Here is a 55264-nt window from a genome sequence, read left to right on the forward strand (position 1 = left end):
CCGGTCTCTCCCAGGCGTCTCAACCGTCTTTCCAGTCCGTCAGGCCGTCACTCCGACCAACCAACACCGCCTCAGCAGCGCCGGTGAAGGGGTATTTACGGATTAGGTCCGGGACCTGCAACCCCCATTTTGAAAAAACTTCGCAATTCTCGGCGGAATCTTTCCGGTGTTAATAAAAACAATAGGTTAGATTAACAATTCCCACGGTATTCCCCATTTTTGCGGTATGCGCCGTCCATTTTTCAGGGTCCCTCTACGCGGTGCGGATGGAATCGTCGCCGCGCGTCTTCGCCAGACCAGGACTCGGACACGAAAAACGCCGCCACGGTTTCCCGTGGCGGCGCTGATCGTGGGAGCTGTTCCGCCCTCAAGTCAGGTCGAAGCGGTCCGCGTTCATCACCTTGGTCCACGCCGACACGAAGTCACCAACGAATTTGGCGTCGGCATCTTTCTGGCCGTAAACCTCGGCCAGAGCCCGGAGTTGTGAGTTGGAACCGAATACCAGGTCCACCCGGGTTCCGGTCCACTTCACCTCACCCGAAGCCCGATCCCGGCCTTCATACACTCCATTGGCGTCTGCCGCCGGCTTCCATTCGGTGCCCATGTCCAGCAGATTGACAAAGAAGTCATTGCTCAGAACCCCGACTCGGTCTGTCAGGACGCCATGCGCCGTACCACCGAAATTCGCACCCAGAACGCGCATACCGCCGACCAGGACGGTCATCTCGGGTGCCGACAGGGTCAACAATTGCGCCTTGTCCACCAGCAACTCTTCAGGAGACACGCTGTACTCCTTGCGCTGGTAATTCCGGAACCCATCCGCGATCGGTTCAAGCGGGGCGAAGGATTCGGCATCGGTCTGGTCCTGCGTGGCATCCGTACGGCCGGGCACAAACGGAACATTGATGTCATGCCCGGCAGCCTCGGCGGCCTTTTCGATCGCCGCAACGCCGCCCAGCACGATTACATCCGCAAGCGATACCTTCTTGTTGCCGGACTGCGCGGCATTGAACTCGGCTTGCACCGCCGCCAGAGCATCCAGCGCCTTGGACAGTTTCTCGGGCTCGTTGACGTCCCAGTCCTTCTGGGGCGCTAGCCGGATGCGGGCACCGTTGGCGCCACCGCGCTTGTCCGAGCCGCGGAAGGTCGAAGCCGATGCCCATGCCGTCGCGACCAGTTCCGACACCGACAGGCCACAAGCCAGCAGCCGGGCTTTTAGGTCGGCCACGTCCGCGGCATCGATCAGATCATGGTCCACCGCCGGCACGTTGTCCTGCCAGATGAGCTCTTCGGCCGGCGCCTCGGGGCCGATGTAGCTCGCCTTTGGCCCCATATCGCGATGTGTCAGCTTGAACCACGCGCGCGCGAAGGCGTCGGCGAACTCGTCGGGGTTTTCGTGGAACCGCTTCGAGATCGGCCCATAGATCGGATCCATGCGCATCGCCATGTCGGCGGTGGTCATCATCGTCTTGACCTTTTTCGACGGGTCATGCGCAGCTGGTGCCATGTCCTCTTCCTTGACGCCGACCGGCTCCCAGATCCACGCTCCGGCAGGGCTTTTGGTCAGGTTCCAGTCATATCCAAACAGAAGGTCGAAATAGCCATTGTCCCACTTGATCGGGTTCGCTGTCCAGGCGCCCTCGATTCCGCTGGTCGTGGTGTCGTCACCCTTGCCTGTGCCGAACTTGTTGATCCAGCCAAAGCCCATCTCTTCGATCGGCGCGGCCTCGGGTTCGGGGCCGACCAGCGCCGGGTCCCCTGCACCATGCGCCTTGCCGAATGTGTGGCCACCGGCAACCAGTGCAACCGTCTCTTCATCGTTCATTGCCATCCGGGCAAAGGTGTCGCGAATGTCACGGCCCGAGGCCAGCACGTCCGGCTCTCCGTCCGGGCCTTCGGGGTTCACGTAGATCAGGCCCATCTGAACGGCGGCCAGCGGATCTTCCAGATCGCGCTCGCCCGAGTAGCGGCTGTGCGGGTTTTCGGTCGGGGCCAACCATTCGGTCTCGGCACCCCAATAGATGTCCTCCTCGGGCGCCCAGATATCTTCCCGGCCGCCGGCAAAGCCGAAGGTCTTGCCGCCCATCGATTCAATGGCGCAGTTGCCGGCCAGAATCATCAGGTCGGCCCACGAAATCTGGTTGCCGTATTTCTGCTTGATCGGCCACAGCAGACGACGGGCCTTGTCGAGGTTGCCGTTGTCCGGCCAGCTGTTGAGCGGCGCGAACCGCTGGTTCCCGGTCGAGGCGCCGCCCCGCCCGTCAGCCGTCCGGTAGGTGCCGGCGCTGTGCCAGGCCATGCGGATGAACAGACCGCCATAATGGCCGTAATCCGCCGGCCACCAATCCTGCGAATCCGTCATCAGGTCATACAAGTCCTGTTTCAACGCGTCATAGTCGATCTTCTTGAACGCGTCGGCATAGTTGAAATCGGCCCCCAGCGGATTCCCGGCCGGCTGATGCTGGTGCAGGATCGCCAGGTTCAGCTGGTTGGGCCACCAGTCCCGGTTCGATCGGGTTCCGGCGCCGTGCATGATGGGGCATTTGCCCGTGTTGGGGTTGTCGCTTCCGTCCATCTCAATCTCCGATCCTGGCTGGTGTCTGTCTGTTTGCGAGGCAACCGTGCGTTTTGCACGTGAAAAAGGGGCGGACCGCAGTCCGCTTGAATACACCGAGTCATAGCAAATCACAGTCATGAGAAAAAATTTTGTTTTCGGATTGATTTGATAGCTATTGATTATGGCTCTGCCATGATCTTTCAAACCGATCCCCATTCACATGACGCGGCGTTCCCCGCCGCCCCGATTGCGTTTTGCCGCCGGTGCTTCAAACTGCGGGCCGTGACGCGCGACACCGCGCGGGCCACAGGGGAGGATCGCCATGCAATTCGACTACGTCATCGTCGGCGGAGGGTCCGCGGGATGCGTGCTGGCCAACCGTCTGAGCGCCAATCCGGGCACGCGGGTCTGCCTGCTCGAGGCGGGCGGGGGCGGCAACAGCATTCTGGTGCGGATGCCTGCCGCTGTGGTTGCCATGCTGCCGGGGCGACCCAAGATCAACAACTGGGCCTTTGAAACGGTGCCGCAACCGGGGTTGAACGGGCGAACGGGCTATCAGCCGCGTGGCCGGGCCCTGGGCGGGTCCAGCGCGATCAACGCAATGCTCTATGTGCGCGGGCAGCGGCAGGATTATGACGGCTGGGCCGATCTGGGCTGCGAGGGCTGGGACTGGGACAGCGTTCTGCCCTATTTCAAACGGTCCGAGAACAACGAACGCGGCGCGGATGACCTGCATGGCGCCGACGGCCCGCTTCAGGTGTCCGACCAGAAAGAAGAACGCCCGATCACGCGCGCCTTCGTCGAGGCCGCCGCCCAGTTGCAACACAAGGTGACCGACGATTTCAATCGTGGCGACAACGAAGGCGCGGGGCTGTACCAGGTCACCCAGTTCCATGACCCCGCCAAAAACGGCGAGCGGTGCTCGGCCGCCGCAGCCTATCTGTTTCCAGTCATGGACCGGCCCAACCTGACGGTCATCACCGGGGCGCAGGCGCGCGAGATCACCTTTGACGGCCACCGCGCCACGGGCGTGATTTATCGCCAGGGCGGCAAAGGCGCCGATCTCACCGTCACCGCCACGCGCGAGGTTCTGGTCTGCTCGGGCGCGCTGAAATCGCCGCAACTGCTGCAGCTGTCGGGCATCGGCGACCCCGAGGACCTGAGCCCGCATGGAATCGCCGTCCGCCACGCGCTGCCGGGCGTGGGCAAGAACCTGCAAGATCACCTGGATTTCATCCTGGCCTACAAGACAAAGGACACAGACAATTTCGGCATCGGCGCCGCCGGTACGGTGGGGCTGGTCAAACACCTTTTGCGGTGGCGCAAGACCGGTGTGTCGATGGCGGCCACCCCCTTTGCGGAAGGCGCGGCCTTTCTGAAGACCTCTCCCGATCTGGACCGCCCCGACATCCAACTGCATTTCACCATCGCGCTGGTAGATGACCACGCGCGCAAACTGCACCTGGGCTACGGGTTCAGCTGCCATATCTGCAAACTGCGCCCCGAAAGCCGCGGCACCGTTTCGCTGCACAGCGCCGACCCCTTTGCCGCCCCGGCGATCGACCCGGCCTTTCTGTCCGACCCGCGCGATCTGGACACGATGATCAAGGGCGCGCGGATGACGCGCGAAATCCTCGAGGCACCGGCCCTCGCCAAATACCGCCACAAGGAAATGTTCGGCACCGACACCGCCCGGACCGACCCGGATTGGGAAGGCCATATCCGCGCGCGGGCCGATACGATCTATCACCCCGTGGGCACCTGCAAGATGGGGGTGGACGATTTGGCAGTGGTCGATCCGCAGCTGCGCGTGCGTGGGCTGCAGAAGCTGCGGGTGGTCGATGCCTCGGTCATGCCGACGCTGGTCTCGGGCAACACCAACGCCCCCACGATCTTGATCGCGGAAAAGGCCGCCGACATGATCCTGGCGGATGTGGTCTGATCAGTCGCCGTTCAACGTCTGATCCGCGTGCAGCGCCTCAAGGCCCACGCGGTAGTTGGGATATTTCAACGTCACGCCCAGATCGGTCTTGATCCGGTCGTTCCGAACGCGCTTATTCTCGTTGTAGAAACTGCGGGCCATCGGCGTCAGGTCGGCCGTGTCGAAATCCACCGCAGGCGGCAGCGGCAGGCCCTGAAGTTGCGCGGCATAGCCGATCACGTCTTGCGGCGGTACCGGTTCATCATCGCAGACATTGTAGATCGCGCCCGGATCGGGACGGCGCATCGACGCCTCGAGCACCTGCGCGATGTCCTCGACATGAATGCGTGAAAATACCTGCCCCGGCTTGATGATCCGCCGCAGCCCGCCTTTCTTCAGCTTGGAAAACGGCCCCCGCCCCGGCCCGTAGATGCCCGCAAGGCGAAAGATGTGCAGCGGCAGGCCGGGGATCGCGGCCCAGTCCTGCTCGGCCTGCAAGCGCCAGCGCCCGCGCTCGGCCGTCGGGGTCGCCGGCGTGGTTTCATCGACCCAGCCACCTTGGTGGTCGCCATAGACGGCGGTGGTCGACAGGTACCCGACCCAGTCGAACTGCCCGGCGCGGGCGGTAATCTCATCCCGCAGGGCGGCCAGAACCGGATCACCCTTGGCCGTGGGCGCGGTCGAAATCAGCAGATGCGTGACCCCGTCCAGATCGGGGGCCTCGCCCGGCCAGACCAGCGGTTCGGCTCCGGCGGCGCGGATGGCGTCCTTCTCGGCGGCATCGCGGGTGGTTCCGACGATGCGCCAACCCTTGGGGGCCAGCCGGCGCGACAGGGCGCGGGCGGTATAGCCGTGCCCGAATGAAAAAAGCGTTCCAGTCATGGCCCCTTGATGATCGCGCCGCGGGCGGGATGCAAGCGCCGGATGGCCGCACTTGATTCGAATCCCCGCCTGCGCCTTCATGGTGTCATGAGTGATGACAAACCCAGCCTGCACGCGGCCTATGCGCTGAAAACTCCGGCAGACAACAAACGGCTCTATGCCGAATGGGCCGGAGATTACGATCGCGGATTCGCCGCGCGCGAGGATTACCAGCTGCATATTCACACCGCCCGCGCTTTTGTCGGCGCCGGGGGACAGGGTCCGGTGCTGGATGTGGGCGCGGGAACCGGCCTGTGCGGCGCGGTTCTGGCCGATCTGGGTGTGGGGCCGATCGATGCCACCGACATCAGTGCCGAGATGCTGGACAAGGCGATGCGCAAGGACATCTACCGCGACGCGATCGAGGCCGACCTGAACGAGGGCATCCCCGTTCCGCGCGACAGTTATTCGGGCATCGTGTCGTCGGGTACCTTCACCCACGGCCATCTGGGCCCCGAGGTTCTGCCGGCCCTGCTGCGGGTGGCCCGGCCCGGGGCGCAATTCGCCCTGTCGATCAACGCCAATCACTTCGAGGCGCTGGGATTTGCAACCGCCTTGGACAATCTGCAGGCCGAGGGCCGGATCGAACATCTGACCCTGACCCCGGTTCGCATCTACGGCGATCTGGCCGCCGGCCCCAACAAGGACGACACCGCGCTGATCGCCCTGTTCGAGAAATCCTGATCCGACTCAGCGGCCCTTCCAGACCGGGTCACGCTTCTCGGCAAAGGCACGAGCCCCTTCCAGATTGTCCTCGGAGCCATAGAGCACATCGACCGTGCACAGCTGGCGTTTGGTGATGCGGTTCATGATGTCCTGGAACTTGGAATCTTCGGCCTCGCGCACGATCTCCTTGATCGCGGCATAGACCAGCGGCGGGCCGCTTGCCAGCAGGCGCGCCAGCTCCCATGCCCGGTCCATCAACTGGTCAGCCGGGACGATCTCATTCACCAAGCCCCAGCGGAGCGCCTCTTCGGCGTCGAACCAGCGGCCGGTCAGCAGCAGTTCCATCGCAATGTGATAGGGAATGCGCTTGGGCAGCTTGACGCTGGCCGCGTCCGCCACCGTGCCCGAGCGTATTTCCGGCAGGGCAAAGGTGGCGTGATCGGCGGCAACGATCATGTCGGCGCTCAGGGCCAGTTCCAGCCCGCCGCCGCAGGCGATGCCGTTCACGGCGGCAATCACCGGCTTGTTCATGTCGCGCAGCTCCTGCAGGCCACCGAAACCGCCGACCCCGTAATCGCCGTCCACCGCATCGCCCTCGGCCGCGGCCTTCAGGTCCCAGCCTGGGCAGAAGAACTTCTCGCCGCCCCCTGTCAGGATCGCCACGCGCAGGTCGGGATCATCGCGAAAGTCGCGGAACACTTCGCCCATTACACGGCTGGTCGCCAAATCGATGGCATTCGCCTGGGGCCGGTCGAGGGTGACTTGCAGAATGGCGCCGTCGCGCTTGGTCTTCACTGGGTTCATGAGCTTGCCTTTCGGATCAGGGCATCGACCGCCACCGCGCCCGTCGCGGTGCAGATGAGAGGGTTGATTTCAACTTCGTCCACGACCGCCGCGTTGGCAATGACGTAGTTCTGCACCGCCATGACCACCCGCACGACCGCCTCGATATCCACGCCGGGCTTGCCCCGATATCCGCTCAACACGGGCGCACAGGCCAGCTTGCCCAGCGCGTCGCGGACCGCAGACGGCGTGGACGGGATCAGGATCGAGGTCGAGTCGCGCAGGATCTCGGTCAGAACCCCACCCGCCCCAAGGGTCAGCACATAGCCATGCGCCGGGTCGCGGGTGACGCCGATCAACAGCTCGACAATCCCGGCCGGGGCCATTTCCTCGATCAGAACCTCATCGGTGCCGATTGATCTCGCGACCTCGGGCAGATCTTGTGCAGAAATGCCCAGCCGCACCGCGCCATGTTCGGATTTGTGCGCAAGGCCAACACCCTTGACCGCAAAGGACCCGCTCAGACCGTCCACCGCCTTTTCCGCCCGATCCGCCCGCGCGACGACCGAGCGGGGAATCGGCACGCCGCAAGCGGCCAGTTCGGCCTTGGCCTGGGCCTCGGTCAGAGCGGTTGTGGCCGCATTGGCGGCGGGCAGCAGAACCGGCTCCTGCGGTTGGGGATGCGGGCGGGCCGCAGCGCGTGTCGCCGCCAGCGCCTCACGCAGCCCGGCAAAGGGCACGACACCGCCCGCCATCAACCGCTCGGCTACGTCCTCGGGCATCAGTTCCGGCAAGGTCGCGGCCACGGCAAAGGGACGACCGGTATCGCTTGCGCAGGTCAACGCCGCACGGGTGGCGCAGTCCCAATCGGCGGCATCGGTGTGAGGGTAGTCAACGATCGAGATCGTCATCGCCACATGCGGCCCCGTCATCGCCGACCACGCCCGTGCCATCGCGTCAGCGTCGCGCCAGACATAGGTGTGGTAGTCCAGCGGATTGGCCAGCGCTACCATCGGCCCCAGCGCCGCGCGCAGGCCCGAAACCTGATCCGCGGTCAGCGGCGGAAAGTGCAGGCCGGATCCTTCGGCCATGTCGGCGGCCAAGCTGGCCTCGCCACCGGAACAGCTGATCGTCGCCACTCCGGTCCCGTCCAGCGGCCCGGTGACATGCAACAGCTTCAGTGTTTCCAGAAACTCGGGCACGTCCCCCAGCCGCGCGATTCCCAGCCGGTCCAGAAACGCCTGCGCCCCGGCATCGTCCCCCGCCAGCGATGCCGTGTGCGAAATGGTCGCTGCCTGCGCGTGTTCCGACCGCCCCACCTTGAGCGCCACGATCGGCACGCCACGGTCATGCGCCTTGGCGGCCAGCGCCTCCCACTTGCGCAGGTCGCCAAAGCCTTCGACATGCACGCCGATGGCGGTGATCCGGTCATCCTCCAGCAGCGCCATGGCGATCTCGGCCTGATGGGTCTGCGCCTGATTCCCGCAGGTCAGCATGAAGGCCAGTGGCAGCGCCCGGCGCTGCATGGTCATGTTGATGGCGATGTTCGAGCTTTGCGTCAGGATCGCGACGCCCCGGTCCACCGGGCGCATCCCGTGCTGGTCGGGCCAGATCGCCACCCGGTCCAACCCGTTGACGAAGCCGTAACAGTTGGGACCGAGGATCGGCATGGCCCCCGCCGCAGCGACCAGTTGCGCCTGCAAGTCGGCCCCATCGGCGTCCTCGGCCTGCGCCTCGGTAAAGCCCGAGGCGAAACACACCGCCCCGCCCGCGCCGATGCGGGACAGAACCTCGACCGCCTCGATGGTGGCGCGGCGATTGATGCCGACAAAGGCCGCGTCGGGCGCTTGGGGCAGGTCTTCGATCGTGGCAAAGACGCGCTCGCCCGCCACCTCGTCGGCCTTGGGATGCACCGGCCAGACCGGGCCGGTGAAGCCCAGTTTCCGCACCTGCCGGATGACCTCGGCGCACCATGCGCCCCCACCGATCACCGCCAGCGAATGGAACCCCAGCATCCGCCTCAGCGCGGCGAGCTTTCCCGGCGCGAGCGCACCCGCCGCGCCGCTCAGGCCCGGCGTCATGTTCACGCCCCCAACGCGCGCAGCAGGTCGCGGCTGATGATGTGGCGCTGGATCTCGCTGGTGCCGTCCCAGATCCGCTCGACCCGGGCATCGCGCCAGAAACGTTCCAGCGGATAGTCATCCATCAGCCCCATCCCGCCATGCACCTGGATGGCCGCATCGGTCACCCGCGCCAGCATTTCCGAGGCATAGAGCTTGGCCGAGGCGATCTCGCGGTTGGCGGGCAGGCCCTTGTCCAGCCGGTCGGCGGCGGCCAGGGTCAGCAGGTCGGCGGCGTCGATCTCGGTGATCATGTCGGCGATCTGAAAGCTGACGCCCTGAAACTTGCCGATCTTCTGGCCAAACTGTTCGCGGGTGGCGGCATAGTCCAGCGCATAGTCGAAGGCCCGGCGGGCGCGGCCCACGCACATGGCCGCCACGGTGATGCGGGTGGCATACAGCCAGGTGTTCATCACCTCGAACCCGCCATCGACCTCGCCCAGCACCTGCGCGTCGGGCAGGCGGCAGTCGTCGAAATCCAGCACCATGTTCTTGTAACCGCGATGACTGACCGATTTGTAGCCGTCGCGGATGGTGAAGCCCGGCGTGCCGCGATCGACCAGAAAGGCGGTGATGCGCTTCTTGGGACCTTTCGGCGTCTGATCCTCGCCCGTGGCGATGAAGACGATGATGAAATCGGCATGTTCCGCGCCCGAGATGAAATGCTTGGTGCCGTTCACGACCCAATCGCCGCCATCGCGCACGGCCGAGCATTTCATGCCCCGCACGTCCGAACCCGCGCCCGGTTCGGTCATCGCCAGCGCGTCCATCTTTTCGCCGCACACGGCGGGCATCAGATAGCGTTCGATCTGATCCCCCTGACAGGCCATCAGGATGTTCTGCGGCCGCCCGAAGAAATGGTTCAGTGCCATCGAGCCGCGCCCCAACTCGCGTTCGACCAGCGCGAATTCCAGATGGTTCAGCCCCGCGCAGCCGACGCTTTCGGGAAAGTTGCAGGCGTAGAAGCCGAGTTCGATCGTCTTGCGCTTGATCTCGTCGGCGATCTCTTTCGGTACATCGCCGGAGCGCTCGACCAGCTCTTCGTGGGGATAGATCTCATTCTCCACAAAGCTGCGGACAGTCGAGACGATCATCTCCTGCTCGTCGGTCAGGCCATATTGCATCGCGGGTCTCCGGTTTCTGGGCGTGCGATAATCCTGACGCGGCTTGAGGTCGCAATAATGCAGAACTAGACTTCAATCATGCAGAGATGGACCAAATCACCCGCCGCACCGCAGCGATTCGGGGTACTTCTGTTCGACGGGTTCTCGAACCATTGCCTGGCCAATGCGGTCGAGCCGCTGCGCGCGGCCAACACGCTGTCGGGGCAGCGACTGTATGACTGGCAATTCCTGTCACTGGATCCGAGGCCGGTCACGTCGTCCTCAGGGTTGCAGGTGGCACCCCATGCGGCGCTTACAGATGCGGATGGGGATATGCTGCTGGTGATGCCCTCCTACGGGTTTCAAGCACATGGTGGTTGGCGCACCCAGGCGGGGTTGCGTGCGGCGACGCGGCGCTTTCGCACCCTCGCCGGGCTGGACACCGGCAGTTGGTTGCTGGCCCAGGCCGGATTGCTGAACGGCCACCGCGCCACGATCCATTGGGAGGAACTGACCGCGTTCACCGAGCGATTCCCCGAAGTCGAGACCTGCCGCGAGCGCTATGTCATCGACGGTGACCGCATCACCTGCTCGGGCGCCATGGCCGCCTTTGATCTGGTGATGCACCTGATCGGGCAGGATCACGGTCAGGCGCTGGCACTGGAAGTCGCGCAGCTGTTCATGACGCGCGACTCCGCCCGGTCACATTCCGGCGGCGCAGGCTCGGCCAGTTCGCATGTCAACAAGGCGCTGGCACTGATGCAGGAAAATCTCGAGACCCCTCTGCCGATCCCCGAGATCGCCCGGCGCGTGGGACGGTCGCAAAAAGCACTGGAATCCCGGATGCGGGCGGACTTGGGGGCCGGGCCGGCTAAGGTCTATCGTCGGATGCGTCTGAACCTTGCGCGCAAGCTGGCCGCGGAAACCGACCTGAGTATCGCCGAAATCGCTCTGCGCGCGGGCTATGAAGACCCCAGCGCGCTGACCCGCGCCTTTCGGGCCGAGTTCGGTCTCAGTCCGCGTGCCCTGCGCAGCCGGGCCCGCTAGGTATACATCTGTTTCTTGTAGGCCCGCGTCCGCGTCGTCGCCTCGGCCGACCCGTCGTGGTAGGTGCCGAACCACTTGTCGAACGGGATCTCGGACGTGCCGTAGTTGCACTCGAAATACCGGTGGTGCAGCTGGTGAAAGAAATCGCCTGCCCGTGCGGCATCCGTGTCCCCTGCTTTCAGCTTTTCGAACCCCGAATGGGACAGGACCGGGCTGATCTGCTGGAAATAGACATGAAACAGCAGATGCAACGGGTTTGAGGGCACGATCAGGTGGATGAAATAGGTCGTGAAATACAGCAGATTCTCGTACCAGTGGTTCGAGATGCCCGACCACGGCCCAACATTGACGTTGCGGTGGTGAACGGCGTGCACATGCTTGTACAGTTTCGGGTGATGCTCCAGCCGGTGCACCCAATAGAAATGCAGACCCGACCACATCGGAATGAACAGCATCCAGACCACGCACCAGACCGGCGCGCTGGCCCAAGTGACCGTTGGCGCATACCCGTTGGCCATCGCCCAGTAGATACCCCATTGATAGACGGTTGTCACCGTCATGGCGCTGCCCAGGGTCCACCAGATGTTGTCCCAGACCTGATTGCGGAAGGTGAAGGTTCCGTTGTCGCGGGTCAGGTCGCGGCGATCGAACTTTTTGTACATACCCTGCCCCTTGCGCATGTAGAGCCACCAATGCAGCCCACCCGCAACAAGGATCTGAGGCACCATGTTCAGCAGCCAGACGCGGAACATCCAGCCGGGCGCAAAGCTTTGCATCGCCTCGAGCGGCGGCAGGAACAGCACATAAGCAATCACGGCAAGCCCCATGCAAAGGGTCAGCGCTGTGATCGGCAGCCACGCCCCGGAATACCATTTCAAAACGGCGATCGGGCGCGGTGGCCAACTGAACAAAGGGTTCAACGCAACAGGGTCAGACGGCCGATAGTGCCAGCGGGCGGCTTCGGGATCATGCGGGGCATCGGTCATGACAAAACCCTCTAGGTGGCGTAGTCCGAGCCTTCCGCATCCAGAACGGCCTTTATTTCGCGCAGATGCGCCTCGGCCTGCCCCGGGTAGTCATCCAGCTCCTGCGCGGTCTTTTCGGCGATCTCGTCCGAAAGCACCCGCAACGGCCGGCCCGTCTGAAGGGCGCGTACATAGGTCTCGGCGGCGCGCTCGAAATAATAGAGTCTGTTAAAGGCATCCGCTGCATTGTTGCCAATCACCAGCACACCGTGGTTGCCCATGATCATGACCTTCTTTTTCGGGTCTTGCAGCATTGTCGCGCAACGCTCACCCTCGCTTTCAAAGGCCAAACCGCCGAATTCGTCATCAATGACATAGCGGTTGAAAAAGGTTGCGGTGTTCTGGTCGATCGGCGGCAGGTTGCTGTCGGCCAAGGAGGCCAGGACGGTGGCAAAAATCGAATGCACATGCATCACGCAACGCGCATGCGGGCATCTCCGGTGAATCGATCCATGCAGACCCCATGCGGTCGGGTCCGGTGCTCCGGGCTTGTTCATCGTGTCGGGATCGTTGGCATCCAGCAGCAGAAGGTCCGAGGCGCGGATGCGCGCGAAATGCATCTGGTTCGGGTTCATCAGGAACTGCGTGCCATCCTCGTTCACGGCAAGGCTGAAATGGTTGGCCACCCCTTCATGCATGTTCAACCGCTCGATCCAGCGGAAAGCGGCGGCCATGTCCACGCGCTCCTGCCAGTGGTCGATATTCGGTTTCAGACTGGTAACGCTCATCCGGGGGGCTCCATTCGGCTTGGACAGGTGGCTGGTGAAAACCGTGCCGGGCCGGGGCGCAATTGACCAACGAAAAAATTGGCGTTTTGGCATTAGCTGAACTTATGATTGGATTATGAAACCCCGGACTCCCCTTCCCCCGCTTGGCTGGCTGCGCACCTTCGAGGCCGCCGCCCGCCACCTGTCGTTCACCGGCGCGGCGCGCGATCTGAACATGACGCAAAGCGCCGTCAGCCAGCAGATCAAATCGCTCGAGGGCTATCTGGGCCAGCCCCTGTTTCACCGGCGCCCCCGCGCATTGGAACTGACCGAGGCCGGAATCACCTATCTGCCCGTGGTACGCGAAGCGTTCCGGACGCTGGTGCGCGGCACCCAGGCCGTAACCGGGCAGCAGGAAAATACCGTACAGGTGCAGTGCAACATCACCTTTTCGGTGAACTGGCTGGCCCCCCGCCTGCCCGCGTTCCGTGCGCTGCACCCCGATGTCCACCTGAACATCTTCACCGAGTTGTGGGAGCCGCGCGAGATGGCCGAAGGCGCGGCGGTCGAGATCCGCTATTCCCTGCGCCCGGCCGACACGGTCCGCACCGAGCTTTTGCGCAGCGATCACTACTACCCCGTCTGCGCCCCAGACTATCCGGTGACGCTGGAAACCCTTCAACAACAGCCGTTGTACGATTGTTCGAATCTGCTGTCGAACTGGGCCAGCTGGGCCGAAGATCAGGGTCTAAACTGGGATAGTCCGCCGATTGCCTATGCCACGACCTATATGGTCGGCCTGTCCGTTGCGATGGCCGGCGGCGGGCTGGGTCTGGCCCATGACACGATCGCAAAACGCCTGCTGGACGAAGGCCGTCTGATCGCGCCGTTCGAGCATCGCGCGCCGATGCCAGAAGCCTATTACCTGCTGCTGTCGCCCCAAGCCGAGGAGACCCCGGGTGCCGTGGCCTTTGCCGAATGGATCAGGGCGGAAATCGCGGCCGAGCAACACCGCGCCTGACTTCAGCCGTCTTTGGGGCGGCTGGCGACCCAGGCATAGCCGTTCTCGCACAGGATATAGGTCTCGCGCAGGCCATGGGGCTTGTCGGTCGGCTCCTGCAGCACGACCGCGCCTGCGGACCTGGCGCGCTCCGCCGCCTCGTCCGGGTCGGTGTCGTACAGGTGAATCTCGATCCCGCCACCGCGTGGGGGCGTTTCGGGAACCAGCCCCAGCAGCGGGTTGGAATGATAGGTGCCGTCCGAATGCAACTGAAACACCTGATCGCCATAAGTGACGATGGCAAAATCCGCCGTCACCTGATGGGACTTCAAGCCAAAAACAGTCTCTAAGAAAGCGCATTCCGCTGGAATGTCGCGCACCAGCAGGTTCAGCCCGATCCCCCGCAGGCTGCGGCCGAAACTGTCGGCATCGATGGTTTCGTAATCCATGTCCCTACCAGACCCCGCATCGCGGCGCGGATCAAGCATTTGCTGCCCCGCGCCCGGTCGGATGACGGTTTCATGAAGGTGGCAAAGCAGGGGTTGCACCTTCCGATGCATTCGGGAAAGTTGTGCCATGGAATACGCACCCTTCCCCTCTTGGCCCGACGTCGCCCCCCGCCTGATCGCCGTTGCCGCTGGCCGCGAAGCCGCCGACATGGTCATTCGCGGCGGGATCTGGATCAACGTGCACAGCCGCGAGGCGCTGCCCGATCACTCCATCGCCATCGCCGCCGGACGCGTGGCCTATGTCGGCCCCGACGCCAGCCACTGCATCGGGCCCGACACACAGATCATCGAGGCCAAGGGCCGCTACATGATCCCCGGCCTGTGCGACGCGCATATGCACATCGAATCCGGCATGCTGACCCCGGCCGAGTTCGCCCGCGCGGTGATCCCGCATGGCACCACGTCGATGTTCACCGACCCGCATGAAATCGCCAATGTCCTGGGGTTGGACGGCGTGCGGATGATGCATGACGAGGCGCTGATGCAGCCGGTCAACATCTTCACTCAGATGCCGTCCTGCGCGCCCTCGGCGCCCGGGCTGGAAACCACGGGCTACGAGATCACCGCCGAAGACGTGGCCGAGGCGATGACCTGGCCCGGCATCATCGGGCTGGGCGAGATGATGAACTTTCCCGGTGTGATCAACTCCGATCCCAAGATGCTGGCCGAAATCGCCGCCACCCAGCGCGCGGGAAAGACGGTGGGCGGACACTATGCATCCCCTGATTTAGGGCCTGATTTTGCAGCCTATGTCGCCGGCGGCCCGGCGGATGACCACGAAGGCACCTGCGAGGCCGACGCCATTGCCCGCGTGCGGCAGGGGATGCGGTCGATGATGCGGCTGGGCTCGGCCTGGTATGACGTGGAAAGCCAGATCACCGCCGTCACCGAAAAGGGGCTGGACCCGCGCAACTTCATCCTGTGCACCGATGACTGCCACTCAGGCACGCTGGTGAACGAGGGTCACATGAACCGCGTCGTGCGCCATGCCATCGCCTGTGGCTGCGACCCGTTGATCGCGTTGCAGATGGCCACGATCAACACCGCCACCCATTTCGGGCTTGAGCGCGAGATCGGCTCGATCACGCCGGGCCGCCGGGCGGACGTGATCCTGACCTCGGACCTGACCGACTTGCCGATCGAGATGGTCATCGCGCGCGGGCAGGTGGTGGCCGAAAACGGCGCGATCACGGTGGATTGCCCGCATTACGACTGGCCAGACCGGGCGCGCAACACGGTGCATCTGGGCCATGCCCTGACCGCCGCAGATTTCGAGATCCCCGCCCCCAACGGCGCCAACCGCGTCCGCGCCAACGTGATTGGCGTGGTCGAGAACCAGGCCCCCACCCAGGCGCTGAAGGCCGAGCTGCCCATCATCGGCGGGCTGGTCGAAGGCGAAGGTGACGTCTGCCAGATCGCGCTGGTCGAACGGCACCGGGCCACGGGCGGCGTCACCAACGCATTCGTGTCGGGCTTTGGCTATCAGGGCCGGATGGCCATGGCCTCGACCGTGGCGCATGACAGCCACCACATGATCGTGGTCGGCACCGACCGCGAGCAGATGGCGCTGGCCGCCAATCGTCTGGCCGAAGTGGGCGGCGGCATCACCATCTTCCGAGATGGCGAAGAACTGGCGCTGGTCGAACTGCCCATTGCGGGCCTGATGTCCGACAGCCCGGCCTCCGACGTCGCGGCCAAGGCGCAGAAGATGGTCGAGGCGATGCAGGCCTGCGGCTGTCAGTTGAACAACGCCTACATGCAGCACTCGCTGCTGGCCCTTGTCGTCATCCCCGAACTGCGGATATCCGACCTGGGACTGGTGGATGTCCGCACATTCGAAAAAATTGACCTTCTGGAACCCCTCGCATGACAAAAATAACAACGCCCGACCCACGGGACCCCGAGATTTTCACCGATGCCGTTGCGGCCGTTGCCCGGCTGGAAGAGCTGTACAACGAGGCCACCACCTTTCTGTGCGACAGCTTTGCCGAGGCCATGGAAGGCGGCACGCCCAAGGTCCGTTACAGAGCCTATTACCCGGAAATTCGTATCCGTACGGCGTCCTACGCGCATGTGGACAGCCGTCTGAGCTTTGGTCACGTGTCCGAGCCGGGGGTTCATGCCACCACGGTGACGCGGCCGGATCTGTTCCGGTCCTACCTCACGCAGCAGATCGCGCTGCTGATCAAGAACCACAACCAGCCGGTGACCATCGGCCCCTCGACCACGCCGATGCCGGTGCATTTCGCCGTGGCCGGCAACCCCGATCTGGTGGTGCCGCATCAGGGTGCGGCGGGGTTCACGCTGCGCGACGTGTTCGACGTGCCCGATCTGACCACCACCAATGACGACATCGTCAATGGTGTGCACGAACCGCAGGATGGCGTTGGCCCACTGGCCTTGTTCACCGCCCAGCGCATCGACTATTCGCTGGCCCGGCTGGCCCACTACACCGCCACCGACCCGGACCATTTCCAGAACCACGTTCTGTTCACCAACTACCAGTTCTATGTGTCGGAATTCGAGAACTACGCCCGCGCGCAACTGGCCGACCCGAACAGCGGCTATACCAGTTTCGTCTGGACCGGGAATGTCGAGATCACCGACCCCGACGCGCCGCTGGAACAGCCGCTGAAACTGCCGCAGATGCCGACCTATCACCTGAAACGCGCCGACGGGTCGGGGATCACGCTGGTCAATATCGGCGTCGGGCCGTCGAACGCTAAGACCGCCACCGACCACATCGCGGTGCTGCGCCCACATGCCTGGCTGATGGTCGGCCACTGTGCGGGGCTGCGCAACACGCAGGCCTTGGGGGATTTCGTGCTGGCCCATGCCTATCTGCGCGAAGACAAGGTGCTGGATGACGATCTGCCCGTCTGGGTGCCGATCCCGCCGCTGGCCGAAGTTCAGGTCGCGCTGGAACGCGCCGTAGCCGAAGTGACCGAGCTGGAAGGCTATGAGCTGAAGCGGATCATGCGCACCGGCACGGTGGCTTCGGTCGACAACCGCAACTGGGAACTGCGCGACCAATCCGGCCCGGTGCAACGGCTGAGCCAGTCGCGCGCCATCGCGCTGGACATGGAAAGCGCCACGATCGCCGCAAACGGCTATCGGTTCCGTGTGCCCTACGGCACTTTGCTGTGCGTGTCCGACAAGCCCCTGCATGGAGAATTGAAGTTGCCCGGCATGGCGTCCGAGTTCTATACAACCCAGGTCAGCCGCCATCTGGCGATCGGAATCCGCGCGATGGAACACCTGCGAGGCATGCCGCTGGAACGTTTGCACAGCCGGAAATTGCGCTCGTTCGACGAAACGGCCTTCCTCTGACGCAAAAAAGCAACGAAATCCCCATATTTTTTGGGGTTTCGGTGCTACTATTCGTTGTGTTCGCCCACAATATCCCGTTACAGTTACGCGGTGAGGCCCAATAGATCGGGCACGTTAAGGAGACCAAGAAATGGCAAAGCCTATGACGAAGACTCAGCTGGTTGCTGCTCTCGCTGAGGAAATGGGAACCGACAAGAAATCCGCGAACGCGGCGCTGGAGGCGATCACTGGCCTGATCACCCGCGAAGTTTCGGCCGGAGGCGCTGTGACCCTGCCGGGCGTCGGCAAGATCTACTGCCGCGAGCGCCCCGAGCGTCAGGTTCGCAACCCGGCCACTGGTGAGACCTTCACCAAAGAAGCCGACAAGGTTGTGAAGATGACCATCGCCAAGGCCCTGAAGGACAGCGTCAACAGCTGATCCGCGCCTTAGGGAAAACGATCAAGGGCCGCGATTTCGCGGCCCTTTTTCTTTGGTATTTGTTTACCGGGTCCGGCGGGCCGAGGTCAGTGAACAGTCTCGACCTTGTGGAAATCCAGATCCCGATCTTCGGGCATCGAGTCGATGCTCATCACCTCTGTGCGCTTGACGATCAGGACATAGACCACGCAGGCGAGGTAGAGGCCAACCACCACGGCGCCGATCCACTGAATCTGCAGCCACTGGCTCTGGAACAGAAGCGTCAGCACAAACAGAAGCACCACGTTTCCGGCAACATAGGCCGTCTTGCCAAAGCGTTCGACCGTCATGTTCAGGTTGTCGGTATAGAGCCTGATCAGCGAGTCCAGTGAGTTAATCACGAAGGTCACGCCGACGATCACCATCGCGATGTTGGTGATGCCTGCGGTGCTGATGCCGTTCAGGTGATAGTAGTAAAGCACGCTGAACCAGATCGCCAAGGGGATCGACGGAAAGATCAGCAGCGCCGCCAGCAATTGCCAGGTGGTCAGCCCTCCGACAAAGCGCGAGGTGAACTGACCGATCATGATCGACCAGGCAAACCACCAGAACAGGTAGAAGGCGTGATAGTCGGTCAGAGGCAGTATGAACTTGTGGATATTGGCGAAATACGCCCCGATATTGCTGCTGGTTTCCACGAAACCCGCAACGCCCATACCGGCCGCGGCCCACATGCCAAGGATCAGCGCCAGAAACAGAAACGTCGAGCCGACAGAAAGAATCCGCACGTATTTCAGGTCAGTCGAGGAATAGGCCGCGGCCAGAATGACGACAAATACGATGATGTAAAACGTGGTCACCACGGACTCGCCATCACCAACTTCGGGCAGGTATCCGGGCAGGTAGATCAGGAACAGGCTTGCGGTGAAAGCGCAGGTCCCGATGATCACCACATTGTTGATCAGCTTGACCACCGGGATCTCAAAGAACTGCACTCGGGGCTCGATGACGCAGAAATAGAAGGCCGTCAGGAAATAGAAGGCCCAGATCAGGAAACCCCAGAACCCGAACTCAACCGCCAGCGGGTTTGCGAACGCATAGGCCGGATCTTCGGCATAGCCTCCGAATTCGGTGAGCGGGAACATGATCAGCCCGACATCCAGGCCGGATGTGAACAGGATCGCGATGAAAGTGAACAGATGTACAGGTGTCACGCCCACGCACCGCAGGTTCCACCATTTCACGACGAAGAACGCTACCAGCCCAAGAGCAAGCAGGACCCCGAATGACAGGATGTATTCCAATAGCACCGACAAACCTCCCTTTAGATGTCAGATCACCGAGCGGATATCTTTAATTGGCCAGTCAATCAATAAAACCGGCACCCAGGGAAAACTTGCCCGCACCATGTGTCTTTTTTGACGCTCGGGCGCTTGTGGCCCGAGAGAAAATCGGAAACAGTCGCCGCACATTCAAACAGGAGCGGTCATGGATCTGCGCGCCATCGCCATGGGGCTGGCCTTTGCCTTCATCTGGTCGTCGGCCTTTACATCGGCGCGGATCATCGTCGCGGATGCCTCGCCGCTGTTTTCACTGGCGGTTCGCTTCCTGATTTCCGGCATCCTGGGTGTCGCAATCGCCCGGGCCATGGGCCAGAGCTGGCACCTGACGCGGTCGCAATGGCATGCGACCATCCTGTTCGGAATCTGCCAGAATGCCCTTTATTTGGGTCTGAATTTCTATGCGATGCAAACAGTCGAAGCCTCGGTAGCGGCGATCATCGCCTCGACCATGCCACTCTTGGTGGCGCTGGCCGGTTGGCTGCTGTTCGAGGAACGGTTGCGTCCGCTGGGTGTTCTGGGTCTGCTGGCCGGGTTCGCTGGCGTGGCCCTGATCATGAGCAGCCGGATCAGCGCAGGGATCGACCTGTTTGGCGTTGCCCTCTGCGGGCTGGGCGCGCTGGCGCTGACCTTCGCCACGCTGGCCGTGCGCGGGGCGACCTCGGGCGGGAATTTCATGATGGTCGTCGGTTTGCAGATGTTCGTCGGCTCGGCGGTTCTGTTTGTCGCCGCCCCGTTGTTCGAGACGATCTATGTCCGTCCAACCTGGCCGCTGGCGCTGGCCTTCACCTACACGACCCTGTTCCCCGGCCTGCTGGCCACGTTGATCTGGTTCCTGCTGCTCAACCGGATCGGACCGATCCGCGCGGCGACCTTCCATTTCCTCAACCCGGTGTTCGGGGTCACGATCGCCGCGATTCTGCTGGGTGAACGGTTGGGCGCAATGGATGCCGTCGGCGTTGCGGTCACCACGCTGGGCATTCTGGCTGTGCAGTTGTCACGCCAGCCGGTTCAGCGCAGCAGGGCCTCGACCTGACGGCGCAGCTTGCGGGAGTCCGGCCGCGTCGTCGGCCCAAAGGTCGCGACGACCTCGCCTTCGGGGCTCAGCAGAATCTTGTTGAAATTCCAGCCCGGCACAAACCCGGTTTCGGCCGCGACCGCCCTGTAGAACGGGTGGGCCTGCGGACCGGTCACGGGGGTGATGTCGGTCATGGGCAGGGTCAGGTCATAGTTCAACTCGCAGAACTCCTTGACCTCGCTGGCGGTTTCCAGTTCCTGGTTGAAGGAATCCGACGGGACTGCCAGAACCACCAAACCTTCGCGTCCATAGGTGTCCTGCAGCTTTTGCAGCCCGGAATACTGTCCGGTAAACCCGCATTGCGAGGCCGTGTTGACCACCAGAACCGGCTGGCCGCGCCAGTCCGACAGCGACAGCGTGCCGCCATCGATCGAAGGGAACTCTCCGGACACGGGCGCGGCCTGCACCGTTCGACCGATCAACAACAGGGCAGACAACAGCAACATTCTGAACATGGCGTGACCTCCTCTTTGATATTGATACGCTCGAAGCACGGCGGCAGATCACCCGCACGATCGCGCGAGCCGGATGAAACAGGGCTTTGCTTTTGTCGCGGCGCACCCCAAATATCTCGGCAACGTATGCAATGCCGGAGGACCCATGCCCAAATATACCAAAGATCCATCGGTTGTGGCGGCCCTGTCGCCCGAGGAATTCCACGTTACCCAGCGCAACGGGACCGAACGCCCCGGCACCGGAAAACACCTGAACAACAAGGAACCCGGCATCTACGTGGATATCGTATCGGGCGAGCCGCTGTTCGCCTCGACCCACAAATACGAGTCGGGCTGCGGCTGGCCCAGTTTCACCAAACCCATCGTGCATGACCACGTCACCGAGCTTGAGGACCGCTCGCTGGGCATGATCCGGACCGAGGTCCGCTCGAAACACGGCGACAGCCACCTGGGCCATGTGTTTCCCGATGGTCCGCTGGATCAGGGTGGGCTACGCTATTGCATCAACTCCGCCGCGCTGAGGTTCATCCATCGTGACGACATGGAGGCCGAGGGCTATGGCGAATACCTCGATCAAGTGGAGGACCCGAAATGACCGAACAACGCGCCGTTCTGGCCGGAGGCTGCTTCTGGGGCATGCAGGACCTGATCCGCAAGCTGCCCGGCATTCTGCGCACCCGCGTCGGATATACCGGCGGTGACGTGCCCAACGCGACCTATCGCAACCACGGCACCCATGCCGAAGGGATCGAGATCTGGTTCGACCCCGCGCAAATCACCTATCGCGATCTGCTCGAGTTCTTTTTCCAGATCCACGACCCGACCACCGTGAACCGCCAGGGCAATGACATCGGGATGAGCTATCGCTCGGCCATCTATTACTGCGACGAGACGCAGAAACAGATCGCGCTGGACACGATCGCCGATGTGGATGCCAGCGGGCTGTGGCCTGGCAAGGTGGTGACCGAGGTCGAACCCGTCGGCGATTTCTGGGAGGCCGAGCCCGAGCATCAGGACTATCTTCAGCGTATCCCCAACGGCTATACCTGCCACTTCCCGCGCCCGGACTGGGTTCTTCCCAAACGCAGCAGCGCTGCCGAATAAAGGTCAGCCGACGGCCACCCGCGGGCGGCCGCTGGCTTCGACGGTCAGCATCGCCTCGACGAAGACATCCTTGCCCTCGATCCGGGCGGTGCGGATGTCGCGGTTGACGATCACGCGGATATCCTCGGCCCCGGCCTCGCGCACGGCGCTTTCGGTCTCGCGCCGCAGTTCGGCCTCCAGCAGGGCCAGCGCGGGTTCGGGTGTGGGGAAATCCTGCGGACCTTCATTCAGATGCACGCGGTACCGGCCTTCGGACGGAGCGGTCACCGTGCCCGCCCGCCGCATGGTCAACCGCCCCACGACGGCCCCGATCGCGTTGGCCACCCCGGCATGGTCGGGCAGCACCATGGTACAGCGCAGACGCTCACCGACCGCCGGGTAATAGCTCGGCGCCGAGGCACCCAGCCCGACCACATCCACGTTCAGCCTCGTATCCAACGCCAGCAGACCGCGATGCCCGCGCAAGCCCCGCCGTGTCAGCACATGGCGCGCCAGATCCTCGGGCGGCAGGCCGAACGCCTCGGCTTCTTCCGCAAAAGCAGTCTCTAACAAGGTCAAAACGGTCTGTTCGGTCAACTGATCCACGATCATCCCGGCCAGTTCATCGGCCGAGCCCGCGAGCCGGTCGCCCGACCCCACACGCCGACGCGCAATCAACTCCAGCGCCTTGCGCGCGGCATCGGCATCCCAATCGGACAGACGCCCCAGAACGTGGCTGGCATCCGACGGCGTCACCCCCGAAACCTGAACGATCCCGCGATCCACCAGCCGGGTCAGAGCACCGTTTTCCATCCGGGTGCGCAACAGGGCGCTCAGGGACATAACCTTGTCCCCCAGCCGCTCCAGCAGCCCCGCCTCGCGCGGGCCCAGACCCTCGGCGTGGATGCCGGGCACGCGGCGGGCGAAACGGGTGTCGTGCTCGCCCACCGTGGTCGCGCGCAACTGCTCGTCCAGCGCGGCATGGACCACCCCGGGCGCCTCAGCCGCGATCAGCGACACCGGCAGCACCCGGCGCGGACCCAGGAACACACCGCCGCGCAGGCCCTCCGTCACCACATGCACCTGGCTGTCACCGCCCAGACCATGGGTGCGCATCGCCACCGCCTCGACCATGGTGCGGAACCCGCCAACCCGGGCGCCCGCCGGGTCGATCGCCGGCTTTCTATCGCGGATCAGCGCCACATCGGTCGTCGTCCCTCCGATATCCGATACCAGTGCGTCCTGAACTCCGGTCAGCCAGCGCGCCCCCACGATCGAGGCCGCCGGACCGCTGAGAATCGTTTCGATCGGCCGCTCCCGCGCCTGCTCGGCGCTCATCAAGGCGCCATCCCCGCGCACCACCATCATCGGCGCGTCGACGCCCAGCTCGAGCAGAACATCCTGCGCCCGGCCGATCAGACGGTCGATCATTCCGATCAGACGTGCATTCAGCACCGCCGTCACCGCACGTTTCGGCCCATTCAGCTTGGCCGACAACTGATGCGAGCAGGTCACCGGCGCGCCGGTTTTCTCAGTGATGATCCGCGCGACCTCAAGCTCATGCGCGGGATTGCGCGTGGCAAACTGGGCCGCAACCGCGAACCCGGAAATCCCGGACTGCTGGTCCAGAAATTCGGTCAACGCCCCTGTATCCAAAGGCGCGGCCTCAGCCCCGGCATGGCTGTGCCCACCCGAGATCACCAGCGCCGGGTCACCCTTCAGCGCATCGCGCAGCCCATGCCTGTCCAGATCGCCGTCCCGAAACCCGACATAGATCAGCGCAACGCGCCCGCCCTGCCCCTCGACCAGCGCGTTCGTGGCCAGCGTCGTCGACAGCGACGCCATCGAGATCTGAACGGGCGCGACCTGCGCCTGGTCCAGCACCGCCCGGATCGCCCGCCCGACGCCGATCGCCAGATCCTCGCGTGTGGTCAGGGACTTGGCCGAGGCGATCACCTCTTCCTCGTCCCGGATCAGCACCGCATCGGTGTAGGTTCCACCGGTATCCACGCCCAAAGCCAACGCCATCGGGATCTCCATCCTGTTCGCAGTCACGGGTGTAGCGGTTTGAACCGACGCGTCCAGCCTGTTTGCGGCATTCACGACAGTTGTTCGACCGCCCAGCGCGCCGCGTCGGCCACCGTGGGGTCGGCATCCTCGATCAACGCCTGCGCGACCGGAATCAACTCCGACGACCCGGAATTGCCGATGGCATACAGAACGTTTCGCACGAACCGGTCGCGCCCGATCCGCTTGATCGGAGAACCCGAGAATCTGGCCCGGAACGCCGCATCGTCCAACCCGGCCAGTTCCGCCAACGGCGGCGCCATCAGGTCTTGGCGCGCGGCATATCGGATGTCACTGGCCGCCACCGCGAACTTGTTCCACGGACAGGCGGCCAGGCAATCATCACAGCCATAGATCCGGTTGCCCAGCTTGCCGCGCAACTCCTGATCCACCGGCCCCTTGTGCTCGATGGTCAGATAGGAAATGCAGCGCCGCGCATCCAGTTGATAGGGCGCCGGAAAGGCATCCGTCGGACAGGCATCCAGACAGGCCCGACACGACCCGCAATGATCCACTTCCGGCGGGTCCGTCGGCAGGTCCAGAGTGGTGAAAACAGACCCTAAAAAGGCCCAGTTGCCCCACTCCCGGCTGACCAGATTGGTGTGTTTGCCCTGCCAGCCCAACCCGGCCGCATGGCCCAGTGCTTTCTCGGGCACCGGCGCGGTGTCGACGAACACCTTCACCTCGCCCCCGGCTTCGGCAATCAGCCACCGGGCCAGCCGCTTCAGCCGCTTTTTGACCAGATCATGGTAGTCTTTGTTCTGCGCATAGACCGAGATCGCCCCGCGATCGGGTCGGCCCAGAACCTCGGTCGGATCATGATCCGGCGTGTAACTCTCGGCCAGCATGATGACCGAGCGCGCCTCGGGCCACAGCTGCGCCGGATCCCCCCGCCAATGGGTCCGCTCGGCCATCCAACCCATCTGCCCGTGATAGCCGGCCGCCAGAAAGGCGGCCAACCGCACAGGCACTTCCGGCACGTCCCAGGGGCGGCAGATCCTGCACGACACGAACCCCTCGGCCCGGGCCTGCGCCACCAACCTGTCCTTCAATGCCGTCGCGCTTTTCATCTGGCCCAAAATATCCTCGGGGGTGAATTGGCCCAACGAGCCAAGAAGGGGCAGACAGCCCCCTGCCCCAACCTATCAGAAATCCAGGTCGGCGTAATGGGCAGGCGGGCGGAACCCCGGCACCTGATCCGCCAGGATCGACCGGAAGGCCGGGCGTGACTTGATCTTGGCGTACCAGTCCTTGACCACCTGGCTGCGGTTCCAATCCACGTCCGAAATGTAATCCAGAGACGACAAATGCGCGGCAGCGGCGAAATCGGCCAATGTCATCTGATCTCCGGCCAGCCAGCGCCGCTGATCCAGCAGCCAGGCCATGTAATCCAGATGGAATTTGATCGCCCGCGCGCCTTCCTTGACGTTCTTGCTGTCGGGATAACCCTGACCGGTTACTTTCTTATTCACCCGCTCGTACAGCAGCTTGGATGTCACTTCATGGTGGAATTTGTCATCAAACCAACTGACCAGACGGCGCACCTCGAACCGGGCTTCCGGAGTTTTCGGCATCAACGCCGGTTCCGGCCGTGTCTCTTCGATGTATTCGCAGATCGCCGCGCTTTCTGACATCACCCGGCCGTCCAGCCGCAGAACCGGGACCTTGGCCGCAGGGTTTCTGCGCAAGAAGTCCGGGGATTTTTCCCAGTACTTTTCCTCGACCAATTCGACTTCGATCTTCTTTTCCGCCAGTGACAGGCGGACTTTTCGACAAAAGGGGGACAGGGGAACGTGAAACAAACGCGCCATGTGGATCCATTCGAACCAATTGAGTACCGCTCAGCAATAGCCGCTGACGGGCGGAAGTTTCAATCCTCGAAGCAATCTGCGCGACCATCTGCGCGGATGGTGGCCGCTCCATCGCGGATCGCGGCGGCTCGTCTGCGGGTGTAAACCGACGGATCCGTGACCGAACGGTTTCGCGGTGACGGAAGGATTGCCGCCAGCCGCGCCGCCTGCACCGGGCTGAGTTGGGCGGAACTGACTCCAAAATTCTTGCGGGCGGCCGCCTCGATCCCGAACAGGCCCTCACCGGTCTCCGCCACGTTCAGATACACCTCGAGTATGCGCTTCTTGCTCCAGAAGATTTCGACGACCGGGGTCATGGAGGTCTCAAGCGCCTTGCGCACCCAACTGCGCCCCTGCCACAGAAAGACATTCTTGACCACCTGCTGAGAAATGGTCGACGCCCCGCGGTTGCCACCATCCTCAAGCGCATCGCGGATTGCGTTCACGTCAAAGCCCCAATGCAGGCAGAAATTCGCATCCTCGGCAGCAACGACCGACCGGGCCATGACCGGAGACATATCCTCGATCGCGACCCATTCCCGGTCCACCTTGCCGAGGCGGCGCCACTCGGACCAGATCGTATGGGTGATCGGCGGATTGACCACGGTGTAAAGCAAAACAAGCGCCACGAACGCCGCGGCCAGGGCACCGATGACACGCAGTACCCATCGCCGAATCCGAACGATGAGCGTTTCCGTTTTCCGAGACCGGGTTGCCTTTTTGGACTTACCGCGGGATTTGCGCGCTGCTTTCTTCGCCATGTTCCTGCTATACGCCGCAGCACCGGTATTTGGAACGGAATTATGACGCGATCAGCCGCCCTTCGCGCGGGCGCACCACGGGGCGGGCGGTTTTCGGACCACCGTCTTCCACCACTGCCAACTGCGGGAACAGGCGCAACAGCTCGGCCTGGGTTTCCCGGTCAGACCGCGTGACGGCGTGGCCGGGATAGTAGCTTTCGCTTTTGGCGCCGTTGGCGATGACGATCTCGTGTTGGTCGAACAACAGGTGGAAATACTCGATCTCGCCGCCTTCGACCCGGGTCACCGTCGTGCCGTTGACCAGGGAATGTGCGGCAATCAAAACCTCAGGGTGGCCGTAGAAATAAGCCGCGCGCCAATCGTCGATCAGCATCCGGTGTTGCGGCGAGAACAGAGTGTCACGGTCCAGTCCCAGGACCCCCGCGGCAAAGCGGATGGGGGCGGCGTTGCCCTCGGCCGCAACGGTGGTTCTGCCAACCCAGATCAGAGCCCGCGCGCCATTGTCGACCGTCGTGACCAGGTCACCGGCCTGCAGATCTTCGACGCGGCGCAATCCATCGGGTGTTTTTATCATTGTTCCGGCAGTAAAACACGGCGGCCCAAGCTCACCCGGAACCACCAGGGGACCTTCGGTATTGACGAAAGTCGTCGAGACAAGCGTTCCCTCTTGCAGCACCTGACCGTCCGTCGGGGTGAATACCCGACTGCCATCAGCCAGATAGAAGGTGATTCCCGTGTAGGTGACGTTCCCCACACCGGACACGTTGATCGTCACCGTATCGCCCGGCCAGGATCGGGTGACGTCGATGCCGTTGACCGAGTCATTGTCGGAACTGTCGATGTCGCCATCGTCGTTCTGGTCGACCAGATTGTACTTCTCAACCGTCAGAAGGGTCCCCGTTGCCGGCGGGCTGGCCGGATCCATGGCAAAGAACTGGTCAAGATAGGTCGTGGGCATGCGACGACTCCCTGGCGAAATTGGCGGCAAGCGGAAGCATTGGCGAAATTTCCAAACTTTCCGTGTACAGGCCTAGCGACACGCAATGTTTTTTCAAGAAATCCGGAAACGGGAGGGCACAAAACGAAAACCCCGCGTGTCTTTTCAAACACGCGGGGCGGGCTTCACAGGCGGTCTTACTCGGCCGGAACCGCCGCTGCCTCGTGGCTCAGCGGGTAGCTGAGTTTGTTCAGCATTTCCTTCGGACAGACCTGCAGGAAGTTCGACAGCTCGACATCCCAGTGCTGCAGGATGTCGGCGGCCTTGCGGCTGCCGGTCTCCGCGGCGTGACGCTCGATCAGCGACTTCAGCTGGGTCTCCCAATGCTCGACCGTTACGGGGCAGGTCACCAGGGTTTCCATGTTCATCAGCAACTGCGCCTTGCCTTCGGGGTCGTACAGATAGGCCATACCACCCGTCATCCCCGCGCCAAAGTTCGCACCGATGTCACCCAGAATCACCGCAACGCCGCCGGTCATGTACTCACACCCGTTCGAGCCGCAGCCCTCGACCACCACGGTGGCACCCGAGTTGCGCACGGCAAAGCGTTCACCAGCACGGCCAGCCGCGAACAGGTACCCGTCGGTCGCGCCGTACAGGACCGTGTTGCCGATGATCGTATTCCGGTCGGCCTGCAACGGGCTGACCTGCGGCGGACGCACGACGATGGTGCCGCCCGAAAGGCCCTTGCCCACATAGTCGTTGGCGTCACCCGACACTTCCAGTTTGAGCCCCGGCGCGGCGAAGGCGCCCAGCGACTGACCGGCCGAGCCTTGCAGTTTCACATGCAGGTGGTCCGGCTGGAACGTGTTGCGCATGCCAAAGTTCTGCACGATGTGGCTGGACACGCGAGTGCCGACCGTCCGGTGCGTGTTCTGCACGGCATAAGACAGCTGCATCTTCTCGCCATCCTTCAGGAACCGCGCCGCGTCGCGCACGATTTCAGAGTCCAGCGTATCGGGGACCGCGTTGCGGGGCTTGTCACGGTCATAGACGATGTTTTGCGCGCCATCGACGGTGATCAGCAGCGGATTCAGGTCCAGATCGTCCAGATGCGCCGACCCGCGGCTGACCTGCGCCAGCAGATCGGCCCGACCGATGATTTCGTCGACCGACCGTGCGCCGAGGCTGGCCAGGATCTCGCGCACTTCCTGTGCGTAGAAGGTGATCAGGTTCACCACCTTGTCGGCATTGCCGGTGAACTTGGCGCGCAGGGATTCGTCTTGCGTACAGACGCCCACCGGACAGGTGTTCGACTGGCACTGACGCACCATGATGCAGCCCATAGCGATCAGGGCGGCGGTGCCGATGCCGTATTCCTCGGCCCCCATCATCGCGGCCATGACGATATCGCGCCCCGTGCGCAACCCGCCATCGGTGCGCAGGGTAACCCGGTCGCGCAGGTTGTTCATCGCCAGAACCTGGTGCGCCTCGGTCAGGCCCATCTCCCACGGCAGGCCGGCATATTTGATGCTGGTCGCGGGCGATGCCCCGGTGCCGCCATTGTGGCCCGAGATCAGGATGATGTCGGCCTTGGCCTTGGCCACCCCGGCGGCGATCGTGCCGACGCCCGACGACGCCACCAGTTTCACCGTCACCTTGGCGCGCGGGTTGATCTGCTTGAGGTCATAGATCAGCTGCGCCAGATCCTCGATCGAGTAGATGTCGTGATGCGGCGGCGGCGAGATCAGCGTCACGCCCTTGGTCGAGTGACGCAGGCGCGCGATCAGATCGGTGACCTTCATGCCGGGCAGCTGGCCGCCCTCGCCGGGCTTGGCACCCTGGGCCACCTTGATTTCCAGCTCTTCGCACTGGTTGAGGTATTCGGCGGTCACGCCGAACCGGCCCGAGGCCACCTGCTTGATTTTGGCCGAGGGGTTGTCGCCATTCGGCTCGGGCACGAAGTGAGCGGGATCTTCACCACCTTCACCCGAGTCGGATTTCGCACCGATCCGGTTCATCGCCACGTTCAGCGTCTTGTGCGCCTCGGGGCTGAGCGCGCCCAGCGACATGCCCGGGGTGACAAAGCGCTTGCGGATCGAGGTGATCGACTCGACCTCTTCGATCGGGATCGGCTTGCCCAACGGTTTGAAATCCATCAGGTCGCGCAGATGGATCGGCGGGTTGGCCTGCATCTTGGCCGAATACTGCTTCCACAGCTCGTACGAGGCGCGGTTGCAGGCCATCTGCATCATGTGCATCGAGGTCGCTTCCCACGCATGTGTCTCACCGGATTTGCGGGCCTTGTAGAAGCCACCGATGGGCAGAACATCCAGGCCACTCTCCCAGCCTTTGGCGTGGATTTCTTCGGCCTTGGACTGGATGCCGGTGACGCCGATGCCCGAGATCCGGCTGGTCATGCCGGGGAAATACTCGGCCACCATGGCGCGGCTCAAGCCCACGGCCTCGAAATTCAGGCCGCCGCGATAGGACGAGATCACTGAGATGCCCATCTTGGCCATGATCTTCAGCAGACCCTGGTCGATCGCCTCGCGGTAACGTGCGACGTTTTCGGTCAGGCTGCCTTCCAGCAACCCGCGTTCGATCCGGTCGGCCAGCGAATCCTCGGCCAGGTAGGCGTTCACCACGGTCGCGCCACAGCCGATCAGTACTGCGAAATAATGCGGGTCGATGCATTCCGCCGAGCGTACGTTCAACGAACAGAAGGTCCGCAGGCCCTGACGGATCAAGTGCGAGTGAACCGCGCTGGTGGCCAGGATCATCGGCATCGCCACTTTGCCGGGGCCGGAATACTGGTCGGTCAGCACCAGGTGACCCGCGCCCGAACGCACGGCCTCCTCCGCCTCGGCGCGGATGCGCGCCAACGCGGCGCTCAGCGCGCCGGTGCCGGGTTCGAAGGTACAGTCGATCTCGGCCAGCGGCGCGTCGAAATTCGCCACCAGTTCTTCCCACTGGGCATTGCCGACAAAGGGGCTTTCCAGCACCACGATCTCGGTCTGGCTGCTGTCCTCGTCCAGCACGTTCTTGAGGTTGCCGAACCGCGTCTTCAGCGACATCACGCGGTATTCGCGCAGGCTGTCGATGGGCGGGTTGGTCACCTGGCTGAAGTTCTGGCGGAAGAAATGGCTGAGCGGCCGGTACTGTTTGGACAGAACCGCCGAGGGCGTGTCGTCGCCCATTGAGGCGATCGCCTCTTTGCCGTCCTCGGCCATCGGTGCGAGGATCTGCTCCAGTTCCTCGACCGTGTAGCCCGCCGCGATCTGGCGCTTGCGCAGCTCTTCACCGGTAAACAGCGGCTTTTCGGCAACCTTCGCCAGCTTTTCGTCCAGATCGTTGATCTTGCTGACCCATTCGCCGAACGGCAGGGCCGCGGCCAGCTTGTCCTTGATCTGCTTGTCGCGATACAGCTTGCCCTTCTTCATGTCGACGGCCAGCATCTGGCCCGGACCCAGCGCGCCTTTTTCCTTAACGCTGGCCTCGTCGATCGGGACCATGCCCGCCTCGGACCCGGCGATCACCAGACCGTCGCCGGTGACGACATAGCGCATCGGGCGCAGGCCGTTGCGGTCCAGCCCGGCGCAGACCCAGCGGCCATCCGTCATGGCCAGCGCGGCGGGGCCGTCCCACGGCTCCATCACCGAGTTGCAGTAGGAATACATGTCGCGCCAGGCCTGCGGCAGTTCCACCGCCTGTTTCGACCAGCTTTCCGGCACCAGCATCGTCTTGGCCATCGGGGCCGAGCGGCCCGCGCGAACCAGAACCTCGAACACCGAATCCAGCGCCGCCGAATCCGACGACCCACCGGCGATGATCGGCTTGATGTCTTCGGCATAGTCGCCAAAGGTCGCCGAGGCCATGCGGATCTCGTGGCTTTTCATCCAGTTGATGTTGCCCTTCAGCGTGTTGATCTCGCCGTTATGCGCCAGCATCCGGAACGGCTGCGCCAGCCACCATTGCGGGAAAGTGTTGGTGGAATAGCGCTGGTGATAGATCGCGAAGGCCGACTCGAAACGCTCGTCCATCAGGTCGGGGTAGAATACGGCGACCTGCTCGGCCAGCATCATGCCCTTGTAGATGATCGACCGGCAGCTGAGCGAGGCCAGGTACAGACCCGAAATCCCCGCGGCGGCGGCCGCTTTCTCGATCCGGCGGCGGATGACGTACAGCTCGCGCTCGAACGTGTCCTCGTCAACGCCCTTGGAATTCGAGATCAGGATCTGCTCGATCTCGGGCCGGGTCGCGTTGGCCTTTTCGCCCAGGCAGGTGACATCCACCGGCACATGACGCCAGCCATAGATGTAGTAACCCATCCGCAGAACTTCGGTTTCCACGATCGTCCGGCAGCGCTCCTGCGCGCCAAAATCGGTGCGCGGCAGGAACACCTGGCCCACGGCGATCAGCTCGTCCATCTTGGGCTCGTGTCCGGTGCGGCGGATCTGGTCATAGAAGAAAGGGGCCGGGATCTGCACATGGATACCCGCGCCGTCGCCGGTCTTGCCGTCGGCATCCACCGCGCCGCGGTGCCAGATCGCCTTGAGCGCGTCGATGCCGGCCTCGACCACCTTGCGGCTTTTCTTGCCGTCAACCGAAACCACCAGGCCGACCCCGCACGAGGAATGCTCCTCCTGCTCGGAATACAGGCCATTTTCGGCCATCCACTTGCGCTTGGCTTCCTCGGCCCGGACCCAATCGGCATCATATTTCGTCATTGGTTGTCTCCTTCTTCCGACGGGGCGTACATGGCCATGACCTCGGCTTCGGTCATCTGGCGGCGTTCACCTGCGAACGCGTAACCCTCGGGCTTTTTGTCGATGTAGAGTTCAAGTTTCAGCGTGTTGCCAGCCGCGTTGTCGAACAGGCCGGCCGCGATCTGTGTCTGGCCGTGCATCTCGCCCGGCAGGGTGATCCGGTACCACAGGACCGATCCGCATTCTTCGCAGAAGGCGCGTTCGGCCCAGTCCGAAGAGGTGAAGGTCTTGACCGGCCCCAGCGCCGCATAGCCCGGCTGCGCCGGAAAGGTGACCAGCGCGCTGCTGGTCCAGCGGCGGCACATGTCGCAATGGCAGGCGCCCAGCGCGTCGCGGGCGGGGGTCGCGGTCACGGTGACCGCACCGCACATGCATTGGCCTTGCAATTCGGGCATCCTGTCCCTCCTGTCGCTGGGCTGTAGGTTATTCTGCGGCAAGCGCAGCCTTGCCGTTGAACCGGTCGATGATGGCTTGCGCGCAGTCGCGGCCGTCGCGGATCGCCCAGACCACCAGCGAGGCGCCGCGCACGATGTCACCGATGGCATAGACACCGTCCATCTCGGTCTCGCCGGTTTCGAACGCGGCCTTGATGGTGCCCCAGCGGGTCACGGGCAGGTCGGGCTGGCCGAACAGGGTGGGCAGGTCCTCGGGCTCGAAGCCCAGCGCCTTGATGACCAGATCGGCCTCTTCGACGTAATCCGCGCCCTCGATCACTTCGGGCGCCTGGCGGCCGGTGGCGTCGGGTTGGCCCAGGCGCATCTTCTGCACCATCACGCCGGTGACCCGCTCATCGCCAACAAACCCCTTGGGCGCGCTGAGCCATTCGAAGATCACGCCCTCTTCCTCGGCGTTCTGGGTTTCGCGCTGTGAACCCGGCATGTTGGCCCGGTCGCGGCGATACAGACATTTGACCGAGGTCGCACCCTGACGGATCGAGGTGCGGACGCAATCCATCGCCGTATCACCGCCGCCGATCACGACCACCTTCTTGCCCTCGGCGTTCAGGCGGCCATCGTCGAACTCGGGAACCTCGTCACCAAAGCTTTTGCGGTTCGAGGCAGTCAGGAAATCGATCGCCTTTTCGATACCGGGCAGGCCGCTGCCGGGCATAGACAGATCCCGCGACTTGTAGACGCCCGTCGCAATGATCACGGCGTCATGTTTTGCGTGGATTTCGGCGAACTTGGCAGCGTCGACGTCACAGTTCAGTTCAAAAGTGACGCCACCCTCGGCCAGCAGGTCGTTTCGGCGTTGAACCACGTCCTTTTCCAGCTTGAAGCCCGGAATGCCGTACATCAGCAGCCCGCCCGCGCGATCATAGCGGTCATAGACCGTGACCTGAATCCCGGCCCGGCGCAGCATGTCCGCTGCCGCCAGACCACCGGGTCCGCCCCCGATGATGCCCACGCTTTCGGAACGTTCGGCGGTTGGAGCGACAGGCTTGACCCAGCCTTCCTCCCACGCGGTGTCGGTGATGTATTTCTCGACCGCACCGATGGTGACGGTGCCATGGCCCGATTGCTCAATCACGCAGTTGCCCTCGCACAGACGGTCCTGTGGGCAGATGCGGCCGCAGATCTCGGGGAAGGTATTGGTGGCCTGGCTTGTCTGATAGGCTTCTTCCAGCCGTCCGGTAGCGGTCAGGCGCAGCCAGTCCGGGATGTTGTTGTGCAGCGGGCAGTGCGACTGACAGTACGGCACACCGCATTGGCTGCAACGGCTGGCCTGCTCGGCGGCTTTTTCGGCAGCGTACTCGGCATAGATTTCATGGAAGTCCGCTCTGCGATCGGTTGCGGCGCGCTTTTCAGGCATGTCACGATCGATCTGCACAAATTTCAGCATCGGTTGCTTGGCCACGGTCAGACTCCATGAATTGGCTTGGTCGGATTTCTTTATGCGAAGCCAATTCGGATGAAAAGTCAATTGTACTGACCTAAATTGGAAAAAATCAGAAAGATCGATCTCTTTCGGCGACTTTCTGTTCATTTTTAGGACCACTTCGGACCTAAATCCTGACTTTCTTTTTGCTGGTCGCGCTTATACGCCTTGAATGCAAAGAACGCAGGCGCAAACACGGGCGGGCAGATGAGTCTTTTTCAGCTGATTCTGGTGGCGATCATCCAGGGGATCACCGAGTTTCTGCCGATTTCGTCATCAGGCCACCTGATCCTGCTGCCCAGCCTCACCGGAATGGAAGACCAGGGCCTGGCCATCGACGTCGCGGTTCATGTGGGTACATTGGGCGCGGTGGTTCTGTATTTCTGGAGCGACGTGAAACTGGCCCTAGCGGGCCTGCCACGTGCTTTGCGCGGTCGCATCGACACCCCACAGTCCCGACTGGCCCTTGCCTTGATCGTGGCCACCATCCCGACCGTTATCGTCGGTGCCATCCTGCACCTGACCGGCCTCAGCAGTGCGATGCGGTCCGTGGCGGTGATCGGGTGGGCGATGCTGGTTTTTGGATTGCTGCTGTATTGGATGGACCAGAAGGGCCCCCAGACCAAAGAGGCCGCCGATTGGGGGCTGCGGGACGCGGTTGTTCTGGGTCTGTGGCAGGTCCTGGCGCTGATTCCCGGCACCTCGCGGTCGGGGATCTGCATCACTGGCGCGCGGCACTTGGGGTATACCCGCGAGGACGGCGCGCGCATCGCGATGCTGATGTCGATCCCTACAATCATCGCCTCGGGCGCGCTGCTGTCGCTGGACGTGATCGGGCAGGCCAACGCTCAGCTGGCCAAGGACAGCGCTATTGCAGCCGTGTTCGCCTTTGTTTCGGCCCTGTTGGCGCTGAGCCTGATGATGCGTCTGCTGCGTAGCGTCAGCTTCACGCCATATGTGATCTATCGCGTGATCTTGGGTACGATCCTGCTGATTGTCGCTTACAGCTGATCAGATGCGCAGGTTCCGGGCCGAGTTCTGGATGTCGTCGTACTGACCCGACGGGCGGAATTTCCATAGGTATTCCGGCAGAACCGATTCCAGCGAAGCAGGCTCGATCCCCAGATCGGCAAAACCCTTCGCTCCTTCGGACACCACATTGTCACGGCGCAGGTTCTTCAACTGGTCGCGGGTCAGGATGTTGTTCGGAAACAGCTGGAAGCTGATGAATTTCAGCATGTCCAGAACCCCGGCCATGATCCGCCCAACCCAGAACGGCAGACCGATGATGATGCGGCGGCGGTGGATCACCTCGAGCATCTGCTGCATCAGCTCGCGGAAGGTCTTGGCCTCGGGCCCACCCAATTCGTAGACGCCCGGTGCGGCCTGACCCAGCACGCCCTTGACCGCGGCCTGCGCCACGTCATCCACAAACACCGGCTGGAACCGGGTGTCGGCGCCAAAGATCGGAAGGAAGGGCGAGATACGGGTCATGCCGGCGAAACGGTTGAAGAACTGATCTTCGGTCCCGAAGATCACCGAGGGTCGCAGGATCACGGCATCGGGCATGTGGGTCAGCACAGCAGCCTCACCTGCGGCCTTGGTGCGGGCGTATTCGCTGTCGGAATTCGCGTCAGCACCGACGGCCGAAATGTGGACCATGCGGGAAATACCTTGCTCGGCCGCCAGACGGGCGATGCGGCCCGCGCCTTCGGCTTGCACGGCGCCAAATCCATTCTTTCCCAGTTCGTTCAGAACGCCCACGCAGTTGACGACCGCATCGGCGCCATGCATCGCACTGGCCACCGAGGCATCGTCGCGGATATTGCACAGAATTGGCTCGACCTGGCCCACGACGCCATAGGTCTTGACGAAGATCGCTTCGTTCGGACGGCGGACCGCCACCCGTACACGCCACCCTTCGTTCGCCATGCGTCGCGCGATATAGCGGCCGACGAATCCCGATCCACCGTAAATCGTGACCAGTTTGGACATGGTTGGGCTCCTGCTGTGTAGGTCTTGTTCCGATCTACCGCTCCAAAGCCCGGCAAACAAGGCGCAATAACGCCGCGCATAAGGCAAAAAACACTGCCGGAACCGACGGGATCGCGCCGCGAGAAGGTGACCGAAAAAAAACTTTCGATAATCCGTTCGAATCCTGTTGACGCCCTCGGCGAGTAGGCTTAAACGCCCCTCCACGACACCTGCCCAGGTGGCGGAATTGGTAGACGCGCTAGCTTCAGGTGCTAGTGTCCGTATGGACGTGGAGGTTCGAGTCCTCTCCTGGGCACCATATCCCCGAAAAGATTTGACGACCGCGCAAACCACCCTCGAACGGGTGGTCGGCTCTCATTCCGTCTTCTGCAATTCCTCCATCTCGCGGCGACGGATCTTTGCCTGTGACCGCACCCGCTTGATGAATTGCTGGGGAAGGTCCGGTCCGCGCAGCGCCGCGTAGGCCTTGCTGGTCGGGTCGCCGATCAGGTCGGCGTATTTGACCCATGTGCAGAAGGCGAAGACATCGCGCAGGCTCACATGCTCACGGGTGTTGCTGTCCCGGGCCTGTGCCGGAAGCTTGATCGACCTGAAATAGGCCTTTTCGATAGCGGGCCATTGCGGATCGGGAACGAACTCGGGCGCGTCATCGGTTTCCGGAAATTTGAATGCTGGATACTTCTGCCCGTATTCCGAACATCCGTGCGAGATCTTGCTGCTGATTCCTTCAATGCCATGCTTGGCCTGAAGATCGCGGAACGCCTGCAGGCAGGCGCGCACGTCATCAACGGTGTCGCAATAGATATAGGCCTTGTACGGAAATTTGATCCCGTCGCGCAGCTCGATCATGCATTTGCGGGCGTTGTCATTGGGTAGATCCAGCTTAAGCAACAGGGCATAGGTCTGGAACATCGCACGCAGGTCATGCGGCAAAATCTGTACCTTGTAGCAGTCATTGCAAAGAGCCGGGATAGCGCCGGTCTCTTTGAAGAAGTCCAGAAAAACGCCGCAATAGGCGTTCTGCCCGCGTACCTTGAGGACGCGCCCAGAAAAGACCTGCCCGATCGGCACCGCTTGCGAAACTCCGCGGCTTCGCAATGCAGCCAACCATGCGCGGTACTGTTTGACCATGTGCTCGGGCTCAAATAGATCCGCCTGCCAATCGGCGCCCAGCGAGGTAACGATGTCCGCTTGTGCCGCAGAAAAACGCCCGGCCGAACCCGGAGCCTTGGGCGCATGTTCCAGCCGTGTGACCAGCTGACGAATCGACTTGAGGTCAGCGGGCTTCATCACCAGCCAATTCTCAAGTTCGGCAATTTTCGAGGTGGGGGGCACCACTGTCTCCTGCTGCATCATCGCCAAACGCTATGCAGGTGCATACCCCCCTCACGCAATTCGTCAACCGGAACGGCGCCGGGCGCCTGCGTCAGGCAGCGGTTTGCGCGGCAACGACCTCGCCGAACCGGGTGAAGAACTTGCCCGAGAGCTTCTTGGCCGTTCCGGCAATCAGACGACTGCCCAACTGGGCAATCTTGCCCCCGACATCAACCTTGGCGGTATAGGTCAGAACGGTCTCATCACCATCTTCGGTCAGCGTGACGTCCGCACCACCCTTGGCAAAACCTGCGGCTCCGCCCTTGCCCTCGCCCACCAGCGAAAACCCGTCGGGGGCGTTGGTCTGGTCCAGCGTCACCTCGCCAGCGAAACGCGCCTTCACCGGACCGATTTTCAGAACCACCTTGGCCTCAAGCTCGTTGGGGGCGGTCTGGGTCAGCTCTTCGCAGCCGGGGATGCATTCCCGCAGAACCTCGGGATCGTTCAGCGCGCGATAAACCGCGTCCCGGGGGGCCGCGATGCGAATTTCGTCAGTCAGTTCCATTGGGTATTCCTCTGCTCAGCAACATCTGGGAAAGACGCGCAGCGCCTGTTCCGTGGCATCCTCGGGGGTTTGGGCGGGTCGGGGCGGCCATAGCCGCGCCACCCAGCTACGCAAGTTTTTCATCATGAGTTGTCTCCTCGGCGGTGTTCGCATTTCGCCAGCGCACGATCTCGGCCAGGATGGACAACGCGATTTCATGCGGATCAATGGCCCCGATATCCAGTCCGGCAGGCGACTTCAGGCGCGCAACCTTCTCGGTGTCCATGCCCTGCGATACCAACCTGGCCGACAGCACCTTTGCCTTGCGCTGGCTGGCCACCATCGACACCCGCCTTGCCGGCGTACCCAGCGCCGAGGCCAACGCGGCCCTGTCGTTCTGGCCTTGCGAGGCGACGACCACAAAATCGCGGGGCTCAACCCCCAACGCATCCACGTCGTTTGGGTCGAAACATGATTGCGCCGCATCGTCGCTGGCCTCAAACGAAACGAATACGCGCAACCCGGCCAATGCCGCATGAGCAGCCAACGCATGGGCAATCGGGGTATCGCCAAAGATCACCAGGCGGGGTGCGTGTTGATAGGGTTCGACCAGCAGATCGACCGTACCGCCGGATGGGCAGCCACTCTTGAAGGTCTGAACGCCATCCGGATCGGTCATTGCCACCACCTTGTCCGAGGGTTTCACGCGGATCATCTGCGACGCACCGCTGGCCAGCGCTTCCTGTGCCGAGGCGCGCACCGCCCGCTGGACACAGGCTCCGCCCAGATGGCCGAGAATCCGCCCGTCCCGGGTGATCGCCGCCTTGGCGCCCGCCTTGGCCGAGGTCGCATCTGCCGTCCGCACCACCGTTGCGACGCAGAACGCCTCACCGCTGCTGCGCAACTGGTCAATCGTGTCGAAAATGTCGAAACCAGGCATGATCGGTTCCTCTCACAACTTTTGAAACTCGGGCTCCAACGCGGCCAGCGCCTCGAGCGTGTTTGCCGGAAGGTGCGCATCAAGATGGGGCAAGGCGGCCTGCATGGCGGCGGCAACGGGCTGATAATTCTCCCAACCTTTCAGGGGGTTCAGCCAGACGATCCGGCGCGCCTTGCGCCGGATCCTCGCCAAAGCCGCGCCCAGCGCCTGCGGGTCAGAACTGCAATAGCCATCCGAAAGGATCAGCACGATGGTGCGCCCATTCAGCGCCCGCGCACCATATCCGTCCAGAAAACTTTCGAGACTGCCGGAGATGTCCGTGCCGCCGCCAAAACCATCGGCCATCAGCGACAACCGCCCAGCGGCGCGCAAGCTGTCGTGGTCCCGCAATGCATCGGTGACCCGCATCAACCGCGTGTGAAACAGATAGGCATCCGCATCCGTTCCGCTGGCCACAAGGCCCTTGAGAAAGGCCAGAAATACACGCGAATAGACGGTCATGGACCCGCTGACATCGCACAGCGCGACGATCCGCATCGGGCGTGGCGGTCGGGCACGGCGAAACAGCTCCAAAGGCTCGCCTCCGCGCGCAAGGCTCGCCCGCTGGATGCGACGCATGTCCAGCGCCGGACCCCGCCGCGCCTGTTTGCGCCTGCGCGAACGTCGATCCCGGATCGCCCGCGCCAATGCGAGGGCCGCGGCTTCGGCCCGGCGCAGGGATTGCTCATCCATCAACTCGCGCAGATCCCGGCGTGACAGGTTGTCGGTCCGGGTTGCGATCAGCTTCCCGTCCGTTCCTTCGGCCTGTCCATCCCCGGAATCCGGGGTGCTGGCATCTTGCGCATCGGGGGAATCGTCAGCGGAATCTCCGCGATCTTCGGTCTGCCAGATCATCGGCTTGGCCGACTGAACCCTGACATGGGTGTTCTGTGCCACGCCGCTCCGCTGCTTGCCCGCGTTGAACCAATAGGCATCGAACAAATCGTCAAAGCGCCGCCAATCCTCGGCATCCCCGGACATCACGGCACACAAGGCATTCCGCGCCTGCCCGACATCGGTGGCCTCGACCGAGGTCAGTGCGGCCAGCGCATCTCCGGTCTCCCGCGGTCCGACCCGCAAACCGTTCCCGCGCAGATGCGCCACGAATCCCGCCATCCGGTCGGCCAAGCCGTTCGCCCGCGCTGGAAACCGTGTCACCTGCATCACGCGACCTTTCCGATCAGGCGATCCATCACCTCGGGTGGAACGGCATCGTAATCCGCGGCGGTCTTCAGCAGACAGACCAGAGTGGCCTGTACGGCCTCGGGTGATTGGGACAGATCGTTGACGCCAAGACCCGAGAGGGCCGCGGCCCAATCCAGCATTTCGGCAATGCCGGGTGTCTTTTCCAGATCTTCCTTGCGCAGGTTCTGAACCACTCCGATGATCTGCCGCGCCAGCAGCCCTTCGACTTCGGGCATCCGTGCCCGCAGGATGGCCATTTCGGTCTCGCCAGACGGATAGTTCAGAAAGCTGTACAGACACCGCCGCCGCAGCGCATCCGAAAGATCGCGCGTGCCGTTTGCGGTCAGAATGACAATGGGTCGCGTTTTGGCGGAAATCGTCCCCAGTTCCGGGATCGTGATCTGAAAGTCCGACAGGATTTCAAGCAGATAGGCCTCAAATTCTTCATCGGCCCGGTCAATCTCATCGATCAGCAGAACGGGCGGATCATCGGCGCTGATCGCCTCCAACAACGGCCGCTTCAGCAGATAGTCGTCGGAAAACAGCTGGGCCTCGCTGGTTCCGCCGCGCGCCTCGGAGGCTCGGATGGCCAGCAGCTGCCGCTGGTAGTTCCACTCATAGATCGCGTGGCTGGCGTCCAGCCCTTCGTAACACTGCAAGCGGATCAAACGGGCGTCGCGCCACGCCGCCAGCGCCTTGGCCACTTCGGTCTTGCCGACACCGGCCGGACCCTCCAGCAGCAGCGGTCGTCCAAGGGTCTGGGCCAAATGCAACGCCATCGCCAACCGGTCGTCGGCAACATAGCCCTGCTGGGCCAAACCGTTCTGAACGTCACTCAGTGTCACACCAGGGTCCAATCTTCGTTTGACCAAAATATCCCGAGGGGGTCGGAGGGGGTCAGCACCCCCTCCGTTCGGTCGGACCGGGCCTCGCCGGTCCGAAACCGACTACCCGTGCATCCCCAAACCGTTGGCGATCTTCCAGATCCGCCAATGGTCATGCGGCATGTGGCTCTGAACCAGGCCAAAGGGCCGGAACGCATCATGCACCGCATTCGAGAACGCCGGCACGCCACCCACATTCGGGCTTTCGCCGACACCCTTCGCGCCGATCGGATGATGCGGCGAGGGGGTCACCGTGTAATCGGTCGTATAGTTGGGCGTTTCCCACGCGGTTGGCAGGAAGAAGTCCATCAGCGTGCCGGTCTTGACGTTGCCCATCTCATCATAGGAAATCTCTTGACCCATCGCGATGGCCAGCGCCTCGGTCACACCGCCATGAACCTGACCTTCGATGATCATCGGGTTGATCCGGGTTCCGCAATCGTCCAGCGCATAGAACTGCCGGACTTCCCATTCGCCGGTATCGACATCGATCTCCATGACACAGATATAGGCGCCGAACGGATAGGTCATGTTGGGCGGGTCATAGTAGCTGACGGCCTCCAGACCCGGCTCCAACCCCGGGATGGCCTGGTTGTAGGCGGCAAAGGCGATCTCTTTCATCGTCTTGAACCGCTCGGGCGCGCCTTTGACCGCGAACCGGTCCACGTCCCATTCGACATCGTCGTCGTGAACCTCAAGCAGGTAGGCCGCGATCATCTGCGCCTTGGCGCGGATCTTGCGTGCAGCCATGGCCGTTGCAGCCCCCGCAACCGGCGTGGACCGAGAACCATAGGTGCCCAAGCCATAGGGCGCGGTGTCGGTGTCTCCTTCCTCCAGCGTGATGTCGTCGGCTGGAAGACCGATCTCGCTGGCGATGATCTGGGCAAAGGTCGTGGCGTGACCCTGGCCCTGTGAGATCGTCCCCAGCCGCGCGATGGCTGACCCGGTCGGGTGGATGCGGATTTCGCAGCTGTCGAACATCCCCAAGCCCAGAATATCGCAGTTCTTCACAGGCCCTGCCCCGACGATTTCGGTAAAATGCGTCAGACCAATCCCCAGAAGCTTCCGCGTCTTGCCGGCCTTGAAGTCCTCGACCCGCTGTGCCTGTTCGGCACGCAGATCCTCGTATCCAACCGCAGCCAGCGCCTTGTCCCAGGCGGTGTGGTAATCGCCCGAGTCATATTCCCATCCCAGCGCGGACTGATAGGGGAACTGGTCGGCCTTGATGAAATTGATCCGGCGCAGCTCGGCCGCGTCCATGTTCAACTTGATGGCCAGAACCTCGATCATCCGCTCGATGAAATAGGCGGCCTCGGTCACGCGGAAGGAACAGCGATAGGCCACACCCCCCGGAGCCTTGTTGGTGTAGACGCCGTCCACGGCCAGATAGGCGGTCGGGATGTCGTAGGACCCGGTGCAGATGTTCATGAACCCGGCCGGGAACTTGGTCGGGTCGGCACAGGCGTCGAACCCACCGTGGTCCGCGGTTGTATGACACCACAGGCCCGTGATCTTGCCGTCTTTGGTGGCGGCGATCTTGCCCTGCATCCAGTAGTCGCGGGCAAAGGCGGTGGACATCAGATTTTCCATCCGGTTCTCGACCCATTTCACCGGCTGACCGGTGACGATCGAGGCCACGACCGAACAGACATAACCCGCATAAGCGCCCACCTTGTTGCCGAAACCGCCGCCGATATCGGGGCTGATCACCCGGATATTGTGCTCGGCCAGGCCCGAAATCAGGGACACGACGGTGCGGATCGCATGCGGCGCCTGGAAGGTGCCGTACAGCGTCAGCTTGCCGGTCACCTTGTCCATGCTGGCCACGCAGCCGCAGGTCTCAAGCGGACAGGGGTGGGTGCGGTGGTAGTAGACCATCTCCTCAGCCACCACATCGGCTTCGGCCAGAACGGCTTCGGTCGCGTCCTTGTCACCCTGTTCCCAGGTGAAGATGTGGTTGTGATGCTTGCGCGGCCCATGGGCGCCTTCGGTCTGACCTTCCAGATCCTCACGCAGCACCACGTCGGACTTCAGCGCCTCGAACGGGTCGGTCAGAACCGGCAGTTCCTCGTATTCGACTTCGACCAGTTCGACGGCATCCGCGGCGACATAGCGGTCTTCTGCAACCACATAGGCCACCTCCTGGCCCTGGAACAGGACCTTGCCGTCGGCAAGCACCATCTGTTTGTCGCCGGCAAGCGTGGGCATCCAGTGAAGACCCAGCGGCGCCAAGTCCTCGGCCGTCAGAACGGCCACGACACCGGGCACCGCCAGAGCGGCCTCTTTGTTGACGCTGACAACGCGGGCGTGGGCATAGGGTGAACGGACAAAGGCACCGAACAGCATTCCGTCCAGCTTGATGTCATCGACGTAGTTGCCCTTGCCTTGGGTAAAGCGCACGTCCTCGACGCGTTTGCGCGAGCTGCCCATCCCCTTGAGGTTGGCGGCGCGTTCTTCGGGGGTCATGGTCTGGTCGTTCATTCCGCGGCCTCCTTCTGCGCGTTCAGCATGTCAGCCGAGGCCGAGATCGCCTTGACGATGTTCTGGTACCCGGTGCAGCGGCAGAGATTGCCGGCCATGCCAAAGCGGATTTCTTCTTCGGTCGGGTTGGGATTTTCCTGCAGCAGGCGATGCGCGCGGGTGATCATGCCCGGCGTGCAGAAACCGCACTGCAGCCCGTGATGCTCGCGGAACATTTCCTGCAGCACACCAAGGCTGCCGTCGTCATTGGTCAGCCCTTCGACGGTGGTGATATCGGCCCCGTTCACCTGCGCCACGAAGGTCGTGCAGGATTTGACGGATTTGCCATCGATATCCACGGTACAGGCTCCGCAGTGGCTGGTTTCGCAACCGATATGCGGGCCGGTGATTTTCAGATCTTCCCGCAGGAAGTGGATCAACAACGTGCGCGGCTCGGCCAGGCCTTCGACCTGCTTGCCGTTCACGGTGAGTTTGACATGCATCTTCGACATCTGTGTTCCTCCCCTCAGCCCGCGCGGCTCTGCGCACGGTCGATGGCGCGGCGCAGCATCACGGCGGCCACGTGTTTCTTGAATTCGACGGGTCCGCGGTTGTCGGCCACCGGGTCGATCGCCTCGAGCATCGCGGCCACGCAGCCGTCGACATCACCCGAAGCCAGTGCCGCGCTGGCCGCGTCAGACCAGACGGGCGTGTCGGACAGGTTGGTCATCGCCACAGATGCCTGACCGTTGCCAACCATCACTGCGGCAGCCGCAGTTGCGTAGTCGCCGATCTTGCGTTTCTGCTTTTCATAGGCCTGCCCGACACCGGGGCCGGGAACAGGGATGGAAATCCGTGTCAGTATCTCCTCGTCCTCGCGGGCGGTGAAATAGGCCGCCTCGTAGAAATCGCGGGCCGGGACGCTGCGGGTGCCGTCAGGGCCAGACAGTTCGAACGACGCGTTCAGGCACTGCATCAGACCCGGCATGTCATTGCCCGGATCCCCGTTGGCCACGTTCCCGCCGACCGTACCCATGTACCGCACCTGCGGATCCGCGATCTGCAGCGCCGCTTCGCGGATCAGCGGGATCGCGTCAGCCAGACCGTCGTGGGTGATCAACTCGTGCTGCGTGACCATCGCGCCCAGGGTCACGGTATCGGACCCGACCTCGATGCCTTTGAGTTCCTCGATGGCCTGCAGGTCGACCAGATGGCCCATCTCGGCCATGCGCAGCTTCATCATCGGGATCAGGCTGTGCCCGCCTGCGATCACCCGCGCTTCGTCCCCGTGTTCCTGCAGAATGCCGATGGCCGAGGCGATGTCGCCTGGCCGGTGATACTCGAAACCGGCTGGTATCATGTTTTCCTCCCTTGGCCCGTTCACGTCGGGGCCTTGGGATTAAGCAAAGTCCTGAGGGCGCGCGCAGGCTATCGCGCAGGAACGGGGGGCGCGGGTTGTTTCACGAAATGCGAATGGGCTGCACGAGTTGCGATCAGAGGCCCAGCGCCTCACGGATTTCCGTCAGGCGGGATCGGCTGACCGGCACCTTGCTGAGCGCATCGACCTGGTCGAAATAACAGGTGCCGTTGTCCTTGTGCCGCTCAAACCGGGAAACGTGTCTGGGGTTCACAAGGTAACTTCGGTGGGCCCGCAAAAAGCCGTCTGGTTTCAGGCGGGTTTCGGCCTCGGTGATCGACCAGGGGCAGAACAGTTTCTCAGCGCCCATGTACAAAACGGTGTAGTGCCCCTCGGCCCGAATGGCGGCGATGCGCGCTGGTTCAGTGAAAAAGGTCTGGCCCTCGCGCTCAAACGGGACGCCGGCGCGCAGAGCCGGTTCCGGCTGCGGCGCTTCGGCCACCGGCTCGGGCCCGATAAAGGTGATCCCGGTCAGCAGGAATGCCCCGCAAATCAGGAACACCGCAACGGTCACCCCCATCGCAAGAACCTGATTGTTCAATGCCGGGCCCGCGCCACCTGCGTTGTCACTGGCGGTAAAATCGGTCAGGCCCGTGGCGACGAAGTGCATGGTGAACACGGCCAGGCCAAAACACACCGTGCCCAGCAGGATATTGCGCTGGGTGCGATTGTCGTAGGCAACCCAGATCGCCAATACTGACAGCACCACCGAAGCCACGGTCGCGATCGCAACGTCTGATGCGGTGTAGACGGGGCGACACAGCTCCATCCCGGCCATGCCGATATAGTGCATCACCACAATACCAAGACCCACGATCACGCCGGCGCCGACAATCGTGCCCGGGCTACGCGCGCGGAAATGCAACAGCAGCAGCGCCAGCCCGACCATCAGAATGGCAACCAGGGCTGAGATCAGGGTGATCAACGCGTCATAGTAGAAAAGGATCGGCAGTTGCAGGCCCAGCATGGCCACGAAATGCATCGACCAGATGCCGCCGCCCAGAATGACCGCGGCCAGGGCGACAACGAACTTCCGCCTCTGGTCATCCAGCTTTGAGGCGCCATGCGTCAAATACAGGCCCGTGAACCCGGCCATGAGTGCGACGGCCAACGAGGCCGCTACGAGCCAAGCGTTATGCGAGTAATCCAGCATTTCGGTTTGCACGCCCTCCCCGACGCGAGAGTGACGTTAGCAAAGCGAGGTGTCTGGGACAATCTTCAGCCGAACCCTGCGGGTCACGGGCCGGCAAACGATCCGCCGCCCGACCATTTCGGCGGGCGGCGGACAGGCAGATCAATCGCTGATCGCGCCTTCTTCGTCACGACGCTGGTGCATCTTGGCCTTGACCCGGGCGCCCACGATCAGGGGCAGAACAAAGCCGATGATCGCGATTGTCCACAACCCGATGGACAACGGGCTGTCGATCAGGGTCCACCAGTTGCCGTTGTCGATGGTCACGGCGCGACGCAGGTTGTTCTCCATCGCGTTGCCCAGCAGGGTACCCAGAATGATCGGCACCAGCGGCACGTCCAGCTTGCGCAGGACCCAGCCCATCACGCCGAACCCGATCATCACCAGCAGGTCAAAGCTGGACCCGGAAATGCCGTAGATGCCGACAAAACTGACCATGGCCACGATCGGCATCAGGATGCGCGACGGGATCATCAGCACGCGGGTGAACAGGCCCACCATGGGGATGTTCATGGCCAGCAGCATGAAGTTGGCGATGAACAGCGCCGCGATCAGGCCCCAGACCACATCCGGGTTCTGCGTGAACAGCAGCGGCCCGGGCGTGATGTTCAGCGCCAGCAGCACCGCCAGCAGCACCGCCGTGGTACCCGACCCCGGTACGCCCAGCGCCAGCATCGGTACCAATGCGCCTCCGGCGGCGGCGTTGTTACCAGCCTCCGGCGCGGCCACGCCGCGCGGATCACCGGTGCCAAAGGTGTTTTTCTTGTCCACCAGCCGCTTTTCCATCGAGTACGAAATGAACGACCCCAGTGATGCCCCGGCCCCGGGAAGAACCCCGGCGATGAAGCCCAGGAACGAGGTGCGCAGCATCGTCGGCGTGCAGCTCTTGATCATCGACATCGGAGGGTAGAGCTTGCCGATTTTCAGCTTGCTGCCCTCGGCGTCAGACCCGCCATGCCGGTGTTCGAGGAAAATGAACACCTCGGACAGGGCAAACAGGCCGACGATGGCCACCAGGAAATCGATCCCGTCGTACAGATGCACTTCGCCATAGGTAAAGCGCGGCACGCCCGTTTGGGTATCAACGCCGATGGTCGCCAGCCCAAGCCCCAGCGCGGCGGCAAAAGCCGATTTGGCCTGATTGGTCGACGACACACCGCCAAGCGTCATGAACGCCAGTGCGAAAAGGGCAAAATATTCGGCCGGGCCGAACAGCAATGCCACTTTGACCAGCTGGGGCGCCAGCAGGATCAGGCCCCAGGTCGCCAGGAACGCACCGACAAACGAGGCGATACCGGACAGCGAAAGAGCTTCACCTGCCAGGCCTTTTTTGGCCATGGGATGCCCATCCAGACAGGTCATCATCGCAGGCTCGTCACCGGGGATGTTCAGCAGGATCGACGAGATCCGCCCCCCGTACATCGCCCCGTAATAGACACTGGTCAGCAGGATCAGCGACGGCGTCGCGCCCAGCCCCAGCGTGAAGGCCAGTGGGATTAGGATGGCCACGCCGTTCGACGGGCCAAGGCCCGGCAGCGCGCCCATGACCGTACCCAGAAAGCAGCCCAACAGGGCCAGCATCAGGTTCTGCCAGGTCAGCGCGATGGCGAACCCATCGGCCAAGGATGCAAAAGTTTCCATGATCGCCCCCTAGAAACCCAGCGGCCCTTTGGCCAGCGACAGGCCCAGAACCAGGTGGAAAATGACGTAGATCCCAACCGAGGTGCCCACGCCGACCAGAACGCTTTCGATCGGACCGGACCCCAATCGCCAGGCCAGGTAGGCCGCGGCAAAGGCCGTGGCGATGACGAAGCCCAACTCGGGCAGCAATTCGGCATACAGGATCATGACCACCACCGCGGCGGCGATCTCGACCAGACGGCCAAGGGCCGGCCATTCCGGCTCGGCGTCCGGGCGAAGGGCGATCACCGCGCTGGACACGCCCAGAATGGCGGCGATGATCAAAGGAAAGGCCTTGGGCCCAACGGCATCGGACAGAAAGCTTTCTTCGATCGCCAGCGCGGATATCGCGAAACCAATGGCAAGAAGAAGTCCGACAACCCCGAAGATGCGGTCACTCATCGGTGTCTCCTGTTGTTCGGGTAGAAACAGTGCGGGCGCCACGCTGTCGCGGCACCCGCCTGCACGTGAGTGGTGCGGTTACTTGATGATCCCGATCTCTTTCGAGATGGTCTGGATCTGACCGACGGACTCGGCAACGAAGTTCTGGAAGTCCTCGCCCTGCAGGTCCAGCGGAGCCAGACCGTTGGCGGCCATCACTTCTTTCCACTCGTCCGACGCATACAGGTCACCGATTTTTGCGACCCAGTCGTTGTAGGCCTCGTCCGACATGCCGCCCGGTGCATAGAAACCGCGCCAGTTGGCGCCGATGGCATCCACACCCTGCTCCTTGGCGGTCGGGAAGTCAGCGAATTCACCGGGCAGACGCTCGGGCGCCAGAACCGCGATCACTTTGATGTCGCCGGAATCCACGAAACCCTTGGCTTCGGAAATGTCACCGGTAAAGGCCTGGACCGAGCCGGCCAGCAGCTGGGTCACCGCCTCGCCACCGCCGTCAAAGGCGATGTACTTGACCGAGCGGACATCGTCGATGCCATAGGCATTGGCCGCGATCAGTACCTTCAGGTGGTCCCAGCCGCCCACGGCCGAACCGCCAGCAACCGAAACCGAAGCCGGGTCGGCTTTGATCTGGTCCAGCAGCTCGGGCAGGGTGTTGACGGGGCTATCGGCAGCCACGGCGATCACGCCATAGTCGGCGCCGATCGCGGCCAGCCAGCGGACCTGATCCATGGTGTTGCCCGGATAGGCGCCCTGGGCCAGACGGGTTGCGGTTGCGGCACTTGCGGCGACAATTAGGTTGTTGTCGTCATTGCGCTTGTTCACCACCTCGGCAAAGGCCACGCCACCGCCGCCACCGGCCAGGTTCACGACCTGCATGGTCTGGTCGATCAGGCCCAGATCCTGCAGCGACTTGCCCACCTGACGGCAGGTAAAGTCCCAACCACCACCGGGGTTTGCCGGTGCAATACATTCCTGAGCGCTGGCGGCAAAGCCGGTCAGGGCGAATACGGCAGCGGCTACGACGCCGCCGGTTCCAAACAGTTTCATTTGGTTCTCCTCCTAGGGTCTTCTTGGCCTGCTGTTACGCAGACGAAACCGGTCCCTGCAGGGAGCCGGGCGAGCAGCCCTTCCTTGCAGGTTGATTTTCTTTAACGAATAATGCTGTCACGAACCTGTCATGTTGCGACGGGCGTTCGGGGGGACAATGCGTGTATTGATGATCGAGGATGCCGAGGATCTGGCCGAGGGCGTCGTGGCCCATTTGGGCCGGTCCGGTGTCGTATGCGATCTGGCGACCTCGGTCGAGGCCGCGCGCGATTTCCGCGCGGTCCAAGGCTATGACGCGATCCTGCTGGACATCAATCTGCCCGACGGGTCGGGCCTGGGCTTTCTGGACGAAATCCGTGGCGGGGGTGACCGCATTCCGGTCTTGATGCTGACCGCGCTGACCGCGGTCGAGGACCGGGTCGCCGCGCTGGACAAAGGAGCCGACGATTACCTGGGCAAGCCCTTCGACCAGCGCGAGCTCGAGGCGCGGTTGCGCGCGCTGGTGCGTCGCGACGCTGACCGCAAGAGCGAGCAGATCACGCTGGGCCCGCTGGTCTATGCCCCCAAGGACCGCAGCGCCACGCTGGGCGGCAAACGCCTGAACCTGACCGCGCGCGAGGCCGCCGTGCTGGACGCCCTGATCCGGCACGAAGGGCAGTTCCTGTCCAAGGCGCGGCTGTACGACTCGCTTTACGGGTTCGAGGATGCCGATGTGGGCGTGAACGCGATCGAGCTGTATATCGCCCGGCTGCGCAAGAAATTCTCGGGCAGCGGTGTGACCATCACAACCCAGCGCGGGGTCGGGTACCGGATCGGCCTGCATGGTTAGGCCGCCCCTGCCCCACAGCCTGACCGCCCGGGTGCTGAGCGCGGTGATGCTGATCCTTGTTCTGGGCGGCGTGCTGGTCGGCCTGTCGATCTGGGCCAACGGCCGGTTGGCGGCCCGTCAGGCCTATGACCGGCTGCTGCTGGGCGCGGCCAGCGACATCGCCGAATCCGTGCGCATCCAGGACGGCCAGCCCATCGTCGACCTGCCGGTTTCGGCCTTTGAGCTGCTGGCCCAGGCCCCGGATGACCGGATCTATTACGCGGTGCGCGGGCCCGACGGGCGCTTCATCACCGGGCTGGACCCGGACACGGTGATCGCGCCCCCGCAGCCCGTCAGCCAGTCGGCCCAATATTTCGCGGCAGACCTGAACGGGGAACCGGCCCGGTTCGTCCGACTGCCCCGCCTGTTCGCCGAGCGCGACTTCTCGGGCGAAGTTGAAATCGTTGTCGGGCAGACCTTGCTGGCACGACGCGCGATGACCGCCGGGCTGATGCTGGATGCCCTGCTGCCGATGGCGGCTGCCGGCGCGTTGCTGCTGATCATGTCCTGGTTCGTCACCCGTTCGGCGCTGCGCCCGCTCGAGGCGATGTCGGACGACCTGATCCGCCGCGACCCCTATGACCTGACGCCCGTGGCCAGCGACGGTCTGCCGCGCGAATTGCAGGTCATGATCGCAGCGATGAACCGGTTCATGGGGCGACTGGACCGGCAGGTTCTGTCGATGCGCAACCTGATCGCCGACACCGCCCATCAGTTGCGCACCCCGGTCGCGGCGATCCGGGTCCAGGCCGAAATCGCGCAGGCGGATCCGGATGCCCCAGCTCGCCACCGCGCGCTGGACCGGCTGCTGAATCGCACGCGGTCGCTCGGGACACTTCTGGATCAGCTGTTGTCGCGCGCGATGGTCATCCACCGCATCGACAGCGCCCCGCGCCTGCTGGTCGATCTGCGCGAAGTGGCGCTCGAGGCGCTGGAGCAGAGCGACCACGAGGTGATCGCCCCCGGCGTCGAGGTGCATCTGAAAATCGGGGAAAACCCGGTCTGGGTGCGGGGCGATGCGTTTTCGCTGGGCGAGGCCACCAAGAACCTGCTGGGCAACGCGCTGCGCCACGGCAAGGCCCCGGTCAGCATCGGCGCCAGCCTGGAGGGTGGCCGCGCCGTTCTGTGGGTGCGCGACAGCGGTCCGGGGCCGGAAACGTCGGTCTCTGCCCGGCTGGGCGACCGGTTCAACCGCAACGCAGGCTCGGGCGAGGACAGCAGCGGGCTGGGTCTGTCGATTGTCAAATCCACCGCCGAAGCCTTTGACGGCACCGTCGAGATGACCCGCACCGATGACGGGTTTCGCGTATCGCTGAACTTTCCGGCCGCCACCGAAGGAACAGGCGCATGATACGGTTTCTGATCCCGCTGGCCCTGTGCCTACTGACGTTGGGTACCCGCACCGCGGCGCAGGAAGCAGTTACCGAATTCGGCACCGGGCCCACCCCCCTGCTTGTGCGCTCGACCACGGATATCGGCATTATCCGCCCGGTGATGGAACAGTTCGCGGCGCAGAACCCAGACCTGACCATCACCTATGAACAATGGGGCTCGAACGCGCTGTTCCAGCACAGCAAGACGGCCTGCAAGACCGGCGACAGCCCGGCCGATGCGGTGTTTTCCTCGGCCGTTCAGCAGATGGTCTGGTTGGTCAATGCCGCCTGCGCCCACCGCTACAGCTCGGCCCTGACGCAGGCCTTGCCCCCAGCCCGGCGCTGGCGGGACGAGCTATGGGGGATCACCACCGAACCCGCGGTCATCGTCTACAACAAGGACCGTCTGGACGACCTTGAAGTGCCGCGCAGCCGCTTTGCCCTGCTGGACGCGATGCGCACCCGCCCCGACCTGCTGCGCGGCCGGGTGGCGACCTATGACATCGCAGCCTCGGGGCTGGGATATCTGTTTGCCTATGGAGACAGTCTCGAGGCGACCACCTTCGGGTCACTGATCGAAGGTTTCGCGCGCATAGATGCCATTGCCACCTGCTGTTCCGCCGAGATCATTCGCGACGTTGCCGAGGGCCGGTTCCTGATCGCCTACAACGTGCTTGGCTCTTATGTCGCGAATGCACAGGACCCGGCAGTTGGGGTGATCCTGCCCGAGGACTACACCCTCGTTCTGTCCCGCGCCTTTCTGATCCCGAAGAATGCAGGCAACAGCGCTGCCGCAGCCCGTTTGCTGGATTTCTTGCTCTCTGCACAGGCACAGGACTTGCTCGCAACCTCGGGGCTTGTGTCCCGTATGGACTCGGCCGAGACCGGACTGACGCCCAGCGCACGACGGTTCATCCCTTTGTCGCCCGCCCTTCTGGTGGCCAGCGACCCGAACCGCCGGGCAGAGTTGTTCAAACTGTGGAACGACGCGTTTGACGTCGAAACCGCCCGCTAGGCCGGTTTCGGTCCGGCGTCTTCGGTCTCAGGTTCTTCGGGGGCCTGGTCTGCCATGCTGGCATCGACAATCTCAGGCTCGGGGATATCCTCGATCTCGGCGTCCTCGGCCATATCCGAGCGGTCTTCCAACGCCCCCACGATCAGAGGCAGCATGTGAACACCCGTCGCCGTGGCGATCTCAGGGGTTTTGGGGGTCTGCCAGCTGAGCGTGTCAAAGCTGTGACAGTTGGGGCAGACCGGCGCCCATTCAGCCTGGATGTCATGGCAGTTGTCGCAAACCCATTGCGGCCCGCGCGGCGCATTCAACGCTTTGGCCAGCCAGCCCTGAACCACCGCGTCCGAGGCTCCTTCGCCGCGCTCGATGGCGGCCATCAGGGTATAGGCTCGGGCATCGGCACCTTTCTCGACCACATCGCCAAGCGCCCGGCGGGCCTCGGGAAAGTCTTCGGCGACGATGTTCAGCTCGGCCAGGATCAGGCGCGTTTCCAGATGCTCGGGATGGATGCGCGTCAATGCCGTAAAGCGCTTGACCCGTTCCTCGGCGGTTTCGTCGGGCACGATCTCAGCAAAGGCATGGGCCAGATCCGGATGCGGCTGCGCTTCCCATGCTTTTTTGAGAATCTTTGTCGCGGCGCGCGGCTTGCCCTTGGCGATGTAGGCCCGTGCGGCCATGGCTGCCGCCGGCACCAGGTCGGGTGAGAGGCGGTTCGCCTCGATCGCGCGCTCCTGCTGTTCGACACTGGCAGTTTCATCCAGAATTCCCTTGGCCTCGGACAGGGCCAGAACTGCGTCGCGTCGCTTGAACACATCACGCGGCAGCGCGCCGGACTTCAACTTGGCGGTCAGGGTCGACCGTGCGCCGGCCCAGTCCTGCGCCTTGGTCTGCAGTTTCAGAAGCACATCCTGCGTTTCCTGATGCCGCGGCTTCAGCGCCAGTGCTTTTTCGGCAAGTTTGCGCGCGGTTTCATCATCGCCCTCGGCCAACTTCTGTTTCATGATTCCGCGCACGCCGACGAAACGTGTGGCCTGATCCGTCACCAGTTTCTTGTAGGTTTCCGAGGCCTTTTTGGTGTCACCGACCATTTCGGCCGCCTGGGCCACCAGAAGGTTCGTCAGTTCCGGCTTGTTCAGCAGCCGTTCGGCCTTGTGCGCCATCGTCATGGCCGTCCGCCCCTCGCCCGAGGCCAGCGCCATCAACCCGTCAGCCAGCGCCTGATAGCCCCGTTTCTCGCGGCTGCGGTCGAAATAGCGCGAAAGGGCAGTTTCATCACCGTTGAGGAATTTCAGGGTCGCAATCAGCAGGCTGAGCAGCTTGAAAAACAGCCAAACCGCCAGAACCAGCAGGCCCAGCGCAATCACCGACTGCAGCGGGCTGAGCGTGACCTCGGTTCCCATCGCGGTGATCTGGATGCCACCGCTGGTTTCCATCAGAACGCCTGCCCCCATGGCCAGAAGGCCGACGATCGCGACAAAAACCAGGATCTTCAACAATGACCAGAGCATGGCAGGCCCCTCAGTTCGAGTTCACGCTTGTCACAAGCGCATTGGCGGCTTCGACCGCGGATTGGCGGGTTTTGGCAGCCGCGATCCATTCGGCCATGGCTGGCTGCGCCGATTCCGGAAGCGCGCCCAACTCGGTCAAGGCCGTGCTGATGTCACCTTTGCCCAACGCGGCCTCCGCTCGTGACAGGATGGCGTCGGGGTCATTGCCGTCTTTTGGCGAGACGGACCGGGCACCGGTTTGTCGCTGAAGAAAGGCGACAAGGCCCGTTCCCTTGTCGGCTTCGCGCGCATCTGCCAGCGCAGTTCGGGCGGCAGGCGCAAAACTCTCGCGCAGATCCGTCAGTGTCGGCACACCTTCGCCGGCCGGAGCGGACAGGGCTTCCGGCACCTGCACGCCGCCGGTCTGCAACTGGGCCACCAGATCAGCATAGGGTGCTCCGGCATCCAATTGACCCTGAATCTTGGACAGCACGGCCAGGTTCTCAGCCGCCTGTGCCCGGGCTTGGGCCTGCCCGTCCAGGGTTTGCGCTTCGGCGACCATCTTTTCGACTTCGGCACGCTGGGCGGCCAGCGACTCCTGCAGCTTCTTCAGCTCGGCCTCGACGGCCGCAACGGTTTCGGGCGAGGCGGCGTCGGTCAACGGACGTGCCTCAAGCTGTGCGACGCGTTGCGCCAAGGGGTCAACCTTGCCGGACAGATCGTCGACATTGGATTTGAGCGCGCCAAGATCGCTTTCGATCGGTGTCAGCTTGGCGCTCAGCGCCGCGATTTCAGCGGACGGGTCGGGAACTCCAGACAATTGCTTGCTCAGGTCAGCCAGTTGCTGAGCCTGGTCGGACACCTTGGTCTCAAGCGCTGCAATCGCCTCGGACGGATCGGACCCCGCCGGCCAAAGCAGATCGCTGCGTCCGGCGGCGAACCCCAGCGCCGCCGCGATGACGCCACCGATCAGCGCCGGCATGAACCCGCTTCGCTTGGCCTCAGGTTGCTGATCGGTTGCCGTAGCCCGTTCGGCTTCGGCTTCGGCTTCGGCTTCGGCTTCGGCTTCGGCTTCGGCTTCGGCTTCGGCTTCGGCTTCGGCTTCGGCTTCGGCTTCGGCT

47 protein-coding genes and 1 tRNA gene are annotated in these 55264 nt (G+C 63.2%); 15 read left to right on the plus strand and 33 right to left on the minus strand.

What is annotated here, in order from left to right; all coding sequences use genetic code 11:
- Nucleotides 1–367: 367 nt before the first annotated feature.
- Nucleotides 368–2575 carry a catalase/peroxidase HPI gene (katG, locus tag ACR0MM_RS18265; RefSeq protein ID WP_480697797.1) on the minus strand — a complete coding sequence of 736 codons (2208 nt, stop codon included), beginning with the start codon at nucleotides 2573–2575 and terminating at the stop codon, nucleotides 368–370.
- A gap of 304 nt (nucleotides 2576–2879) precedes the next feature.
- On the opposite strand from katG, the gene ACR0MM_RS18270 reads away from it, so the two are divergent.
- Nucleotides 2880–4499: a GMC family oxidoreductase gene (locus tag ACR0MM_RS18270; RefSeq protein WP_480697799.1), complete on the plus strand. Its 1620-nt coding sequence runs from the start codon at nucleotides 2880–2882 to the stop codon at nucleotides 4497–4499.
- Here the strand turns inward: ACR0MM_RS18270 and ACR0MM_RS18275 are convergent, their stop codons facing one another.
- Nucleotides 4500–5360 (minus strand): SDR family oxidoreductase, encoded by an 861-nt coding sequence (locus ACR0MM_RS18275; protein WP_480697801.1) that lies wholly within the window; start codon nucleotides 5358–5360, stop codon nucleotides 4500–4502.
- An 87-nt stretch (nucleotides 5361–5447) separates the two neighbouring features.
- Here ACR0MM_RS18275 and ACR0MM_RS18280 point away from each other — a divergent pair, with 87 nt between their 5' ends.
- The gene (locus ACR0MM_RS18280; RefSeq protein ID WP_480697803.1) at nucleotides 5448–6083 is read left to right on the plus strand and encodes a class I SAM-dependent DNA methyltransferase; all 636 of its coding nucleotides are present in this window, start codon (nucleotides 5448–5450) and stop codon (nucleotides 6081–6083) included.
- A 6-nt stretch (nucleotides 6084–6089) separates the two neighbouring features.
- Here ACR0MM_RS18280 and ACR0MM_RS18285 read toward each other — a convergent pair whose 3' ends face one another.
- Genes ACR0MM_RS18285 through ACR0MM_RS18295 form a run of 3 tightly spaced genes read right to left on the minus strand, consistent with a single transcriptional unit; the run spans nucleotide 6090 to nucleotide 10092 of the window.
- Nucleotides 6090–6869, minus strand: coding sequence for a carnitinyl-CoA dehydratase (locus ACR0MM_RS18285; RefSeq protein WP_480697805.1), 780 nt, complete (start codon nucleotides 6867–6869; stop codon nucleotides 6090–6092).
- Nucleotides 6866–8929 carry an acetate--CoA ligase family protein gene (locus ACR0MM_RS18290; RefSeq protein WP_480697807.1) on the minus strand — a complete coding sequence of 688 codons (2064 nt, stop codon included), beginning with the start codon at nucleotides 8927–8929 and terminating at the stop codon, nucleotides 6866–6868. Before ACR0MM_RS18290 ends, ACR0MM_RS18285 begins: the two co-directional genes overlap by 4 nt.
- Before the next feature lie 2 nt (nucleotides 8930–8931).
- Entirely contained in the window at nucleotides 8932–10092 is a 1161-nt protein-coding gene (locus ACR0MM_RS18295; RefSeq protein ID WP_480697809.1) for an acyl-CoA dehydrogenase family protein, read from the minus strand.
- A 78-nt stretch (nucleotides 10093–10170) separates the two neighbouring features.
- On the opposite strand from ACR0MM_RS18295, the gene ACR0MM_RS18300 reads away from it, so the two are divergent.
- A complete protein-coding gene (locus ACR0MM_RS18300) occupies nucleotides 10171–11118 on the plus strand; it encodes a GlxA family transcriptional regulator (RefSeq protein WP_480697811.1) in 948 nt (315 codons plus the stop codon).
- Here ACR0MM_RS18300 and ACR0MM_RS18305 read toward each other — a convergent pair.
- Together ACR0MM_RS18305 and ACR0MM_RS18310 are read right to left on the minus strand one after the other, a co-directional pair.
- Nucleotides 11115–12104, minus strand: coding sequence for a sterol desaturase family protein (locus ACR0MM_RS18305; RefSeq protein ID WP_170360985.1), 990 nt, complete (start codon nucleotides 12102–12104; stop codon nucleotides 11115–11117). The two genes, ACR0MM_RS18300 and ACR0MM_RS18305, sit on opposite strands and share 4 nt — an antisense overlap.
- Nucleotides 12105–12115: 11 nt before the next feature.
- A complete protein-coding gene (locus ACR0MM_RS18310; protein ID WP_170596620.1) occupies nucleotides 12116–12871 on the minus strand; it encodes a class II aldolase and adducin N-terminal domain-containing protein in 756 nt (251 codons plus the stop codon).
- Nucleotides 12872–12986: 115 nt separating this feature from the next.
- On the opposite strand from ACR0MM_RS18310, the gene ACR0MM_RS18315 reads away from it, so the two are divergent.
- Nucleotides 12987–13871, plus strand: a complete 885-nt coding sequence (locus ACR0MM_RS18315; RefSeq protein ID WP_480697813.1) for a LysR substrate-binding domain-containing protein — start codon at nucleotides 12987–12989, stop codon at nucleotides 13869–13871.
- A 2-nt stretch (nucleotides 13872–13873) separates the two neighbouring features.
- Here ACR0MM_RS18315 and ACR0MM_RS18320 read toward each other — a convergent pair whose 3' ends face one another.
- Nucleotides 13874–14299: a VOC family protein gene (locus ACR0MM_RS18320; RefSeq protein ID WP_480697854.1), complete on the minus strand. Its 426-nt coding sequence runs from the start codon at nucleotides 14297–14299 to the stop codon at nucleotides 13874–13876.
- Nucleotides 14300–14426: 127 nt separating this feature from the next.
- Between ACR0MM_RS18320 and ade the strand changes: the two genes are divergently transcribed.
- The 3 genes from ade to ACR0MM_RS18335 all read left to right on the plus strand — a co-directional run bounded on the left by ade (nucleotide 14427) and on the right by ACR0MM_RS18335 (nucleotide 18107).
- Entirely contained in the window at nucleotides 14427–16229 is a 1803-nt protein-coding gene (gene ade, locus ACR0MM_RS18325; RefSeq protein WP_480697815.1) for an adenine deaminase, read from the plus strand.
- Nucleotides 16226–17689: an AMP nucleosidase gene (locus ACR0MM_RS18330; RefSeq protein ID WP_480697817.1), complete on the plus strand. Its 1464-nt coding sequence runs from the start codon at nucleotides 16226–16228 to the stop codon at nucleotides 17687–17689. The genes ade and ACR0MM_RS18330 overlap by 4 nt, the downstream gene beginning before the upstream one ends.
- 130 nt (nucleotides 17690–17819) lie before the next feature.
- A complete protein-coding gene (locus tag ACR0MM_RS18335) occupies nucleotides 17820–18107 on the plus strand; it encodes an HU family DNA-binding protein (protein WP_170340577.1) in 288 nt (95 codons plus the stop codon).
- An 86-nt stretch (nucleotides 18108–18193) separates the two neighbouring features.
- On the opposite strand, the gene ACR0MM_RS18340 is transcribed toward ACR0MM_RS18335, so the two are convergent.
- Nucleotides 18194–19390, minus strand: coding sequence for a BCCT family transporter (locus ACR0MM_RS18340; RefSeq protein ID WP_170365941.1), 1197 nt, complete (start codon nucleotides 19388–19390; stop codon nucleotides 18194–18196).
- 184 nt (nucleotides 19391–19574) lie between these two features.
- Here ACR0MM_RS18340 and ACR0MM_RS18345 point away from each other — a divergent pair, with 184 nt between their 5' ends.
- Entirely contained in the window at nucleotides 19575–20462 is an 888-nt protein-coding gene (locus ACR0MM_RS18345) for a DMT family transporter (RefSeq protein WP_480697819.1), read from the plus strand.
- Here the strand turns inward: ACR0MM_RS18345 and ACR0MM_RS18350 are convergent.
- The gene (locus ACR0MM_RS18350; RefSeq protein WP_480697821.1) at nucleotides 20438–20959 is read right to left on the minus strand and encodes a glutathione peroxidase; all 522 of its coding nucleotides are present in this window, start codon (nucleotides 20957–20959) and stop codon (nucleotides 20438–20440) included. The genes ACR0MM_RS18345 and ACR0MM_RS18350 overlap by 25 nt on opposite strands.
- Before the next feature lie 145 nt (nucleotides 20960–21104).
- Between ACR0MM_RS18350 and msrB the strand changes: the two genes are divergently transcribed.
- Together msrB and msrA are read left to right on the plus strand one after the other, a co-directional pair.
- Nucleotides 21105–21554 (plus strand): peptide-methionine (R)-S-oxide reductase MsrB, encoded by a 450-nt coding sequence (msrB, locus tag ACR0MM_RS18355; protein ID WP_005979690.1) that lies wholly within the window; start codon nucleotides 21105–21107, stop codon nucleotides 21552–21554.
- Entirely contained in the window at nucleotides 21551–22063 is a 513-nt protein-coding gene (gene msrA / locus ACR0MM_RS18360; RefSeq protein WP_480697823.1) for a peptide-methionine (S)-S-oxide reductase MsrA, read from the plus strand. Before msrB ends, msrA begins: the two co-directional genes overlap by 4 nt.
- A 3-nt stretch (nucleotides 22064–22066) precedes the next feature.
- On the opposite strand, the gene ACR0MM_RS18365 is transcribed toward msrA, so the two are convergent.
- The 8 genes from ACR0MM_RS18365 to ACR0MM_RS18400 form a co-directional block, all read right to left on the minus strand.
- Nucleotides 22067–24070 (minus strand): hydantoinase/oxoprolinase N-terminal domain-containing protein, encoded by a 2004-nt coding sequence (locus tag ACR0MM_RS18365; protein WP_480697825.1) that lies wholly within the window; start codon nucleotides 24068–24070, stop codon nucleotides 22067–22069.
- A 71-nt stretch (nucleotides 24071–24141) separates the two neighbouring features.
- Entirely contained in the window at nucleotides 24142–25179 is a 1038-nt protein-coding gene (gene queG, locus ACR0MM_RS18370) for a tRNA epoxyqueuosine(34) reductase QueG (protein WP_480697827.1), read from the minus strand.
- Nucleotides 25180–25254: 75 nt separating this feature from the next.
- A complete protein-coding gene (gene fzlA, locus ACR0MM_RS18375; RefSeq protein ID WP_093963811.1) occupies nucleotides 25255–25920 on the minus strand; it encodes an FtsZ-binding protein FzlA in 666 nt (221 codons plus the stop codon).
- 59 nt (nucleotides 25921–25979) lie between these two features.
- A complete protein-coding gene (gene mtgA, locus ACR0MM_RS18380) occupies nucleotides 25980–26720 on the minus strand; it encodes a monofunctional biosynthetic peptidoglycan transglycosylase (RefSeq protein ID WP_170433449.1) in 741 nt (246 codons plus the stop codon).
- Between the two features lie 40 nt (nucleotides 26721–26760).
- Entirely contained in the window at nucleotides 26761–27678 is a 918-nt protein-coding gene (locus tag ACR0MM_RS18385; RefSeq protein WP_480697830.1) for a Hint domain-containing protein, read from the minus strand.
- A 176-nt stretch (nucleotides 27679–27854) separates the two neighbouring features.
- Entirely contained in the window at nucleotides 27855–32387 is a 4533-nt protein-coding gene (gene gltB, locus ACR0MM_RS18390) for a glutamate synthase large subunit (protein ID WP_480697832.1), read from the minus strand.
- Nucleotides 32384–32821 carry a GFA family protein gene (locus tag ACR0MM_RS18395; RefSeq protein ID WP_480636895.1) on the minus strand — a complete coding sequence of 146 codons (438 nt, stop codon included), beginning with the start codon at nucleotides 32819–32821 and terminating at the stop codon, nucleotides 32384–32386. The genes gltB and ACR0MM_RS18395 overlap by 4 nt, the downstream gene beginning before the upstream one ends.
- Before the next feature lie 28 nt (nucleotides 32822–32849).
- The gene (locus tag ACR0MM_RS18400; protein WP_480697835.1) at nucleotides 32850–34283 is read right to left on the minus strand and encodes an NAD(P)-dependent oxidoreductase; all 1434 of its coding nucleotides are present in this window, start codon (nucleotides 34281–34283) and stop codon (nucleotides 32850–32852) included.
- Between the two features lie 228 nt (nucleotides 34284–34511).
- Here ACR0MM_RS18400 and ACR0MM_RS18405 point away from each other — a divergent pair, with 228 nt between their 5' ends.
- Nucleotides 34512–35315: an undecaprenyl-diphosphate phosphatase gene (locus ACR0MM_RS18405; protein ID WP_480697837.1), complete on the plus strand. Its 804-nt coding sequence runs from the start codon at nucleotides 34512–34514 to the stop codon at nucleotides 35313–35315.
- On the opposite strand, the gene ACR0MM_RS18410 is transcribed toward ACR0MM_RS18405, so the two are convergent.
- On the minus strand, nucleotides 35316–36299 hold the full coding sequence (locus tag ACR0MM_RS18410; RefSeq protein ID WP_480697839.1) for a complex I NDUFA9 subunit family protein: 984 nt from the start codon (nucleotides 36297–36299) through the stop codon (nucleotides 35316–35318).
- Nucleotides 36300–36510: 211 nt separating this feature from the next.
- Between ACR0MM_RS18410 and ACR0MM_RS18415 the strand changes: the two genes are divergently transcribed.
- Nucleotides 36511–36597: transfer RNA gene (locus ACR0MM_RS18415), tRNA-Leu, on the plus strand.
- A gap of 56 nt (nucleotides 36598–36653) precedes the next feature.
- Here the strand turns inward: ACR0MM_RS18415 and ACR0MM_RS18420 are convergent.
- The 12 genes from ACR0MM_RS18420 to ACR0MM_RS18475 form a co-directional block, all read right to left on the minus strand.
- Entirely contained in the window at nucleotides 36654–37634 is a 981-nt protein-coding gene (locus ACR0MM_RS18420) for a hypothetical protein (protein ID WP_480697841.1), read from the minus strand.
- A gap of 91 nt (nucleotides 37635–37725) precedes the next feature.
- The gene (locus ACR0MM_RS18425) at nucleotides 37726–38178 is read right to left on the minus strand and encodes an SRPBCC family protein (RefSeq protein ID WP_093963846.1); all 453 of its coding nucleotides are present in this window, start codon (nucleotides 38176–38178) and stop codon (nucleotides 37726–37728) included.
- Between the two features lie 106 nt (nucleotides 38179–38284).
- Nucleotides 38285–39097 (minus strand): XdhC family protein, encoded by an 813-nt coding sequence (locus ACR0MM_RS18430; protein WP_480697843.1) that lies wholly within the window; start codon nucleotides 39095–39097, stop codon nucleotides 38285–38287.
- 12 nt (nucleotides 39098–39109) lie between these two features.
- Nucleotides 39110–40300, minus strand: a complete 1191-nt coding sequence (locus tag ACR0MM_RS18435; protein ID WP_480697856.1) for a vWA domain-containing protein — start codon at nucleotides 40298–40300, stop codon at nucleotides 39110–39112.
- Nucleotides 40300–41100 (minus strand): AAA family ATPase, encoded by an 801-nt coding sequence (locus ACR0MM_RS18440; protein ID WP_254434022.1) that lies wholly within the window; start codon nucleotides 41098–41100, stop codon nucleotides 40300–40302. Before ACR0MM_RS18440 ends, ACR0MM_RS18435 begins: the two co-directional genes overlap by 1 nt.
- Before the next feature lie 168 nt (nucleotides 41101–41268).
- Nucleotides 41269–43686 carry an aerobic carbon-monoxide dehydrogenase large subunit gene (locus tag ACR0MM_RS18445; RefSeq protein ID WP_480697845.1) on the minus strand — a complete coding sequence of 806 codons (2418 nt, stop codon included), beginning with the start codon at nucleotides 43684–43686 and terminating at the stop codon, nucleotides 41269–41271.
- Entirely contained in the window at nucleotides 43683–44177 is a 495-nt protein-coding gene (locus tag ACR0MM_RS18450; RefSeq protein WP_093963851.1) for a (2Fe-2S)-binding protein, read from the minus strand. Before ACR0MM_RS18450 ends, ACR0MM_RS18445 begins: the two co-directional genes overlap by 4 nt.
- Before the next feature lie 14 nt (nucleotides 44178–44191).
- Nucleotides 44192–45025, minus strand: a complete 834-nt coding sequence (locus ACR0MM_RS18455; protein WP_222457837.1) for an FAD binding domain-containing protein — start codon at nucleotides 45023–45025, stop codon at nucleotides 44192–44194.
- A 133-nt stretch (nucleotides 45026–45158) separates the two neighbouring features.
- Nucleotides 45159–46235 carry an MHYT domain-containing protein gene (locus ACR0MM_RS18460; RefSeq protein WP_480697859.1) on the minus strand — a complete coding sequence of 359 codons (1077 nt, stop codon included), beginning with the start codon at nucleotides 46233–46235 and terminating at the stop codon, nucleotides 45159–45161.
- 141 nt (nucleotides 46236–46376) lie between these two features.
- Nucleotides 46377–47915 carry a tripartite tricarboxylate transporter permease gene (locus tag ACR0MM_RS18465; protein ID WP_093963852.1) on the minus strand — a complete coding sequence of 513 codons (1539 nt, stop codon included), beginning with the start codon at nucleotides 47913–47915 and terminating at the stop codon, nucleotides 46377–46379.
- 9 nt (nucleotides 47916–47924) lie between these two features.
- Nucleotides 47925–48356, minus strand: a complete 432-nt coding sequence (locus tag ACR0MM_RS18470; RefSeq protein ID WP_170340610.1) for a tripartite tricarboxylate transporter TctB family protein — start codon at nucleotides 48354–48356, stop codon at nucleotides 47925–47927.
- Nucleotides 48357–48434: 78 nt separating this feature from the next.
- Entirely contained in the window at nucleotides 48435–49403 is a 969-nt protein-coding gene (locus ACR0MM_RS18475; RefSeq protein WP_170361035.1) for a Bug family tripartite tricarboxylate transporter substrate binding protein, read from the minus strand.
- Nucleotides 49404–49560: 157 nt separating this feature from the next.
- Between ACR0MM_RS18475 and ACR0MM_RS18480 the strand changes: the two genes are divergently transcribed.
- From ACR0MM_RS18480 to ACR0MM_RS18490, 3 genes are read left to right on the plus strand one after another with little or no spacing between them, the layout of a single operon-like run.
- On the plus strand, nucleotides 49561–50232 hold the full coding sequence (locus tag ACR0MM_RS18480) for a response regulator transcription factor (protein ID WP_170340612.1): 672 nt from the start codon (nucleotides 49561–49563) through the stop codon (nucleotides 50230–50232).
- On the plus strand, nucleotides 50225–51622 hold the full coding sequence (locus tag ACR0MM_RS18485) for a sensor histidine kinase (RefSeq protein ID WP_170447163.1): 1398 nt from the start codon (nucleotides 50225–50227) through the stop codon (nucleotides 51620–51622). The genes ACR0MM_RS18480 and ACR0MM_RS18485 overlap by 8 nt, the downstream gene beginning before the upstream one ends.
- A complete protein-coding gene (locus ACR0MM_RS18490; RefSeq protein ID WP_480697848.1) occupies nucleotides 51619–52659 on the plus strand; it encodes an ABC transporter substrate-binding protein in 1041 nt (346 codons plus the stop codon). Before ACR0MM_RS18485 ends, ACR0MM_RS18490 begins: the two co-directional genes overlap by 4 nt.
- Here ACR0MM_RS18490 and ACR0MM_RS18495 read toward each other — a convergent pair.
- Together ACR0MM_RS18495 and ACR0MM_RS18500 are read right to left on the minus strand one after the other, a co-directional pair.
- On the minus strand, nucleotides 52656–54164 hold the full coding sequence (locus ACR0MM_RS18495) for a heme biosynthesis HemY N-terminal domain-containing protein (RefSeq protein WP_480697850.1): 1509 nt from the start codon (nucleotides 54162–54164) through the stop codon (nucleotides 52656–52658). The two genes, ACR0MM_RS18490 and ACR0MM_RS18495, sit on opposite strands and share 4 nt — an antisense overlap.
- Nucleotides 54165–54174: 10 nt before the next feature.
- On the minus strand, nucleotides 54175–55264 hold a 1090-nt coding region (locus ACR0MM_RS18500; protein ID WP_480697852.1), incomplete at its 5' end, for a COG4223 family protein.

It is taken from the genome of Ruegeria sp. BC6 (genome assembly GCF_056539185.1).

Bases quoted from the DNA above. Each gene is read 5' to 3' on its own strand.
- katG (WP_480697797.1), bottom strand. From the start codon at position 2,575: ATGGACGGAAGCGACAACCCCAACACGGGCAAATGCCCCATCATGCAC.
- ACR0MM_RS18270 (WP_480697799.1), top strand. From the start codon at position 2,880: ATGCAATTCGACTACGTCATCGTCGGCGGAGGGTCCGCGGGATGCGTG.
- ACR0MM_RS18275 (WP_480697801.1), bottom strand. From the start codon at position 5,360: ATGACTGGAACGCTTTTTTCATTCGGGCACGGCTATACCGCCCGCGCC.
- ACR0MM_RS18280 (WP_480697803.1), top strand. From the start codon at position 5,448: ATGAGTGATGACAAACCCAGCCTGCACGCGGCCTATGCGCTGAAAACT.
- ACR0MM_RS18285 (WP_480697805.1), bottom strand. From the start codon at position 6,869: ATGAACCCAGTGAAGACCAAGCGCGACGGCGCCATTCTGCAAGTCACC.
- ACR0MM_RS18290 (WP_480697807.1), bottom strand. From the start codon at position 8,929: ATGACGCCGGGCCTGAGCGGCGCGGCGGGTGCGCTCGCGCCGGGAAAG.
- ACR0MM_RS18295 (WP_480697809.1), bottom strand. From the start codon at position 10,092: ATGCAATATGGCCTGACCGACGAGCAGGAGATGATCGTCTCGACTGTC.
- ACR0MM_RS18300 (WP_480697811.1), top strand. From the start codon at position 10,171: ATGCAGAGATGGACCAAATCACCCGCCGCACCGCAGCGATTCGGGGTA.
- ACR0MM_RS18305 (WP_170360985.1), bottom strand. From the start codon at position 12,104: ATGACCGATGCCCCGCATGATCCCGAAGCCGCCCGCTGGCACTATCGG.
- ACR0MM_RS18310 (WP_170596620.1), bottom strand. From the start codon at position 12,871: ATGAGCGTTACCAGTCTGAAACCGAATATCGACCACTGGCAGGAGCGC.
- ACR0MM_RS18315 (WP_480697813.1), top strand. From the start codon at position 12,987: ATGAAACCCCGGACTCCCCTTCCCCCGCTTGGCTGGCTGCGCACCTTC.
- ACR0MM_RS18320 (WP_480697854.1), bottom strand. From the start codon at position 14,299: ATGGATTACGAAACCATCGATGCCGACAGTTTCGGCCGCAGCCTGCGG.
- ade (WP_480697815.1), top strand. From the start codon at position 14,427: ATGGAATACGCACCCTTCCCCTCTTGGCCCGACGTCGCCCCCCGCCTG.
- ACR0MM_RS18330 (WP_480697817.1), top strand. From the start codon at position 16,226: ATGACAAAAATAACAACGCCCGACCCACGGGACCCCGAGATTTTCACC.
- ACR0MM_RS18335 (WP_170340577.1), top strand. From the start codon at position 17,820: ATGGCAAAGCCTATGACGAAGACTCAGCTGGTTGCTGCTCTCGCTGAG.
- ACR0MM_RS18345 (WP_480697819.1), top strand. From the start codon at position 19,575: ATGGATCTGCGCGCCATCGCCATGGGGCTGGCCTTTGCCTTCATCTGG.
- ACR0MM_RS18350 (WP_480697821.1), bottom strand. From the start codon at position 20,959: ATGTTCAGAATGTTGCTGTTGTCTGCCCTGTTGTTGATCGGTCGAACG.
- msrB (WP_005979690.1), top strand. From the start codon at position 21,105: ATGCCCAAATATACCAAAGATCCATCGGTTGTGGCGGCCCTGTCGCCC.
- msrA (WP_480697823.1), top strand. From the start codon at position 21,551: ATGACCGAACAACGCGCCGTTCTGGCCGGAGGCTGCTTCTGGGGCATG.
- ACR0MM_RS18365 (WP_480697825.1), bottom strand. From the start codon at position 24,070: ATGGCGTTGGCTTTGGGCGTGGATACCGGTGGAACCTACACCGATGCG.
- queG (WP_480697827.1), bottom strand. From the start codon at position 25,179: ATGAAAAGCGCGACGGCATTGAAGGACAGGTTGGTGGCGCAGGCCCGG.
- fzlA (WP_093963811.1), bottom strand. From the start codon at position 25,920: ATGGCGCGTTTGTTTCACGTTCCCCTGTCCCCCTTTTGTCGAAAAGTC.
- mtgA (WP_170433449.1), bottom strand. From the start codon at position 26,720: ATGGCGAAGAAAGCAGCGCGCAAATCCCGCGGTAAGTCCAAAAAGGCA.
- ACR0MM_RS18385 (WP_480697830.1), bottom strand. From the start codon at position 27,678: ATGCCCACGACCTATCTTGACCAGTTCTTTGCCATGGATCCGGCCAGC.
- gltB (WP_480697832.1), bottom strand. From the start codon at position 32,387: ATGACGAAATATGATGCCGATTGGGTCCGGGCCGAGGAAGCCAAGCGC.
- ACR0MM_RS18395 (WP_480636895.1), bottom strand. From the start codon at position 32,821: ATGCCCGAATTGCAAGGCCAATGCATGTGCGGTGCGGTCACCGTGACC.
- ACR0MM_RS18405 (WP_480697837.1), top strand. From the start codon at position 34,512: ATGAGTCTTTTTCAGCTGATTCTGGTGGCGATCATCCAGGGGATCACC.
- ACR0MM_RS18410 (WP_480697839.1), bottom strand. From the start codon at position 36,299: ATGTCCAAACTGGTCACGATTTACGGTGGATCGGGATTCGTCGGCCGC.
- ACR0MM_RS18425 (WP_093963846.1), bottom strand. From the start codon at position 38,178: ATGGAACTGACTGACGAAATTCGCATCGCGGCCCCCCGGGACGCGGTT.
- ACR0MM_RS18430 (WP_480697843.1), bottom strand. From the start codon at position 39,097: ATGCCTGGTTTCGACATTTTCGACACGATTGACCAGTTGCGCAGCAGC.
- ACR0MM_RS18435 (WP_480697856.1), bottom strand. From the start codon at position 40,300: ATGCAGGTGACACGGTTTCCAGCGCGGGCGAACGGCTTGGCCGACCGG.
- ACR0MM_RS18440 (WP_254434022.1), bottom strand. From the start codon at position 41,100: ATGGCGTTGCATTTGGCCCAGACCCTTGGACGACCGCTGCTGCTGGAG.
- ACR0MM_RS18445 (WP_480697845.1), bottom strand. From the start codon at position 43,686: ATGAACGACCAGACCATGACCCCCGAAGAACGCGCCGCCAACCTCAAG.
- ACR0MM_RS18450 (WP_093963851.1), bottom strand. From the start codon at position 44,177: ATGTCGAAGATGCATGTCAAACTCACCGTGAACGGCAAGCAGGTCGAA.
- ACR0MM_RS18455 (WP_222457837.1), bottom strand. From the start codon at position 45,025: ATGATACCAGCCGGTTTCGAGTATCACCGGCCAGGCGACATCGCCTCG.
- ACR0MM_RS18460 (WP_480697859.1), bottom strand. From the start codon at position 46,235: ATGCTGGATTACTCGCATAACGCTTGGCTCGTAGCGGCCTCGTTGGCC.
- ACR0MM_RS18465 (WP_093963852.1), bottom strand. From the start codon at position 47,915: ATGGAAACTTTTGCATCCTTGGCCGATGGGTTCGCCATCGCGCTGACC.
- ACR0MM_RS18470 (WP_170340610.1), bottom strand. From the start codon at position 48,356: ATGAGTGACCGCATCTTCGGGGTTGTCGGACTTCTTCTTGCCATTGGT.
- ACR0MM_RS18475 (WP_170361035.1), bottom strand. From the start codon at position 49,403: ATGAAACTGTTTGGAACCGGCGGCGTCGTAGCCGCTGCCGTATTCGCC.
- ACR0MM_RS18480 (WP_170340612.1), top strand. From the start codon at position 49,561: ATGCGTGTATTGATGATCGAGGATGCCGAGGATCTGGCCGAGGGCGTC.
- ACR0MM_RS18485 (WP_170447163.1), top strand. From the start codon at position 50,225: ATGGTTAGGCCGCCCCTGCCCCACAGCCTGACCGCCCGGGTGCTGAGC.
- ACR0MM_RS18490 (WP_480697848.1), top strand. From the start codon at position 51,619: ATGATACGGTTTCTGATCCCGCTGGCCCTGTGCCTACTGACGTTGGGT.
- ACR0MM_RS18495 (WP_480697850.1), bottom strand. From the start codon at position 54,164: ATGCTCTGGTCATTGTTGAAGATCCTGGTTTTTGTCGCGATCGTCGGC.